Genomic DNA, 55,928 nt, shown 5'->3' with positions numbered 1-55,928 from the left:
ACCACTGAGATGCAGTTCGGACGCACCTACGAGGAGTTCGAGGTCGGGGCGGTCTACAAGCACTGGCCCGGCAAGACGGTCACCGAGTACGACGACCACCTCTTCTGTCTGCTCACGATGAACCACCACCCGCTCCACATGGACACGAACTATGCGGAGAAGACGACGGACTTCGGCAAGAACGTCGTGGTGGGCAACTACATCTACTCGCTGCTGCTCGGCATGTCCGTCCCGGACGTCTCCGGCAAGGCGATCGCCAACCTGGAGATCGAGTCGCTGCGGCACGTGGCGCCGACCTTCCACGGCGACACCATCTACGGCGAGACGACGGTGCTCGACAAGTGGCCGTCCAAGTCCAAGGACGACCGGGGCATCGTCTACGTCGAGACCAAGGGGTACAAGCAGGACGGCACGGTCGTCTGCATCTTCCGCCGGAAGGTGATGGTGCCGACCGAGACGTACATCAAGGAGCGCGGCGGCGAGCAGCCCGGCCGTCCCACTCCCCTCTCCTGAGCCCGGGAGACCCACCGACCACGGAGCTCCCTGCACCTCGGAGCTCCTGGACCCCGGACGGGTAGGCCGCCGTCATCGGCCGATCCCCACCCGGAACGGGGGCCCTGCTGCCGCAGCCACGCCGGCAGGGCCCCCGGCAATCCCCCCCCCCGCTCTTCGCCCCCACCCTCTTTTCTCTTCGCCACAGGAGCCGCACGATGGGACGCCTCGCACAGACCGACGGCCTCACCGAGATCCAGCGGGACATCCTCGCCACCGTGCGGGATTTCGTCGACAAGGAGATCATTCCGGTCGCGACCGAGCTGGAGCACAAGGACGAGTACCCGACCGCCATCGTCGAGGGCATGAAGCAGCTCGGCCTCTTCGGGCTCACCATCCCCGAGGAGTACGGCGGCCTCGGCGAGTCGCTGCTCACCTACGCCCTCGTGGTGGAGGAGATCGCCCGCGGCTGGATGTCCGTCTCCGGCATCGTCAACACGCACTTCATCGTGGCGCACATGATCAACGCGCACGGCACCCAGGAGCAGAAGGACTACTTCCTGCCGAAGATGGCGGCCGGCGAGATCCGCGGCGCCTTCTCGATGTCCGAGCCCGGCCTCGGCTCGGACGTCTCGGCCATCTCCACCAAGGGCGTCAAGGACGGCGACTTCTACGTCCTCAACGGCCAGAAGATGTGGCTCACCAACGGCGGCACGTCCACCCTGGTCGCGGTGCTCTGCAAGACCGACGAGGGCGGCAACAGCCCGTACAAGAACATGACCACCTTCCTGATCGAGAAGACGGCGGGCTTCGGCCCGAACCCGACCGTCCCCGGCCTCACCGTGCCCGGGAAGATCGAGAAGATGGGCTACAAGGGCGTCGACACCACCGAGCTGGTGCTCCAGGACGTCCGCATCCCGGCCGACCGCATCCTCGGCGGCGTCCCGGGCAAGGGCTTCTACCAGATGATGGACGGCGTCGAGGTCGGCCGGGTCAACGTGGCCGCCCGCGGCTGCGGCGTCGCGCGGCGCGCCTTCGAGCTGGGCATCTCCTACGCCCAGCAGCGCTCGACCTTCGGCAAGAAGATCGCCGAGCACCAGGCGATCCAGTTCAAGCTCGCCGAGATGGCCACCAAGGTCGAGGCCGCCCACCAGATGATGGTGATGGCCGCCCGCAAGAAGGACAGCGGCGAGCGCAACGACCTCGAGGCCGGCATGGCCAAGTACCTCGCCTCCGAGTACTGCAAGGAGGTCGTCGAGGACGCCTTCCGCATCCACGGCGGCTACGGCTTCTCCAAGGAGTACGAGATCGAGCGCCTCTACCGCGAGGCCCCGATGCTGCTCATCGGTGAAGGTACTGCGGAGATCCAGAAGATGATCGTCGGCCGCCGCCTGCTGGAGGAGTACCGCATCGCGGAGTGACCAACGGTGCCCGGCCCCGGCGCGGTGACGCGCCGCGGAGCCGGGCCGACGGCCCGATGACGGCCGGAAGACGGGCGTGCGGGCCCGTCCCGGCATCCCGCCGTGCCCACCACGGCCCCGGCCTGGTCCGCCTGGGGCCCCGGCACGGCTCCCGAAGCGGCCGCAGGGCGTACAGCTGCTGTCACGCGCCTTGCGGCCGCTTCGGCGCACCCTCGTGCGCGCCGCCGACGAACGGCGCCGCGCCGCACCCGGTTCCGCCGGCCCGTTCGTTGAGACATGAGTCACCAGCCCTGCCCGGACCCTTGGGAACCGGAGCGGGGCGAGCTACGGTCGTATACCAAGGAGGCGCAACGACGCCTCATGCAGGACACATGAACGAGCAGGCGGGTTGCCCACCCACCGTGTGCTCCCGATAGCATCCACCGGGACAGCAGCCGTCCCTCTATTACTCGATCCCCGCGGTGGCCCCCGTCCAGCGGCCATGTTCCCCCGCGACAAAGGTCTTCGATGCCCATCAGCCCGTCCCCTCACACCTCCGTCACGGACCGCGATGCCCTCGCACCCACGACGGCCGGTCGGCGACCCCGCGTGACCATCGCGCGCGGAGCCACCCCCTGGTTCGTCCCCACTCTCGCCACGGCCGCCGTGACCACCGCCCTCACCCGGCGCAGTGGCAAGTGGGCCCTGGCGGCGGTACCCGCCTGTGCGCTCGGCGCGGGCATGCTGTGGTTCTTCCGCGACCCCGAGCGTGAGATCGGCACGGGCAGAGTGATCTCCCCCGCCGACGGCGTGGTGCAGAGCATCGACGCCTGGCCGGACGGCCGCACCCGGGTGGCGATCTTCATGAGCCCGCTCAACGTCCACGTCAACCGGGCGCCCCTGCCCGGCACGGTGGCGTCGGTGGAGCACGTCGCGGGCGGTTTCGTGCCCGCGTTCAACAAGGACAGCGACCAGAACGAGCGGGTCGTCTGGCACTTCGACACCGAACTCGGCGACATCGAGATGGTGCAGATCGCGGGGGCCGTGGCCCGCCGGATCGTGCCGTACGTGGACGCCGGTACCAAGGTCGAGCAGGGCGATCGGATCGGTCTGATCCGCTTCGGGTCCCGGGTCGACACCTACCTGCCGGCCGGCGTCGAGGTCGGCGTCGAGGTCGGCCAGAAGACCACAGCCGGGGTGACTCGCCTTGACCGTGACTGAACCTGAGACCATCGTCGGCCTGGACGACGAGGAGACAGCCCTGCGCCGTCGCCGCTGGGCGCGCGACCGCGAGCTGCGTGCTCCGCGCTCCCCGCAGCACCTGTCCACCGCCGACTTCCTGACCCTGGGGAACGCCGTCTGCGGCTTCCTGGCGATCTACTCGATCACCACCGGGGTCCTCGTCCCGCACATCACCAACCCGGACGCCGCTCCGGACAAGCACAGCGCCGCCACCGCGGTGACGCTGCTGCTGATCGGTTCGATGTGCGACCTCTTCGACGGGCTGGTGGCGCGCAAGCTGCGCTCCTCCGCCCTCGGGGCCGAACTCGACAACCTGGCCGACCTGATCAGCTTCGGCATCGCGCCGGCCTACTTCGTCGCGGTCTGGGGCATGGTCTCGCCGGGCTCCGACAGCCGGCTCTCGGCCCTGATCGCACTGACGGTACTGCTGTCCGTGGTGCTGCGGCTGGCCCGCTTCTCGGCCGTGAAGATGCGGCCCGGGGTGTTCCAGGGCATGCCCTGCCCGATGGGCGCCATGACGGTGATCGCCATCGTGCTGCTGGACCCGCCGTTCCTGCCCGGCCTGCTGGCCATCGCGGGCACCGCGTACCTGATGATGAGCCGGATCGAGTACCCGAAGCCGCAGGGGCTGCTGGCCACCGCCACGCTCTGCTGGATCGTCCTCTCGATCGGCTGCCTGGCGGCCTGGGCGACCGGCCTCAAGGGCGGCGACTACCTGCTGCACATCGGTGCCTACGGCCAGATCACGCTGGCCGCGATGGCCCCGCTGCTGGTCATCCGGCGCAAGGTCGGCCAGAAGGTCGGGGACGTGCGGGCGCGCCGCGCCGAGTCACGGCTCGACTGATCACGACACGCACGACGAAGGGCCCGGATCCGGTGAACGGATCCGGGCCCTTCGTCGTACCCGGGGTCGTCCGGGCGGTGCGGTTGTTCCGGCGGTGCGGTTGCCCGGGCCGCTCAGGCTCACGGCTCAGGCCCAGGCGCAGGCGCGGCTCAGGCGCCGCCGCGGTGGACGCTGAAGGCCGAACGGCGGGCCGCGCGGGCCACTCCCGGGTCCGGGTGGACCCCGGAGACGGCGGTCAGCACCGAGGCGGCCCGGGGGTGCCCGGACTGCCGGGCGCGGGCGAACAGCCGGACCGGGTCACCGGCCGAGGCGCCCTCGACGTGGCCGACCAGCAGCTCGGTCTCCCCGTGGTCCAGCACGGCCGCGGCGGTGTCCACCCAGAGCCAGGCGGCGTCCTCCGCGCCGAGCACGTCCGCCGGGGCGACGCCCTCGTCCGACTGCTCGGCCAGCCAGAGCAGCGCGTACGGGCGCAGCACCGGCTCGTCGACGGCGGCCCGGACGGCCTGCTCGGCGGTGGAACCGGCCACGCGCAGCGCCTCGAAGGCGAGGCCGCGCACCAGGGCGTCGTCGCCCTGCGCGGCGTCCAGCAGCTCGGCCACCGCCCGGTCGGCCGGGCGGGCGGCCACCCAGGCGCGGAACTCGGCGCGGGCCGGGCCCGGCGAGTAGTCGGCGCAGGCGTTGAGCAGTTCGAAGGCGCTCTGCTCGATGTGCCCGGCGGCGGTCTGCGCGACGGTGCAGATCTCCTCCAGCTTGGCCCGCACCGCCCAGTGCCCCAGCGGGGACAGCTCGGCGGCCTCGTCCTTGCGGACCACGGCGCCGACGGCGGCGAGGCCGTCCAGCATCCAGTCCAGGACGGCGGCGACGTCGGCGGTCGCGGCCGGGGTGTCGATCTGCGGCTCGCGGCAGGTGCCGCGGACGGCCGAGACGGCGGACGCGGCGTGCGGCACGGGCGACAGGCCCAGCGCACCGGTACCGCCGCCCACCCGGCGCTCGTCCAGGCCCCGGCGCAGCAGCTCCAGCAGCTCGCTGTCGGCGACCGGGCCGGCCACCAGGTGCAGGAAGGAGAGCAGCTGCGGCGCCTGGTCGACGGCCTGCCCGGCGAGCACCGCGAAGACGCCGCGCAGGGCGGCCGGCGGTACCGGGGCGAGCAGCGTCCAGGCGTCGAACAGCGCCGACCAGCCGCGGACCACGGCCTCGTCGTCGTGCTCCCAGGCGTGCAGGCGCCAGCCGGGGGCGGCGCCGCCGTCCCTGGCCTCGACCAGGCCGACGAGCAGGGCCTGGCCCCACGCGTTGGCGGCGGCACCGACCGTCATGGCCAGCGCGCGGCCGGCGGCGCGGGCGTCCTCGGGGAGCAGCTCGCCGCGCTTGTCGACCTCGGAGAGTTCGCCGGCCCAGCGGGCGATGCGGACGGCGTCGACCAGCATCCGGCGGGCCAGCGGGGCGAGCTCGGCGGGAGCGGGGAAGCCCTCGGGCACCGGGACCCGGCCGCGGCCGGGGGCGGGTGCGGGGCCTCGTCGGCGGGGTACGCCGGTGCCCGGCCGGGCGCCGGCGGGGCGGTAGGCCGTTCCGGGGAGACGGGTCACCGTCGCACCGGAACCGATCGTCGGCGGGAGCGGGGCATCACGGTCGCGCGGGTTCCGAGACGTCACGTCGTGCAGTCTTCCCCTTGTACCGGCCATCTGTCACATCCGGTTCGCCGCGGGCTCCGGGAGGCGGGCGCGGGGGGTCCACAAGATCGGGCAACAGAGGCCAAACCGCCTGGCCGGATCTGTATGTCGTGATCATGCCAGGGCTGCCCGGGGGCGGCCGCCCGGTGGTCACGGGAGGGGGCGGAGGGCCGCCTGGGGCCGGAGGAACGGTGGGCTAGAGGAACGGTGTGAGCCAGCGGCGGAGCTGCTCCTCGTAGCGGGCGGGGTCGGCGTTCCAGAGGGCGGCGTGGTCGCCGCCGGGGACCGGCTGGAGGCTGACCACGTCGGAGCGGCGCCCGGCCAGCCGCGCGGCGGCCCGCCAGGGTGCCACGGGGTCGTCGGGGCCGTGCAGGACGAGGGTGGGCACCCGAAGGTCGGTGCCGTCCGCGATCCGGGCGAAGTCGGCCAGGTCGACGCCGGTCCGTCCCTCCACCGCCAGGGCGCCGAGCTCGGCGGCGGTGCCGCGGTAGCCGGAGCGGGCGGCGCCCCGGCGGGCGGTGGCGGGCAGGTCGAGGACGGGCGAGTCCAGGATCAGGCTGCTGACCGAGGCGGCCCAGGCGGACCGGGCGGCGGTCTGCAGGGCGATGGTGGCGCCGAGCGACCAGCCGTAGAGGACGACCCTCCCGGCGCCGCTGTCCAGGGCGAGCCGCACGGCCGCCTCGACGTCCCGCCACTCGGTCTCGCCGAAGTGGTCGAGCCCGTCGGGGGAGGCGGGGGCGCCCGCGTCGCCGCGGTAGGTGACGGCGAGAGTGGGCAGGCCGAGCCGGTCCAGCAGCGGGAGCACCGGGAGGACCTGCTGCCGGTCGGCGCCGGAGCCGTGGACCAGGACGACCCAGGTGCCGCGCTTGCCGTCCAGGTACCACGCGGGCAGGGCGCCCAGCTCGCCCGCGGCGGCGGTCTCGGAGAACGGCAGGCCGAGGGCGGTGGTCGGGTCGCCCGTGTGGACGCGGGGGGTGAAACGGACCACGGTGCCGGAGGTCAGGGTGCCGCGGTCGGCGCGGACCAGCCGCCGGGTGACGCCCTGCGCGTCCTCGTGCAGGACCTCCTCGACCACGGCGTGCCCGCCGTCCCCCCACTCGACGCCCCAGCGGCCGGGGCGGATGCTCTCCGGACTGCGGGTGAAGGTGACGCGCCCGGAGGCGAGGGCCTTGACCAGGACGGGGCCGGCGGGTCGGTCCGGGGCCTTCACCGGGTGGACCATCCGCTCGGACGCCCTCCGGCCGATGACCAGCACGGCGGCCCCGGCACCGGCACCGATGGCGGCGGCCGCCACGACGGCTGCGGTTCCCCAACGCATATCGCTCCCCGCTCTGTAGGTCGCGGACTGGGCAGTGTGCCCACCAGTCCACTCGCGGAGGCGGCGGCCGGCCACCGGACACGGCCGTCCGGGTCACACCGGGCCCCCGGGGCCGCACCGGGACCCACCGGGACGCCCGTCACGCCGAGGAGCACCGGCCGCACCGGGACGGGGTCACCTCGGCACGGCATCGTCTCGGCACCTCGGTCCGTCTTCACCTCGGCACGGCGTCGCCGCGGGGTGCGGACCTCCGGTCAGACCGGGATCTCGGTGTCCCGCCGGCCGAGCAGCTCCCAGAACCGCTCGTCGAGCGGCTGCTCCCGCCCCGCGGAGTGCCGCGCCGCCGGGGCCGGGGAGCCCCAGCTGCCCGCGCCCCAGTGGGAGGAGACCTGGTTCTCGTTCTGCAGCACCGCCAGCACGGCGGCGAGGTCCTCCTCGTACACCGGCACGATCCGGCCGATCGCCCGGACCTGCGCCTGCCAGCGGCCGTCCACGCACTGCCGCAGCCGCTGGTCCAGCTCTTCCCGACGGCCCGTCACCGCGACCAGCTCGCGCAGTGTCAGGCCGAGCACCCGGGCGAGCGCGTGGGTCTGCTCCTCGTCTCCGTCCCAGCGGTCGGTGGCCTCGGCCCGCTGGTAGTGCGGCAGCGGCATGCCGATCCGGCGGGCGGCGTTCTCCTGGCCGAGCTCGCGGGCGACCCGGAAGTCCCGCAGCCGGGCCGGGCGGACCCCCATCAGCTGCGCCGGCGGGCACCAGAGGGCGCGGGCCAGCGCGATGAACTCCTCCTCGGCGGGGCGCAGCTCGCCGCTCTCCCAGCCGAGCACGTGGGCGGGCAGCAGCCGGACCCCGTGCGCGGCCATGCCCTCGACCACCTGTTCCGGGGTCAGGCCGAGGCCGGCGCGGTGCGCGCGGGCGGCCGCGGGCGAGAAGGGCACCGGAGGGACGGCGGGGGGCTGTCTGCGTCGCATGGGACCCGACGGTAGGGGCTGGTGGTTCGGTGCCCCAGCCGCCGAACGCACGAAGCACCGCTGTAGGGGTCTACATGCCGCTGGACGATCACACAGGCTGTCATGCCCCTGCGGGGGGTGATGATCAGAGGTAGCGACGGGGCCGAAACCGGGGCGGGAACCGTGCAGACCGTGTGACCAACCCCTCCGTGACCTTGGTTGACTCGCGGTTCGGCCGCGTGATGGGATCCTTCAGCCAATACGGAGGCATGCAGAGGAAGCCGGTGCGAGTCCGGCGCGGTCCCGCCACTGTCACCGGGGAGCACGTTCGGAACAGCCACGGCGGGCCGTCAGAAGCCGCTGGAAGGCCCGGGGGTGCGTCCGACCCGGAAGCCAGGAGACTCTCGCCCCCGGTACGTCGATCCAGGGCGCGGACCCTGAGTGAGGACACGCACGCGATGCAGGCTGCCCCGACCTTCCGAGCCCTCTGCTGTCCGTCGTGCGCCCGCTGACCCGCGCCGCGGCCTTCGCCGTGGGCGCCGTCGCGGGGTACCTCGCCGACGCCCGGTTCGCCGACCCGCGCCGCGGCCACCCGGTGGCCGTCTTCGGCAGTACGGCCGGCCGGCTGGAGAAGCGGCTCTGGCGCGACGACCGGGCCGCCGGCACCGCCTACACCGCGCTCTGCGTGGGCGCCGTCGCGGCCGGTGCGGTGGCCGCCGAGCGCGTCCTCGGCCGCCGCCCGGCGGGGCGGGCCGCGCTGGCCGCCGCCGCGACCTGGACGGTGCTCGGCGGCACCTCGCTGACCCGCGAGGCCCGGACCATCGGCCGCTCGCTCGCCGCGGGGGACCTGACGGCGGCCCGCGAGCGGCTGCCACACCTGTGCGGGCGCGACCCGAGCGCGCTGGACGAGCAGCAGATCGCCCGCGCGGTGGTCGAGTCGGTCGCCGAGAACACCGCCGACGCCGTGGTCAACGCGCTGGTCTGGGGCGCGGTCGCGGGCACGCCCGGTCTGCTGGCGTTCCGGGCCGTCAACACCCTGGACGCGATGGTCGGCCACCGCTCGCCGCGGCACGCCCGGTTCGGCTGGGCCTCGGCCCGGCTGGACGACGTGGCGGGCTGGCCCGGCGCCCGGCTGACCGCCCTGCTGACGGTGGCCGCCGCGCCCGAGCCCCGGACCGCCTGGCGGGTCTGGCGGCGGGACGGCTCCGCGCACCCGAGCCCCAACGCGGGCCAGGCCGAGTCGGCCTTCGCCGGCGCGGTCGGCGTCCGCCTCGGCGGCACCCTGCGGTACGGGGACGGGGCCTCCCCCGGGCCGGGGGTCCCCCCGGCCGAGGGCTGGGGGAGGGTCGAGCACCGGCCGGTGCTGGGCGGGGAGCTGCGGCCGGTCGGGGTGGACGACATCGAGCGGGCCTGTGTGCTGTCCCGGAGGGTGGGCGCGCTGGCGCTGGGTACGACCGTCGCCGGGCACCTGCTGCTCCGGGCGGCCCTCAGGAGGGGAAAGGCATGAGCAACGCACTGCTGGTCGCCGGAACGACCTCGGACGCGGGCAAGAGCGTGGTCACCGCGGGCATCTGCCGCTGGCTGGCCCGCCAGGGTGTCGGCGTCGCGCCGTTCAAGGCGCAGAACATGTCGCTGAACTCCTTCGTCACCGCCGACGGCGCCGAGATCGGCCGTGCCCAGGCGATGCAGGCCCAGGCCGCCAAGGTGGAGCCCGAGGCGGCGATGAACCCGGTGCTGCTCAAGCCGGGCGCGGACGGCCGCAGCCAGGTGGTGCTGCTCGGCAGACCCGTCGCCGAGGTCGGCGCGCTGGACTACCGCGAGCGCAAGCCCGTCCTGCTGGAGCGCGCCCTGGAGTGCCTGGCCGACCTGCGCCGCCGCTACGACGTGGTGGTCTGCGAGGGCGCCGGCTCGCCCGCCGAGATCAACCTGCGCGACCGCGACATCGCCAACATGGGCCTGGCGACCGCCGCCGGACTGCCCGTCGTGGTGGTCGGCGACATCGACCGCGGCGGGGTGTTCGCCGCGATGTACGGGACGCTGGCACTGCTCTCGGCGGAGGACCAGCGGCACGTGGCCGGCTGGTTCGTCAACAAGTTCCGGGGCGACGCGCGGCTGCTCGCGCCCGGCCTGGAGATGCTGCGCGAGCTGACCGGCCGCCCGGTACTGGGCACTCTGCCGATGCTGCCGGACCTCTGGCTGGACGCCGAGGACTCGCTCGACCTGTCGACCGTGGTCGACCGGACCGCCGGGCGCGGGCCGCTCGGCGCGGACGTGCTGCGGGTGGCCGTGGTGCGCTTCCCCCGGCTGTCCAACTTCACCGACCTCGACGCGCTGGCCCAGGAGCCGGGCGTCCTGGTCCGCTGGGCCACCCGGCCCGAGGAGCTGGCCGACGCCGACCTGGTCGTGCTGCCCGGCACCAGGGCCACCGTCGCCGACCTCGCCTGGCTGCGCGAGCGGGGCCTGGAGCCGGCGATCAAGGCGCGGGCGGCGGCGGGGCTGCCGGTCCTCGGGGTCTGCGGCGGCTACCAGATGCTGGCGCGGGAGATCGTGGACGAGGTCGAGTCGAAGGCCGGCGCCGTCGACGGCCTCGGGCTGCTGCCCACGCACGTCCGGTTCGGCGCCGAGAAGGTGCTCGGCCGGCCGGTCGGCGAGGCGTACGGGCAGCGGGTCGAGGGGTACGAGATCCACCACGGGATCGTCGCGGTGGAGGGCGGCGAGGCCTTCCTGGACGGCTGCCGGGTGGGCTCGGTCTGGGGGACGACCTGGCACGGCGCGCTGGAGAACGACGGGTTCCGGCGCGAACTGCTGCGCGAGGTGGCCGGGTTGTCGGGCCGGGCGTTCACGCCCGCGCCGGACGTCTCGTTCGCCGAGGCGCGCGAGGCCCGGCTCGACCGGCTGGGCGACCTGATCGAGGAGCACGCGGACACCGACGCGCTGTGGAAGCTGATCGAGGGCGGGGTGCCGGCTGCGGGTTCGCTGCCGTTCCTTCCGCCCGGGGCCCCCTTGGAGAATCATGAGTGACGTCCGCTACCCCTTCACCGCGATCGTCGGCATGGCCGACCTGCGGCTCGGGCTGCTGCTCAACGCGGTCTCCCCGGCCGTCGGCGGCGTGCTGGTGCGCGGCGAGAAGGGCACCGCCAAGTCGACCATGGTGCGCGCGCTGGCCGGCCTGCTGCCGTCCATCGCCACCATCGACGGCTGCCGCTTCGCCTGCGACCCGGGCGCGCCGGACCCGCACTGCCCGGACGGCCCGCACGCCGGCGGCGCCTCCTCCGAACGCCCGGCCCGGCTGGTCGAGTTGCCGGTCGGCGTCTCCGAGGACCGGATCGTCGGCTCGCTAGACCTGGAGCGGGCGCTCGCCGAGGGCGTGAAGGCGTACGAGCCGGGGCTGCTGGCCCAGGCGCACCGCGGCGTGCTCTACATCGACGAGGTCAACCTGCTCCAGGACCACGTGGTGGACCTGCTGCTGGACGCCGCCGCGATGGGCCGCTCCTACGTCGAGCGCGAGGGCGTCTCGGTGCGGCACGCGGCGAGGTTCCTGCTGGTCGGCACGATGAACCCGGAGGAGGGCGAGCTGCGGCCGCAGCTGCTCGACCGGTTCGGCCTGACCGTCGAGATCGCCGCCACCCGCGACCCGGCGGAGCGCGCCGAGGTGGTCCGCCGCCGGCTGGCGTACGACGCCGACCCGGCCGGCTTCGCCGCGCGGTTCGCCGAGGACGAGCGGGAGCTCGCGCTGCGGATCACCGCCGCCCGCGAGCTGCTGCCGAAGGTCGGGCTCACCGATGTGGCGCTGCGTCAGATCACCGCCGTCTGTGCGGCGTTCGAGGTGGACGGGCTGCGTGCGGACATCGTGATGGCGCGCACCGCCGTCGCCCTGGCCGCCTGGGCGGGGCGCACCGAGGTGCTGGAGGAGGACGTCCGCCAGGCCGCCCGGCTGGCGCTGCCGCACCGCCGCCGTCGCAACCCCTTCGACGCACCGGGGCTGGACGAGGAGCAGCTGGAGCGGACGCTGGAGGAGCACGCCCAGCCGGAGGAGCCGCAGTCCGGGGAACCGGAGGGCGAGGACCCGCGGCCCGGGGAGCCGGAGGGCGACGGGCCCGAGGACGACGGCCCGGGCCCCGACGGCGGCGGCCCCGACAACGGCGGTGGCGGCGGCGCGCCCGAGCCCGCCGGGCCGGAGGCCCCCGCGGGCTCCGACGCCCCCGCCCCCGCGGACGCCCCCGAGGCCCCCGGGCAGCAGCCGGTGCCGACCCAGCACCCGGCCCCCGCACGGGAGTCCGCCCCGGTGGCGGCCGGCGAGCCGTACCGGACCAGGCTGTTCAAGGTGGACGGCACCGGGAAGGGCGCCCAGGGCCGCCGCTCCCCCGCCGAGACCGACGGCGGCCACGCCATCCGCGCCCGCCGCCCGCAGGGCCGGCTGGCGCACCTGCACCTGAGCGCCACCCTGCAGGCCGCCGCGCCGCACCAGGTGGCGCGCGGCCGGGCGTCCCGGGCGCTGCTGCTGCACAAGGACGACTTCCGCGAGCAGGTCCGCCAGGGCCGGGAGTCCAACCTGGTGCTCTTCGTGGTGGACGCCTCCGGCTCGATGGCGGCCCGGCAGCGGATGACCGCCGTCAAGGGCGCGGTGCTCTCGCTGCTGATGGACGCCTACCAGCGCCGCGACAAGATCGGCATGATCACCTTCCGCGGCGCCTCCGCCGAGCTGGCGCTGCCGCCCACCTCGTCCGTCGAGGTCGGCGCGGCCCGCCTGGAGTCGCTGCCCACCGGCGGCCGGACCCCGCTGGCGGCCGGACTGCTGCGGGCGCACGAGGTGCTGCGGGTCGAGCGGATGCGGGACCCGCACCGCCGCCCGCTGCTGGTCGTGGTGACCGACGGCCGGGCCACCGGCACCCGCGACGCCGTCGCGCAGTCGCAGCGGGCCGCCGGACTGCTGGCCGCCCAGGGCGTGGCGGGCGTGGTGCTGGACTGCGAGGCGGGTCCGGTCCGGCTCGGCCTGGCCCGTACGCTGGCGGCGCAACTCGGCGCCCCCGCCGTGACCCTGGACGAGCTGCGCGCCGAGGGCGTGGCCTCGCTCGTCCGCGACAACCGTCCCGACCGTGCGATCCGAAAGGCGGCCTGATCCCATGCCCAAGGGTGTTCCCGAGAGCGTTCCCGAGGACGGCCTGACGACCCGTCAGCGCCGTACGCTGCCGATCACGGCCGTGCACACCGGCCCCGGCAAGGGCAAGTCCACCGCCGCGTTCGGCATGGCGCTGCGCGCCTGGAACCAGGGCTGGCCGGTCGGGGTGTTCCAGTTCGTGAAGTCCGCCAAGTGGAAGGTCGGCGAGGAGAACGCGCTGCGCGTGCTCGGCGCCTCCGGCGAGGGCGGCACCGTCGCCTGGCACAAGATGGGCTCCGGCTGGTCCTGGATCCAGCGCTCCTCCGAGATGGAGATGGACAGCGAGGCGGCGGCCAAGGAGGGCTGGGAGCAGGTCAAGCGCGACCTCGCCGCCGAGACCTACCGCTTCTACGTGCTGGACGAGTTCACCTACCCGATGCACTGGGGCTGGGTCGACCCGGACGAGGTGGTGTCCGTGCTGAAGGACCGGCCGGGCAGCCAGCACGTCGTCATCACCGGCCGGTACGCGCCCGAGGCGCTGACCGGCTTCGCCGACCTGGTCACCGAGATGACCAAGGTCAAGCACCCGATGGACGCCGGCCGCAAGGGCCAGCGCGGTATCGAGTGGTAGCCCGGGAAGCCTGGAGAACGTGAACATCCCCCGCCTCGTCGTCGCCGCGCCGTCCTCCGGCTCCGGCAAGACCACCGTCGCCACCGGCCTGATCGCCGCGCTCGCCGCGCGCGGGCTGGCGGTCTCGCCGCACAAGGTCGGCCCGGACTACATCGACCCGGGCTACCACGCGCTGGCCGCCGGCCGTCCGGGCCGCAACCTGGACGCCTTCATGTGCGGGCCGGAGCGGATCGCGCCGCTCTTCCTGCACGGCGCGGCCGGGGCGGACGTGGCGGTGGTCGAGGGCGTGATGGGGCTGTTCGACGGCGCCTCGGGGCGCGGGGAGCTGGCGTCCACCGCGCACGTGGCCAAGCTGCTGCGGGCACCGGTGGTGCTGGTGGTGGACGCCTCCTCGCAGTCCCGCTCGGTGGCCGCGCTGGTGCACGGCTTCGCCTCCTGGGACCCGGAGGTCCGGCTGGCCGGGGTGATCCTCAACCGGGTCGCCTCCGACCGGCACGAGCTGCTGCTCCGCGAGGCGCTGGAGGAGGGCTCCGGCGTGCCCGTGCTGGGCGCGGTGCGACGCTCGGCGGCGGTCGCCACGCCGTCCCGCCACCTCGGCCTGATCCCGGCCGTGGAGCGCTCGGCGGAGGCCCTGAAGGCCGTGGCCGACATGGGTGCACTGGTCGCCGCCTCGGTGGACCTGGACGCGGTGCTGGCGCTGGCCCGGACCGCTCCCCCGCTGGACGCCGCGCCCTGGGACGCGGCCGCCGAGGTCGCCCCGGTCCCCGGCGCGCCCCGGATCGCGGTGGCCGGCGGCGCCGCGTTCTCGTTCTCGTACGCCGAGAACGCCGAGCTGCTCACCGCGGCCGGCGCCGAGGTGGTCCCGTTCGACCCGCTGCACGCCGACGCGCTGCCCGCGGGCACGGCCGGCCTGGTGATCGGCGGCGGCTTCCCCGAGCTGTACGTCCGGGAACTGAGCGCGAACGCGCAACTGCGCACGGCGATCGCCGCGTTCGCCGCCTCGGGCGCGCCGATCGCCGCCGAGTGCGCCGGACTGCTCTACCTCGGGCGGGAGTTGGACGGCCTGCCGATGTGCGGCGTGCTGGAGACGTCGGCCCGGATGACCGAGCGGCTGACCCTCGGGTACCGCGAGGCCGTGGCGCTGCACGACTCGCCGCTGGCGCCGGCCGGCACCCGGCTGCGCGGGCACGAGTTCCACCGCACGGCCTGCGAGCCGGCGGCGGGCGAACGGCCCGCCTGGGGCTGGCGACTTCCGGCCGGACCGCACACCGAGGGTTTCGCCGGCGGCACTCTCGGCAACGTTCACGCTTCGTATCTGCACCTGCACTGGGCGGGATCCCCGCAGCTCGCCGCTTCGTTCGCGGCGGCGGCCGCGGCACACCGGGCGGCCTGAGCGGAACCGACGGGCCTTCGGGTCTGGTGCTTTCCCCGTCCGGAGCGTCAGAATAGGGACTGATAACCGCATATCGCCCATTTCGCAACCGGCCCCGGCCAGACCCGACCGCCCCTTGGCGAGCCGACCGATTGCCGGCGACCACCCACCCGACGGGGCCGCCGACGGTGCCCCCGTGAGTGGGCTGGCTCGAAGGAGCCGTCACGATGCGTCACACCTTAACCCCGCTGCATCACCGTCCCCACGACGACCGCCATCCCTGCCCGGTGCCGATGTCACCCAAGGCCCTCGCCCAACTCCGCGCCCGCTACCAGGACCTCGTCGAGAACCGGCGGCTTCCGGCGGACGTCACGTTCGAGCAGTACTACTACGTCTGGCGCTCCCGGCGGCGCGGTGAGAACGTCATCGGCCTCGACGACGGCGCCGTCCGCCCCGGCCCCAGCACCGGGGCCCAGCTGATCACCCGTCCGGCCAAGCAGCTCGCGGGCGAGATCCGCACCCTCGTCCTGCTGGTCGACTTCCCCGACCTCCCGCACAGCCCCGACCACACCGTCGGCCACTACGAACAGATGCTGTTCAGCGCCGACACCTTCGCCACCGGCTCGATGCGCGACTTCTACCACCGGGTGAGCGGCTTCGACCCGGCCAATCCGGCCGCCGGCGGCATCGACGTCCAGGGCGAGGTCCACGGCTGGTTCCGGCTGCCGCACCCGATCTCCTTCTACGCCGACGACCAGTCCGGCATGGGCAACCCGCCCCGCAACTCGCAGGGCCTGGCCGCCGACGCCCTGGCACTCGCCCGCGCCGAGGGCATCGACTTCACCGCCGGCTTCGACGCGCTCGGCGAGCACCTCGTCACCGCGCTGTTCATCGTCCACGCGGGCGCCGGCGCCGAACAGACCGGGCAGCCGGGCGACATCTGGAGCCTCAAGTGGAACCCGCCCGACGTGCACGGCGTCGACGTCGCGCCCAACCTGCGGGTCCAGACCTTCCTGACCGTCCCCGAGGACTGCGCGGTCGGCGTCTGCGCCCACGAGTGGGGCCATCTGGCCGCCCGCTGGGCCGACTTCTACGACACCGGCTCCCTCCAGGCGACCACCTCCAACGGCCTCGGCAACTACTGCCTGATGGCGGCCGGTTCCTGGGGCAACGACGGGATCACCCCGGTCTTCCCGAACGGCATGCTCCGGATGTTCCACGGCTGGACCGTCCCCCAGGAGGTCGCCGGCACCACCCACGGCATCGCGCTGCGGCCCGTCGCCGAGGGCGGCGAGCTGCTGTTCGTCCGCAACCCCCAGCGGATGAAGGAGAGCCAGTACGTCATCGTCGAGTACCGCCGCAAGCGCGGCCAGGACAGCTTCCTGCCCGACGAGGGCATCGCCGCCTACGTGGTGGACGAGGCCATCGACAACGTGAACGACGAACACCACCTCGCCATCGAGCTGATGCAGGCCGACGGCCGACGCGACCTCGCGAAGATCTTCGGCACCGGCAACCGCGGCGACCCGACCGACCTCTACCCGGCGCTCGGCAACAGCAGCATCGGACAGCACACCGTCCCGGCGCTCAACGAGGCGGACGGCACCTGGACCGGCATCACCCTCGACATCGCCGGTACGGCGGGGGCGGACCAGATGCAGGTGGACGTCACCATCGAGTGAGACCCGCGAACCCGGCCCGCTCCGGGAGGGCGCCTCCGGGCGCCGGCCGCACCGCACTGCCCCGGCGGAGGCCCCGCCGGGGTGGCGGCAGCGCGGCCGACGGCGGTCCGGGCACGGGCGCCGGCGCGGCGACCCGCCCAACCTCCCCCGGCGGATGTGCGGTTGACTGGCCACCAGTACCACCGAGCGGAGAGGCACACTCCATGGCCAGGCAGCACACCTACACCGCCGAGATCACCTGGACCGGCAACCGGGGCACCGGCACCAGCGACTACCGCTCGTACGAGCGCTCCCACGAGGTGGCCGGCGAGGGGCTCCCGACCATCCCCGGTTCGTCCGACCCCGCCTTCCGCGGCGACCCGGCCCGCTGGAACCCCGAGCAGCTCCAGCTCGCCGCACTCTCCCAGTGCCACATGCTCTCGTACCTGCACCAGTGCGCGGTGAACGGCGTCGTGGTGACGTCCTACGTGGACCGCCCGCTCGGCACCATGGAGCAGACGGCGGGCGGCGGGCACTTCACCGGGGCGATGCTGCGGCCCCGGATCGAGGTCGCCTCGGAGGAGATGACGGAGAAGGCGCTCGCCCTGCACGACGACGCACACCGGGCGTGCTTCATCGCCGCCTCGGTGAACTTCCCGGTGCGGCACGAGGCCGTGGTGACGGTCGCCGCCGCGTAGTCCCTACGCCTCCCGGTCGAGCAGCGCGGCGAGGTAGACCGCCACCTCCTCGCGCAGCTCGGCCGGCCCCGGCGTACGGCCGTGACCACTGCCGGCCGTCCCGTTGATCAGTACGCCCTCGCACCAGCGGACCAGCCGACGAGCGTCCGCCTCCGGTGCCCGGGAGCCGCAGCGCTCCAGCGCGGAGACCGCGAAGTCGACGAAGCCCGCGCCCAACCGGTCGTAGACGGCGCGCAGTTCGGGGCGACGGGTGGCTTCCAGGGCAAGTTCGAAGCGCGCCACGGTGAGCGCGCGGCCGGCCGTCAGCGCCTGGTGCACGGCATCGGCGGCGACCTGGGCGAGCAGGTCGCGCGGCAGGGCCTCCGGGGCGGCCGGTGCCACCGGTACGGCCTGTGCGGCCGACGCGAGAACGCCCGGCGACTCCCGCTCCGCGATCCGGGTCAGCGCCAGCTCCAGGAGGGCGGCCCGGGTCCGGGCGAGGTTGGAGGTCGAGCCGGGGGGCAGTCCGGCCGCCTCGTCCACCGCGCGGTGGGTCAGTCCGCGCAGGCCGCGCTCGGCGATCAGGGCAATGGCGGTGTCGGCGATCAGCATCGGACGCGGGGGTGTCATGGGTCCGATCCTCGCGGGTTCCGGGAGATGCGCCCAATTTCACTACAGCTGTAGTACGGTGCTCCCGACAGCGAAACTACAGATGTAGTTCGAAAGGGGAGTCCCCATGGACCAGGCAGAGCCGCGAGCCGTCGTCATCGGCGGCGGGATCGGCGGACTGGCCGCCGCCCTCGCCCTCCATCGTCAGGGCGTCACCGTCACCGTCCACGAACGCGCCGCCTCGCTCGAACCCGTCGGTGCGGGCCTCGCCCTCGCCCCCAACGCGCTCCGCGCCCTCGACCGGCTCGGCGTCGGCGACCGGCTGCGCGCCCTCGCCACCCCGCACCCCGCCGTCGGCCTGCGCAACCCCTCCGGCCGCTGGCTCGCCCGCACCGGCACCGACGCCATGGAGGCGCACTTCGGCGAGAAGGTGATCGCCGTCCCGCGCGCCGCCGTGATCGATGCCCTCGCCGACGCCCTCCCGGCCGGCGCCGTCCGCACCGGCTCTCCCGCCGAACTGGTCGACCCGGGCTCCGCCTCCCGGCCCGCAGTGGTCCGCAGCGGAGACGGCGAGCAGGACGCCGACCTGGTCGTCGCCGCCGACGGCATCCGCTCCGCCTCCCGCGCCCTGCTCTTCCCCCGGCACCCGGGCCCGCGCTACTCCGGCTTCACCACCTGGCGCACGATCGTCGCCGAGCCGCCGCGCGCGCCGTCCGCCGTCGGCGAGGTCTGGGGCCGCGGCTGCCTCGTCGGCGTCGTCCCCCTCGCCGACGGCCGGGTCTACGTGTACGGGGCCGCGCTCGCCCCCGCCGGTGCGCGCGCCGCGGACGGCGACGAGCGGACCGAACTGCTGCGCCGCTACGGCGACTGGTGCGCCCCCGTGCCCGCGCTCCTCGCCTCCGCCGACCCGGCCGAGGTGCTCCGGCACGACGTCTGGGAGATCGCCGACCCCCTGCCCGCCCACCACCGGGGCCGGGTCGCCCTGCTCGGCGACGCCGCCCACGCGATGTGCCCGTTCCAGGGCCAGGGCGCCTGCCAGGCGATCGAGGACGCGGTGGTCCTGGCCGCCGGCATCGCCCCCGGCACGGACCCGGCCGCGAGCCTCCCCGCCTACACCGCCGCCCGCCTGTCCCGCACCACCGCCATCGCCGCCGGCTCCCGCCGCATCGGCGCCCTGGTCGCCCGCCGCTCCCCGGTCGCCGTCCTGCTCCGCGACACCGCCCTCACCGTCGCCGGCCTCCTCCCCGACCGCGTCCTCCTGGGCCGGGCCGGCGCGACCTACGACTGGCACCCCCCGGCCGTGCCCGGCCACGCCGACCGCACCTCCCACCTCGGGGCGCCGGGATCCCCCTGACCGGCACGGCCCGCCCGCAGCGGCCGGCGTCGCAGCCGGCCTCCCCGGCCGAAGATCCCGGAGGGATGAAGCATGCAGGTGAACGGCCTAGCGGGGGATTCGGCGGGCAGGGCGGGGCGGTATCCCTCTCGGGCTGAGCAGTCGTCAGGGCGGCCGCTGTCCGCCCGGAAGAGGTGGGTCCATGAGATCGAGAGCGCTTGCGCGAGGTTGGCGTGCCGTGGCCGCCGTCGTCACCGCGACGGCGGCCACCGTCGTGTCCGCCGGACCGGCGGAGGCCGCGCCGCGGCACGAGGACGGGCTGAGCCCGGACATCCTGGCGATCATGGGCAAGCCGGCCTACGAGCACGCGCAGTGGGGACTGCTGGAGATCGACGACACGACCGGGGAGGTGATCCACTCCCAGTACCCGAACCAGTTCTTCATCCCCGGTTCGACGGCCAAGCTGGTCAGCGTCTCGGGCACCTGGCACACGCTCGGCGGGGAACACCGGTTCACCACCCCCGTGCAGGCCGTCGGCAGCCGCAGCGGATCGGTACTGGACGGCACGCTGGCCATGGTCGCGCAGGGCGACCTCACCATGGGCGGCCGGACCAAGCCGGGCGGCTCCGTCGACTTCACCCCGATCGACCACACCTACGCCAACGACCTCCCGGGCGCCACGCTCACACCCGAGAACCCGCTCGCCGGGCTGAACGAGATCGCCGGCCAGGTCCGCGCATCGGGCATCACCGAGGTCCACGGGGACGTCGCGGTCGACCCACGGCTCTTCGCGCCCGACGCCGGACTGGACCCGACCCCGACCCCGCTGATCATCAACGACAACCTCATCGACCTGCTGACCACCGGCACCACCCCCGGTCAGCCGGCGCAGCTCAGCTGGCGGCCGCAGGTCGCGCCGTACCAGGTGGAGTCGACGGTGCAGACGGTCGCGGCGGGCGGTACGACCAGCATCGACGTCTCCGCCTCGCCGGACGGCACCCACATCACCCTGTCGGGCACCATCGCGGCCGACGCCCAGCCGACGCTGCGGGTCTCCCAGGTCCAGGACCCGAACGCCTTCGGGCGCACCGCGCTGATCGAGGCGCTCGCCCGGGCCGGCGTCACCGTCACCGCCCCGCCGACCGGGCCGAACCCGGTCGGCCTGCTGCCGGACTCCTACGACGGCACGCAGCGCGTCGCCGCGTACGTCTCCCCCGTCTACGCCGAGTACGCGCGGCTGATCCTGAAGGTCAGCCACAACCTCGGGGCCAACCTCGGGATCTGCCTGATGGCCGTCACGACCGGCAGCCACCAGTGCGAGGACGGCTTCGCCGTCCTCAGGGACTTCCTGATCCAGGCCGGGATCGACCCGACCAAGGTGCAGTTGCTCGACGGGCGCGGCGGCAACCCGGTGGACCGGGTCACGCCCGACGTGGAGAACGAGATCCTGCACTACTGGCAGGGGACGCCCGAGGCGACCCGCTTCCGGGAGGCGCTGCCGATCCTCGGGGTGGACGGCTCACTGGCCTTCGCCTGCGCGGGCTGCCCCACCTGCCCGGGCAAGGGCAAGGTGTGGGCCAAACCCGGCACCGTGGCCGGCTTCGACGCCGTCAACCAGCGGCTCGCCATCGGCGCCGAGACGCTCGGCGGCTACCTCGCCGCGGGCCACGGCCGGCTGCACACCTTCTACCTGGCCGTGAACGGCGCCTCGACGCAGGACATCAACACCTTCTTCGACGTCGTCAACGACCTGAACCGGATCGCCGGCCTCCTCCAGGAGCAGGCCGAGGCGCGATCCTGACGCACCGCCGCTGAACGACGAGGGCCCCTGGAAACCGGAGCGGTTTCCAGGGGCCCTCTCGGTGCGGCCGGCTTCAGCCCCGGTCGGCCAGCGGGGTGACCCCGTCCAGGATGCGCTCCAGGCCGAAGTCGAGCGGGTCGCCGCCCTGGGGCGCGAAGCCCCCGGCGGCGATGGTGGCGCTGAGCGCGGGGAACCGGTGCCCGTGGCGCTCCAGGACCTCGCCGGCGAGCCGGTTCCACTCCTCGCCGCCCTCCTCGTCCGCGTCGACGAGCTGCTGGGCGAGGTTGCGGATGTGGCCGATGATCAGCAGTACGGTGTCGTGCCGCTGCACCGCGGAGAGCCCGGTGGGGGCCAGGGCGGCCAACGCGGCGTCCATCCAGGCGAGCTGGTTGGGCCCCATGAGCTGCCGGCGCATGCCGGTGGCCGCCAGGATCCAGGGGTGGCGGCGGTACAGCGCCCAGCACTGGCGGGCCCATTCGGTCATCCGGGGGCGCCAGCCGTCCTGGTGGCCGATGACCTCAGGGGGCGCGCCGAGCGCGGAGTCGACCATCAGGTCGACCAGCTCGGCCTTGCCGGGGAAGTACCGGTACAACGCCATGGTGGTGACGCCGAGTTCGGCGGCGACCCGCTGCATCGAGACCGCGTCCAGCCCCTCCGCGTCGGCGATCCGGACGGCACCGTCGACGATGCGCCCGGCGGTCAGTGAGGGCTTCGGCCCGCGACGGGGCTGGTCCTGTTCGCCCCACAGCAGCGCCAGGCTCGCCTTCGGGTCGCGCTTCTTCTCCCGGCTCCCGGCCATGCGGGTCCTCCTCGGTGGTTCCGGTGGTGGTTCCGGTGGTTCCGGTGGTGCTTCTCAGCAGTTCCGGTGGTGCTTCCGGCGGGCGATTGACGCCCTTTCAGAACTGTGTATAACATACACTCAATTGCGTAATCGATACACAGTTCAGGGGAGTAACCGTGATCGCCGCCGTTCTCATCGCCTCCGCCGCCGCCATCGCCACGCCCGTCGCCGGCACCCTGGGGCACCGCCGCCTCCGGCAGGCCGCCGGCGCCCGCCTCCTGCGGATCGAGACGCCGAACGGCATTCACGAGCAGGGCTTCGTCCGTATCGGCGGCATCGAGCAGTGGGTCTCCGTCCGCGGCGAGGACCGCGACAACCCGGTGATGCTGGAGATCCACGGCGGGCCCGGCGCCTCCAACGCGATCTACGGACCGCGCACCCGGGCCTGGGAGAAGCACTTCACCGTCGTCCGCTGGGACATGCGCGGCACCGGCAAGACCCTCGGCCGCTCCGGCGCCGACGGCCAGGGCGAACTGAGCTTCGCCCGGATGTACGCGGACGCCGTCGAGGTCACCGACCACGTGCGCACCCGGCTCGGCGTCGACCGGGTCGTCCTGGTCGCCAGCTCCTTCGGCAGCACCTTCGGGCTGCGCCTGGCCCGCCAGTACCCCGACCGCTACAGCGCCTACGTCGGCACCGACCAGAACATCCACGACGCCGGCCGCGACACCTCCGCCCACCGGGCCCTGCTGACCCGGCTGCACGCCGCCGGCAAGCGCAAGGAGATCGCCGCGGTCGAGGAGATCGGCCCCGACCCGCGCACCTGGACCGCCGAGCAGCACGGCGCCTACTCCAAGATCGTCGCCACCACCGACCCGCTGACCTTCCGGACCATGAAGTCCGTGGTCATGAAGTCGCTCTGGTTCTCCCCGCTGCACTCGCTGGGCGAGCTGGGAACCCTCGGCAAGGGCATGAAGCTCTCCGAGCAGATCCTCCCCGCCACCGCAGGCTTCGACGACTGGGCCGACGGCACCCGCTTCGACCTGCCGTTCTTCATCTTCCAGGGCGACCAGGACGTCCTCACCCCGACCGACCGCGCCAGGCGCTTCCACGACGACGTCCAGGCCCCGGTCAAGGACTTCGCCCTCATCGAGGACGCCGCCCACTTCGCGTCGTTCCTGCACCCCGACCGATTCCTCGACCTGATGCTGACCAAGGTGCGGCCGGTCGTCACCGTCGGCCCCCGGGCCTCCTGCCGGTGAACGCCGACGCCCCGGCCACGACGGGCGGACGGGACATCGGGCCGGCGCGGAGAACGGCCCCTGCGTGAGAGCCCGACAGGCGGGTAGACGACTGTCAGCCCGAGTCACCTGTCATGAAGAGGAAGGGACGGCCCGATGGTCGATTCCGATGCAGTGCGCACCGCAATTGCCACACAAATCGCGGCGTTTGCGGAGGGCGGCAACGACCGTGGGGTCCGTAGCGTCCTGGTCAAAACCCTCCACGACCCGCAAGTCATCGTCGCGCACCGCGCGGACCAGGTACTTCCTGCGGCGAGCCTGGCGAAGATGATCCTGGGAGTCGCACTCTTCGAGGCGGGACGGCGTGGCGAGATCGATCTGGACGTACGGGTCCGGATCGCCGATCTGCCCGGCACGATGTATCCGAGTGTTCTCCAGGCACTTGATCCCGAGACGACCGTCACCGTCCGGGAGTTGTGCGGGTTCGCGCTGGTGACCAGTGACAATCCTGCGGCCGAGTACGTGCGAGCGGTGCTGGGGCAGGACCGGATCGACTCGACGATCAAGGGCTTGCAGTTGAACTCGACCCTCTTCCCGGCCGGCTTCTCCGAAGCCGAGCTCGGACCGCTGGGCCGGGCGAACACGACGACCGCCGAGGACATGTTGCGACTGGTCGAGCACATCGACCGGACTCCGCATCTGGAACCGCTCCGCCGCTATCTGGTCAACTACCTGCGCAACGACAGGATCCCGTCCCGCCTGGACGACGACGTCCCGGTCCGACACAAGACCGGCAGCCTGCGGGGCGTGGTCAACGATGCCGGCATCGTCCTCCTTCCAGGCACACCCGTCGTCATGGTCTTTCTCACTGACGGTCAGTCAGATAACGTTCGCACGGCGCAGGAGATCGGGGAGCTCTCCGAGCGGATTGTTCGAATCGTCGCGGAAGCGGCGGCGCACTGACGCCGTCCGCCGGGGGTGCGCGTGGCTGCGTCACGGGAACAAGAAGTGCGCAAGATTCTGGTGCTGGTCAACATCCTGGCGTTGGCCACCGGCTTGGCATGCGTGGTGGCCGCGTCGCTACTGACGCACCAGCAGGTAGTGGCAACCGTTCTGAGCCTCATCGGCGGCGCCTTCGTCTCAGCTGCGGTGGTGACCTTGGCGATCGGATCACTGACGGTTCGCGAAACCACCGAGCAGGTGGACAGCGCAGTGCTTCGCGGCATGCAGGACGTCCTCGGACCGGTGCGCGATCCGCTGTTCGCCGCCGCGCTGTCCGCGTACCGCTACGACTGCCTCCTGACGCCTCCGCCGCCGGGAGACGCCCACCCCGACTACCTCTACCAATGCTTCCGCATCTCCTACCGGATCGAGAAGCTCCCCAAGGCGGTGAGCATCGCGTGCCTCTCCTCCAACGATGACGCCAGCCTGGACCGCTTCACCGGGCCGGAGTTCCTGCTGCGTTGGATGGTCGACGACAACCTCGACCCGGACGATCCCGGGATCTTCGCGATCGGAGCGGTCCGGGTGGACAACCGGGACTTGGAGCGCAGGCCCCCGACCCATGAGGCCGTTGCGGGAGGAACGGCCAGGATCGATCACTTCGCGGTACCGCACGACGCCCAGGTCACACTGGGCCACCTGGTGGAGTTGAGCATCACGGCCCGGAAGTACGTCGGCAACGACCGTCGGGTGCGCATCCAGGCCCAGGTGTTCCGCCACGTCACCGACGCCGAGTACCGGATCACCATCGATCCGGCCATCAGGCCGACCCGCCTGGCTGTCAACGCGTCGGAGATCAGCGCGCTCGGCGCCGCCCACGGCGCCAGCGTCCGGGCCACCTTCCCCGCGCCGTTCAACAATCTGGCGGGCCTCGTCCAGCTGCCGTTTCCCCTCCAGCCGGGGAGCGTCATGGCATTCACCATCGATCGTGACGTGCCGTGAGAGCACCGCCTGTCGTCTTTCGTCGTGGCTCGGCAAGAGCCTCGCGGAGCAGCGAGGCGAGGCGGGTGCCGCCCGGGCGGACGGCACGCTGGCTCCCCGGGGGGATGGTCTCGTTCGTACGGACGAGGTCGCGGCGGCGCGCGGTCCGGCACGGTGGAGCCATGCTGACCAAGGCTGCTACGGGGGACGCAACGGTGCGCCCGGGGGATCGTCGGGGCCCGCGGGCGGGCCGGTGGGCGGGGTACGCCGTCGTGGTGTGGGGGGTGCTGTTCGCGGTGCCCAGCTTCGTCTGGGCGCTGGGTGGCACGGCCGGTGCGGAGTCGACGGTGGCGCCGGAGCTGGTGAGGCTCGCCCGCGACCGGGTGCCGTGGTTCCTGGCCGTGCTCTGGGTCACCGGCCTGCTCAAGCTGTTCGGGGCGGTGGTCGGCCTCGGGCTGGCCCGGCCGCGCGGTGTCCGGGCCGGGCGGTTCCTGGCGTTGTGCGGGGGCGGTGCGACGGTCCTGCTCGTCTGGCACGGCTCGCTGTTCGTCGTGCACGGGGTGCTGGTCGAGGCCGGGGCGGTCTCCGTCGAGCCCGGCCTGGCGGGGCTGACGCGCTGGTACCTGTACCTGTGGGGGCCGTGGTTCGTCGCCGGCGGGCTGGCCTTCGCCGCCGCCACCGTGCGGTACGCCCGCGGGCACGAGGACCGTCGTGGGCTGCGGCTGCTCGCTGCGGCGGGCGGGCTCGGCGCGCTGGTCCTGTCGCTGGCCTCCACCGCGGCCGGGATCGGGTGACGCCGGGATCGGCTGCCGCCGCCCTCACCGTTCCTGGACGTACTCGATGTGCAGCTGCCCCGGCACGCCGCCCTTCGGCGCCCGGCCGGGCCGGTTGCCGGAGCCGTGGGTCAGGGTGACGCAGTAGTGCGAGCGGTTCGGCCAGCGGGCCATCACGGCCGCCGCCTCGGTGTCCAGCGAGCGGACCAACGTCCCCGTCCGGCGGAACGCCTCCGCGCTGCCGGTGAGGAACAACGTCCGTGCGGCGCCCGCGAAGTGCAGTTCGTCGCGCCAGCCGGCGAAGTGCCGGCGCTCGTGGTCGATCTCGTCCTCGGCGGGGAAGTCGCTCTCCGGGATGTCCGCGGTGTGCGGCACGCCCCTACCCAGCCGCGCCCGCACCTCCTTCCAGCGGGACGGCGGGAAGCCCAGGCTGTGGTGGAGCAGCACGAGGTCCAGCGGAACGGCCTCCTGGCCCTCCAGCCCCGGGGAGCCGGCGTCGGCCCGCAGCGGCAGGTGGATCAGCGAGCGCGGGGAGCGTGCGGCGAGTGCCCAGGCGGCCGCGAGGTCGCGTGCACCCGCGCGGTCGGCGTACAGCTGCATCTCCCACGGGCCGTCGTACAGCACGGCCAGGCCCTCCCCCGCCGTGGCGCTGACCACCCGGTACTCGTCGCGGCCGGTCCGCACCCGGTGGACCGTGGTCCTCAGCTTCACCGATCAACCCGCCTTTCCCGCGCACCGGAGGTCGGCCCGTCCGATGCCCGGCGCCGACCCGCCCCGGTGGGCCGTTGGAGACCGTAGCAACGCGGATCCGGCGAACGCCGTCGGGGTGACACCGGGGCGGGGAGGCCGAGGTCCCGCCGTGCCGTCAGGACGACCGGCCGTCCGCGGAGGTCCAGCCCCGGTGGTGCAGCCGCTCGAAGCCGTTCAGGAGGAGGTCCAGGGCGAATTCGAACTCGAAGCGGTCGTCGCAGCCGGGGCCGACGACCGAACTCCCGTCGTGGGCCGCGGCGGTGGCGATCTCCGCGAGGTGCGGGAAGGCGCCGGCCAGGGCGCGCAGTGCGGCGGGGTCGGCGGCCGGTTCGGGGCTCGGCGCGGCCTCGAACAGCTCCTGGCTGAACCCGAGGAGCCGGCTGCCCATGGCGTGCATCACGTGGTGCGTCAGGTCGGCGGAGAGGCCACCGCCGCGGAACAGGCCGGCCATCGAGTCGAGGTAGCCGAGGACGGCGGGCGTCGGACCGGGGCGCGATTCGATGACACGCGGCGCCCAGGGGTGGCGGAGCAGCACCGCGCGGGCCGAGAGGACGCGCTGCCGGACGGCCTCGCGCCAGCCGGCCCCGGCGAGCGGGGGGTCGACCTCGCCCACGACGGCGTCCACCATGCCGTCCAGCAGCTCGTCCTTGTTGGCCACGTGCTTGTAGAGCGCCATCGGCACGACGCCCAGCTCCTGGGCGAGCCGGCGCATGCTGAGCGAGTCGATGCCGGCGCCGTCGGCGAGCGCCACGGCGGTGTGCAGCACGCGGTCCCTGCTCAGCGGGACCCGGCGCGCGGCCGCCCCCTGCTCGGGCATCCCGATCCCCTCTCCGTCCTCCGTCGCGGGGCCGATCCCCTTGACGAGTGTACGGCGTACGCCTACGGTGAGCACCAGGTGTACGCCGTACACCTGAAACGTTGGAGAGGGGGTCCTGGTGACATCGACCAGGAAGGCGGCCGTGGTCGCAGGGGTGTTCTTCCTCGTGACCGAGGTCGCCGCGATCGCAGGGCTGCTGCTCTACGGCCCGGCGCTGCACGGCGCGGAGTACGTGGCCGGCGACGGCGCCGACCGGCGGGTGGCGCTGGGCGCGGTGTGCGAAGTGGTGCTCCTGGTGGGCGTGATCGGCACCGCCGTCGCCCTGTTCCCGGTGCTCCGCCGGAGGCACGAGGCGCTGGCGCTCGGCTACGTCTGCGGCCGGCTGCTGGAGGCCGCCGTCATCGCCGTCGGCATCATCGGCGTCCTGTCCGTCCTCACCCTGCGCCAGGACGCGGCGGGGACGCCGGGCGCCGGAGCGGCCGCGGCGGCCATGGTGGCCGTCCACGACCGGGCCTTCCTGCTCGGGCCCGACATCGTGCTGGGCGTGAACTCGCTGCTCCTGGCCCTCCTGCTGCACCGGTCGAGGCTCGTGCCGCGCGCCGTCACCGTCCTGGGGCTGGTCGGCGGCCCGCTGATCTGCGCCTCCGCGGTCGCCGTGCTGTTCGGCGTCTACCCGCAGGTCTCCACCCCCGGCTCGCTCGCCGCGCTGCCGGTGTTCGCCTGGGAGCTGGCGCTCGCGTTCCGGCTCATCACCAAGGGGCTCGCGGAGCACCCCGACCCCGCGGACGAGGCGGCGGAACTCCCCGCGGCGGTGGTCCGGGCGGCCGGGCCCGTGCGTCAGCCGGTGGTGCCGGTGGCGCGGACGTAGATGTCGGCGGCGCCGGGGAGGCCGCTGGGGATGGTGGAGACGTAGATCCGCCGGCCGGCGGTGGCCTGGGCGGGCGTGGAGGTCGGGGCCGGGGTCGGGGTCGGGGTGTCGCTGGGCACCGGGGTGGGCGTGGGGGTGGGCGTCACGGCGGGCGCGGGGGTGGGGGAGTCGGTGGGCGCCGGGGAGTCGTCCGCCGAGCGGAGGCCGGTCGAGGGCCGGGCGTCGACAGGGGTTTCGGAGACGCCCGGATCGGCCTGCTCGGTGGGCTCGTCGTCGTCGGTGCACGGCGACGAGGACGAGCTCGGCGCCTCCGACACAGTGGGTTCGGCCGACGGCGTCGGGGTCGGTGTAGGCGTCGGCGTCGGCGTCGGCGTCGGCGTGATCAGCGTCGGCGTCGGGGTCGGCGTGGCCGAGGGAGAAGGGGAGACGGACGGGGAGACGGACGGGTCGGCCAGCTCCAGGGCCTCCGCCGGCTCGTCGCCGCCCAGCGCGGCCGCCAGGTCGGCGGGCAGCGGGGCGCTCGGCCCCGGGGCGGGGAGGTCGTACGTCCGCAGGAAGTCGCCGAGCCCGACGTCCTGGCCCCCGCTCAGCCGGTAGTGCAGGTAGGCGACCGGCGCTCCGTCGGCGAGGCGGGTGTACACCGCGCCCACCGGTACGTAGTAGCGGCCCGCGCCCGGGTGCTGGGAGGGGTGGAGGCCGGCCAGCAGCTCGGCACGGTCGCGGTCGGTCTCGATGGCGCCCCGCCCCAGGGTGAGCGCGTTGACGCCCCGGACGGCCAGGGCGGCCAGCACCGCGATGGTGAGCACCAGGCCCACCGCGACCGTCCGCCGCAGCACCGGCCGCCCGTGCAGCGCGGGCCAGGAGTCGCTGACCACCCGTTCCGGCGCAGGCCGCCCCGCTTCGTTCACCGTTGCCGCTCCCCCGCCTCGCGTCACTCGCATTGCTCGACGAGGACCCTACGCTTGAAGTTCCGGGTCGTACCAACCGCCCCCTTCAGCCCGGATAGGCCGGGGCCACCGCCGCTTCGAGCAGGCGTACGGCCGAGCCGCCGCCGTCCGCCGGCACCGTCCACAGGTCGGCGCCGAAGTCGCCGGGGAGCGCGTAGAGCAGGGTGGACGCGTCGGACCAGACCGCCTGGTCGTCGATGTTGCGCTGCTCCGCGGTGGCGGTCTCGGTCATGGTGGCGAGGTCGAGCACGTAGAGCCGCCAGGGCGCGTCGGCGGACGCCCCGGGAACGCGCTTCTTGTAGGCGATCCGGGTGCCGTCCGGGGAGAGCGAGGGGCACTCGACGTTCTGGTGCAGGGTGGTGAGGGTGCGGGCGGCGAGGTCGCCGCGGACGAGGTAGGTCTGGCCGCCGGTGGCCGCGGTCGCGTAGAAGGCGTTGTCGTCGGCGAAGGTCACGCCCCAGATGTTGACGTCGGGCGCCCGGTACGACTTGCCGTCCTTGATCAGGTCGAAGGCCTCCAGGTTCTCCCGGAGGTTCCAGTCGCGGACGTCGACGATCGAGGTGCGGGTGGAGAAGTCGGTGCCGGCGTAGGAGTCGCCGCTGACGAAGACCGTCCAGGCGGCGAGGTGACCGGAGGGCGAGACCCGGGAGCGGGTGGGGATGCCGGCGGCCGGGAAGGAGTGCAGTTCCTTCAGGTGGTCGTCGAGGACGACGGCGCGGTAGGTGTCCTGCAAGGCGCCGTGCTCGGCCTGGAGGCAGATGCCGGTGCCGCCCGCCGTGTGGAAGCGCAGGCACTGGACGCCGGAGGAGGTGCGCGGGCCGTCCGGGTGGCCGGCGGGGACGGTGGCGAGCTCGTCGCGGTGCGGGCCCCAGGCCATGTTGCGGAAGACCAGCGTGCGGGCCGCACCCGGCTGGAGGGAGACCGGGCCCGGGGTGACCACCGGGCCGCCCGGCTGCACCTGGTCCTTGCGGGCGGACTGGTCGGACGCGTACAGCACGGCGCCGGTGCCGACCGTGCCGAGCAGCAGGACGGCGACGAGCAGGATCAGCACCCTGGTGCGGTTCTGGAGCGGTCGGGTCACGAAGGCACCTCGGCGTCGGTGGGGGAATCGGGTTCGCGGAGGACGAAGGAGGCCCCGGCCACGCAGCAGGCCAGTGCGGCGGCCGACCAGCCCAGTGCGGCGGTGCCGCCGACCGCACTCCACAGCGCGCCGAACGCCAGCGAGCAGGCGAACCGTGCCAGCGCCTGGCCCGTCCCGACCAGCGCCAGCCCGGCGCCGCGCTGCTCCTCCGGGACGGCGTCGGCGGCCGCGGCGGCCAGTACGCCGTCGGTGGCGGCGTAGAAGCCGCCGTGCAGCACCAACACGCAGACCACCACCGGCAGCCCGCTCAGCGGCGAGAGCAGCAGCCCGTACGCCAGCAGCAGGACGCCGTGGCCCGCGAGGAAGAGCCGGCGGCGGCCGATCCGGTCGGCGAGCGCGCCGAGCGGGACGGCGAGCAGCAGGAAGGCGGCGGCGGTGCCGAGCGGCAGGAGCGGGAAGAGGTCGGTCGCGAGGCCGAGCCGGCGCTGCACGAGCAGGTAGAGGAAGGAGTCGCTGACGGTGGTCAGGCCGAGCAGCACCGCGCACAGGGCCAGCCGGCGCAGGCCGGGAAGGCGCAGCAGTGCGAGGCCGTCACGCAGCCCGGGGGCGGTCGTTGACGTCTCGTCAGCCTGGATGCGACTCGGGACGAAGAGCAGCAGCACCAGCACTCCGAGCAGCGCGACACAGGCACTGACCGTGAACACCGCGTTGTAGCCGTGCTGTTCGCCGCCGTCGGCGAGCAACGGCCCGCCGGCCAGGCGGAGCACCAGGAACGCGGTGAGCGGTCCGAGCAGCGCGCCCGCCGTGTCCATCGCCCGGTGGACGCCGAACGCCCGTCCCCGGTGGGCGGGTTCGGTGGCGAGCGAGATCATCGCGTCCCGGGGTGCGGTGCGCAGTCCCTTGCCGGTGCGGTCGACGGCGAGCACCGCACCGATCAGCGGCACGGTGTGGACGAGCAGCAGCAGCGGCTTGCAGAGCGCCGACAGCCCGTACCCGGCCGCCGCGACCGCCTTGTGCCGGGGCGCCCCGTCCGCGCCGCGCCGGTCGGCGAGGTGGCCGCCGGCGAGCCGGACCAGCGCGCTGAACCCGTTCTGGATGCCGTCCAGCAGCCCGAAGCCGAGCGGGGAGAGGCCGAGCCCGGTGAGCAGGTAGAGCGGCAGTACCGCACTGACCATCTCGGAGGAGACGTCGGTCACCAGGCTGACGGTGCCCAGGACCAGCACGGTGCCGGGCACGGCGGCGGCCGCCCGCCGCCCCGGCCGGGTGGCCGGGGCGACGGGGGCCTTGGAGCTGCGGGATTCCGCGACGTACACCGGCGTCAGTTCCAGATGCCGGAGATGGTGGCGGCGGTGGCGGCGTTGCCCGCGTGGGTGGTCAGCCCGGCGAGGTCCTCCAGGGTGCGCAGCACGTTGTAGTGGTTGTAGGTGGTGGCGGTGGTGGCGCCCGGCGTGACGTGCGCACCGTAGAACACGGTGGGGATGCGGTTGCCGGAGAGCTTGTTGTCCTCGTCGAAGGTGAGCACGAGGATGCTGTTGTTGTTCTTGGCCCAGGCCGCGTACGCGCCGAGCTTGTTCTGGACCCAGGTGTCGCCGGTGGAGACCGAGCAGTCGTGCATGTCGTTGCAGAGGTCCGGCACGACGAAGGAGACCTTCGGCAGGGTGGCGTAGTTCGTCGGGAACTGCGTCATGGTGTACGCGGTGTTGGTCGGCACGTTGCTGAAGCCGAACCACGGGTTGTGCTTCTGCGCGTACTTGCCGCTGGAGCAGACCGTCGAACCCTGGCTCGGCAGGCCCTCGTTGTAGCTGCCCCAGGTCTTGCCGGCGGCGATCAGCTCGGAGCCCAGGTTGGGCGCGGAGATCGAGCCGACCGACACGCAGCTGTCGTCCGTGCGGCCCTGGTTGGAGCCGGAGAACAGCTGGTAGTAGTTGGGCTCACTGGGGTGGGTGATCCCGAACGACTGGGTGAGGGTGGCGCCGCCGGCCTTGAGGGTGTTGTTGATGTACGGCGCGCTGGAGCTGCCGATGACCTGCGTGTACGCGTGGTTCTCCAGCACGACGACGACCACGTGGTCGGGCGCGGGGAGGGTCGCGGCCTGCGCGGCCGAGCCGGTGGCCGCCCAGAGGCCGAGCGAGCCGGCGACCAGGCCGAGGCCGGCGCCGAGGGCGGTGAGGGTGCGGCGGGGGCGGGTGGCGGTGGAGCGGAGTCGTGCGAAGGGCATGGTGTCCTCCGTGCGTCGGGAAGTGCCGGGGCCCGGGCAGGGAACCCCGGTGGGGTGCCGGGTTTGGAGCGCCGCAAACAGTAGGAGCGCGGCGGTGGCGGGGACCGCAGAAGGAACATGAAGAACAGGCGAACAGCCGTCGCCGGGGGCGGTGGAGGTCACAGGGGCCTCGATTGACCCGCCCGTCGCGACCGTGGTGGGATTTCGTCGGCCGGCGAAAGGCTGCCGAGCGGCGCATGGGCGGCCACCGGGTGAAGGGAACGCGACGTGATCGGGCTGCTGGCCCTCGATGAGGCGGGTCACCCGCTCGCCGGGGCTCTGCACGGGCTGTGGCCGGGCAGCCGGGTGTACCGCGCGGGGCACGGGGGCCCGGGGCACGACGGCGTGGCGCATGACGGCACGGAGCACGACGGCACGCAGCATGACCTCCACGGCCCGGAGGAACTCCTGGAACTCGCCCTGGGCGACTGTCGGCAGCTGGTCTGTTTCGCACCCGTCGCTTCGATCGTACGACTGTTGCTGCGCCGCCGGCCCGTCGGTCCGAACCGGGGCGACGGCCTCGGCGGCCTCGACGGGGTCGGCGTGGTGTGCGTGGACGTCGAGCGCCGGTTCGCGGTGTCCCTGACCGGGCCCGACGGTGGCGCGGACGACCTGGCCGGCGAGGTGTCGGCCCTCCTCGGCACCGTCCCGGTGATCACCGGTGGCCGGGGCCGACCCGCCCCCGCCCGGCCGGCCGCCGTCGGACACCACGACCTCCCGGGGTGGGACGAGGACGTCCTCGCCCGCCCCCCGCTGACGACCCGGCCCCCCGGGGTGCGCGCCGGCGGCCTGGTCGTCGGGGTCGGCCTGCGCGAGGCGACCGCGGCGCCCGAGGTGGCACGGTTGATCCACCGCACCCTGCTGGAGGCCGGGCTGCCGGCCTCCGACCTCGCCCGGCTCGCGACCCTGACCGGCAAGGGCGACCACCCCGCCGTCCGCCGGGCCGCCGAGCTGCTGGGCCTCCCGGTCGACGAGCACCCGGCCGACGAGCTCGCGGCCGTCGCGGTGCCGAACCCGTCGGCGTCCGTCGGCGAGGCGGTCGGCACGATGAGCGTGGCGGAGGCGGCGGCACTGGCGAGCGCCCCGGGCGGCGGGCTCGTGGTGGGCAAGCAGAAGTCGGCCACGGTGACGGTGGCGGTCGCCCGGGCGGCGGTGCGCGGGCGGCTCGCGGTGATCGGCCTCGGCCCCGGGGAGCATGACCTGGTCGTCCCGCGCGCCGGGGCGGAGCTGCGGCGCGCGTCGGTGGCGGTGGGCGAGCCGGGCGCGTTGGCGCTGGCCGCCGGGTTCCTGCGGCCGACGGCCCGGCGGTTCACCACCGGGGACCCGGTCGGCGCGGCGGTCGAACTGGCGTCACGGCGGGAGTCCGTCGCCCTGGTCGCCGTCGGCGACGGGCTCGGCCACGCCCCGCCGCCCGCCGACGGCTACGACCTCCTCCGCGTCCCCGGCCTGCCGCTCCCGCCCGCCGACGGCCCTCCTGCCGCCGGCGCACCCACAGCGGCCGCTGCAGCCGTCGCTCCCCTGGCGGCCATTGCCCTCGATGCACCCGTTGCGCTCGATGCACCCGTTGACGCCCGTACCCCTGCCGATGCCCGCGCCGCTGGAGAACCCTCGTGACCACCCCCGACCATGACCTCCGCCACCACGGTGACGCGGAGGTGCGCGCGGACGGGCTCGGTCTGGTCGACCTCGCCGTCAACGTCCGCACCGGCACGCCCCCGCTGTGGCTGCGCGAGCACCTCGCCGCCACGCTCGGCGAGCTCGCCGCCTACCCCGACCAGACGGCGGCCCGCGCCGCCGTCGCCGCCCGGCACGGGCGTCCGGTGGACGAGGTGCTCCTCACCTCGGGGGCGGCGGAGGCGTTCGTCCTGCTGGCACGCGTCCTGACGGCGCGTCATGTCGTCGTGGTGCACCCGCAGTTCACCGAGCCGGAGGCCGCCCTGCGGGACGCCGGGCACACGGTGGAGCGGGTGCTCCTCTCGCCCGCCGACGGTTTCCGGCTGGGCGACGTGCCGCCCGGGGCCGACCTCGTCGTCCTGGGCAACCCCACCAACCCCACCTCCGTCCTGCACCCGGCCGACGTCGTCGCCGCCCTCGCCCGGCCCGGCCGCACGCTGGTGATCGACGAGGCCTTCATGGACACCGTGCCCGGCGAGACCGAATCCCTCGCCGCGGTGCGGGACCTGCCCGGCCGGGTGGTCGTCCTGCGCAGCCTCACCAAGACCTGGGGCCTGGCCGGCCTGCGCATCGGCTACGCGCTCGGCCCGGCCCCGCTGATCGCCGCGCTCGGTGCCGCCCAGCCGCTCTGGCCGGTCTCCACCCCCGCCCTCGCCGCCGCAGAGGCGTGCAGCACCCCGGCCGCCCTGGCCGAGGCCGAGCAGGCCGCCCGGCTGCTCGGCGAGCACCGCGACCACCTGCTGAAGGGCCTCGCCGCCTTCCCCGCCGTCCGCGTGCACGGCGAGCCGGCCGCCTCCTTCGTCCTGATCGAGCTGCCGGACGCCGCCGCCGTCCGCGAACGCCTGCGCGAGCACGGGTTCGCCGTCCGCCGTGGCGACACCTTCCCGGGCCTCGGGCCGGACTGGCTGCGGATCGCCGTCCGGGACCAGGCCACCACCGACCGCTTCCTCTCCGCACTCGACACCGTCCTGCGCGAAACCGTCCTACGCGAGACCGTCCTGCACCGCACCTCCCCGCACGCGCACTGACGGCGGCACCCGGCGGCGGCGCGGGACCGGCGGTACGGGACCGGCAGCGCGGGACCGGCGGTACGGCCCGGAGGCGCGGCCGGCCTCCCGGTTCAGCGCAGGACGACGGCGTCCCCCACCCTCGCCGACCCGGGTTCCAGCACCTGCGCGTACACGCCCGCGCACGGCAGGGCCGCCATGCCCTCCAGCGGGACCAGGCGGTTCCGTTCGGCGAGCACCTTCAGAGCGGCCGTGCTGCGCGGCAGGGCGCCGTGGACGAGGGTGGGGACGGCGCAGCGGGGCGTCGGGATGAGGATGCGCAGACGGAGCTCCGGACCGATCGCCAACACCCTTCCCACCCAGGCGTTCTCGGCGAAGCCGTCGGCGTCGGTGCGGATCACGACGTTGGGGCGGTAGCGCTCGGGCTGGGGCACGGCCCGGTCCAGGGTGGACGTGGTGAGCAGGTGCACGGGGGCGAAGTCGAAGAAGGTGCCGGCGGGGGCGGCCCGGCCGATCTCGTTCACCGTGACGGCGACCTCCTCCTCGATGCCGTGCGCCAACACCTCCTCGGGAACGGCCCGTTCGATCGTCGCTCCGGGCGGGCGCCCCGCGATCAGGCGCACCTTCCGCCCCAACAGGCCGGAGAGCTCGGCCACGCCGACCGGCCGGCCGTCCGGGCCGGTGATCACGGGCTCGCCGGCGACGAGGACGGCCGTGAAGCCGAGCATCCCCGCCCAGCGCCGCGGGTTCTTGACGCTCACCACCCGCCCGCTCTGCTCGTCGAGCAGCGCCCACACCCGGTCGCCGTGCAGGCCCCGCTCGTCCACGGCCACCGCACCCAACTCCTCGCCCAGCATGGACTTCACCGGATAGCGCCACAGCCGCTCCACCGTCCCGACCCTCACGAGAGCGCCTCCGCCCACCGCCGCAGCGTCGCGAAGTCGCCCTCGCGCAGGCCGGTCCGCGGGTCGATGCGCAGGACGAGCGCCGGGGCCGGGTGGTGGGCGGCTATCCACTCGCCGTCCTGCGGCCCCGACTCGTCGTCCACCCAGGCGAACGGTCGCCCGCCGGCCCAGGCGACCAGGTGGCGGGTCTTCCAGTGCAGGCCGTCCGGGTCGTCCTGGTGGAGCTCGGGCCAGTCGACGTACGGGAGCCCGGGGAGGCCGACCAGCGGCGAGATCCAGTGGTTGGCCTCCTCCATCCAGGTGGTGGCCCACACCAACTCGTACGGCAGCGCGAGCAGTTCGGGTCCGTGCGCGGGGTTGATCCAGAGCCGCAGCGGGCGCACGTGCTCGGCGGGCCTGCGCGGAAATCGGGCCACCCACGAGCCGGGCTTCACCCGGTGCGTGCCGTAACCCTCCGGCCGCCGGTGCGGTTTGGCGGCGTACGGGTTGAGCGGGCCGTCGACGTCGAGCAGGAGGAGGGGCTGCGTCATACCGCGCATCCTCGCCCGGACAGCGGCCGGACGGCCACCGCTTTGCCCCTCCGCCACCTGGACGCCCGGCTACCGACGGCCGGTCGGGGACGATCCATGGCATGCCCGGGGAGGCGCGGACCTCTCCGGCAGCCGGCGGCCTCCCCCGCCCGCCGGCGACCGGACCGGAGACCAGAACGGCAACCGGACCGGAGACCCGACCGACTACCCGCCGACGGCCCCCGTGGCCGGCCCGGCCGCACCCTCGGCAAGCAGGATGGCCAGCAGGCCGGGGAAGCGGGCCTCGATCTCGTCGCGGCGGAGACTGGCCATCCGGCTGTTCCCGCCGTCCACCTGCCGGACCAGCCCGGACTCGCGCAGCGTACGGAAGTGGTGGGTGACCGTCGCCTTCGAGACGGGCAGCGCGAAGGAGCTGCACGTCCGCGCCGTGCCGTCCGGCGCGGCGGCCAGCTCGCGCACCACCCGGCGGCGCAGCGGGTCGGCGAGCGCGGAGAGCACCCTGCCGAGCTCGATCTCCTCGACGGCCGGATGGCCTTCTTCGTCCGGCATGGCGGCGGCCTTCCTCGGGCGCTCCTCAGGTACGACTTGAATCGTACCTCTGGCGGCTGCTAGCGTCCGCTAGGTACGACTGCAGTCGTACCTGAAGCAGGGGAGAACTCGGATGGACCAGCTCGTCACGCTCGTCGGCACCGCCCACCCCAAGCCCGAACGCGCCGAGGAGCTCAAGCAGTTGCTGCTCTCGTTCGTCGAGCCCACCCGGCAGGAGCCGGGCTGCCTGGAGTACCACTTCCACGAGGACCGCGACGAGCCCGGCGTCTTCGTGTTCTACGAGGCGTGGCGCAGCCAGGCCGACCTCGACGCCCACCTGGCCCTGCCGCACCTGCGCGACTTCCGGGAGCGCCGGATGGACTACCTGACCGAGGACCTGGAGATCCGCTTCCTGACGATGCGGAGCCCGTACACCCGGGCCTAGCCTCCCGGGGCCGCCGAACGCCCGCCCGGGAGACACCGGGCCACGGAACACCGGACCACGGAACACCCGCACCCGGCCACCCCGCGCCCGACCCCGGCGCACCCGCCCCCGGCACCTCCGGAGCTCACGGCCGGCTCCAGAGGTTGCGGGCGGCGAGCAGCGGCAGGACACCCTCGCCGAACCAGTAGGCCTCCTCCAGGTGCGGCATCCCGGAGAGCACGAACTCGTCGATGCCCAGCTCGTGGTACTCGGTGACGAGGTCCGCGACCTCCCGGTGGCTGCCGACCAGCGCCGTGCCCGCGCCGCCGCGCAGCAGTCCGATGCCGGCCCAGAGCCCCGGGTGGATCTCCAGTCGCTCCGCCGAACCCCCGTGCAGCGCGAGCATCCGGCGCTGGCCCTCCGACTCGCTCTCCCCCAGGGCCCGCTGGGTCTCCCGGATCCGCGCCGGGTCCATGGCCGCCAGCAACCGTTCGGTCTCCGCCCAGGCCTGCGCCGAGGTGTCCCGGGTGATCACGTGCAGCCGGATGCCGAAGCGGACCACGCGGCCCTGGGCGGCGGCCAGTTCACGGATCCGGCCGATCTTCTCCCGTACCTGCGCGGGCGGTTCGCCCCAGGTGAGGTAGACGTCCGCGTGACGTGCGGCGACCTCGCCGGCCGCCGGGGAGGAACCGCCGAAGTAGACGGGCGGCACCGGGTCGGGCAACCGGTTCAACTTCGCCTGCTCGACCCGCAGATGGACGCCGTCGTGGTCGACGCTCTCCCCCGCCCAGAGCCGCCGGGCGATCGAGAGGAACTCCCCGGTCCGGGCGTAGCGCGCGTCCTTGTCCAGGAAGTCCCCGTACGCGCGCTGCTCGGCGGACTCCCCGCCGGTCACCACGTTGAGCAGCAGCCGCCCGCCGGACTGCCGCTGGTACGTCGCCGCCATCTGGGCGGCCAGCGTCGGGGCGATCTGCCCGGGCCGGAACGCCACCAGGTACTTCAGCCGCTCGGTGACCTGGGTCAGCATCGCGGTGGTCAGCCAGGCGTCCTCGCACCACGCACCGGTCGGCGTCAGCGCCCCCTCGAAGCCCAGCTGTTCGGCGCTGCGCGCGATCTGCCCCAGGTAGGCGATGCTCGGCGGCCGGTCGGACCCGGCCGTACCGGGCGTCGAGCCGTGCCCGCCGCCGACGACGTGCCGGCTGTCGCCGTTGGTGGGGAGGAACCAGTGGAAGGTGAGGGACATGCGTGAACGCTCCGGTGCCGTGGCTGCCTGCTGGTGGAAGTGCCGGTGGACGTCACCGGCAACAGGCGGCCGCGCAGACCCGCACCAGGTCGACGTGGAGACGCCGGACGAGGAGGTGACGGGCGGGAGCGGTCATGGGCGCGATTATCCGCGCCCCTCCGGTGCCGATCAAGAGGGGCGCCGGCCCCGCCAGGCCGGGACACACCCGGGCGCGCCGGGTTACGTTCAAGGACAGCCGGTCCGAGGACAGCCGGATTGAGGACAGCCGGATTGAGGGCCCCGGGTTTGAGGGCAGCCGGTTCGAGGGCAGCCGGTCCGAGGACAAGTCACCGCACACCCGTTGGAGGAACCGTGTTGAAGGGCAAGGCCGCCGTCGTCACCGGGGGATCGCGCGGCATCGGCCGGGCGGTCGTCGAGCGTCTCTGCCGCGAGGGGGCGGAGGTGGTCTTCAACTTCGCCACCTCCGTGGACGCCGCCGCCGACGTCGTGAGGGCCGTGCGGGCGGAGGGCGGTACGGTCCACGCCCTCCGGCTGGACCTGGCCGATCCGGACGGACCCGAGCGGCTGATGCGGGAGGCGGAGGAGCTCCTCGGCGGGCTGGACATCCTGGTGAACAACGCCGCGGCGTCCTTCACCCGGGCCACGATCGCCGAGACCGAGCCGGAGGAGTTCGACCGGGTGCTGGCGGTCAACGCGCGGGCGGTGTTCCTGACGATCCGCCACGCGGCCCGGACGATGCGCGACGGCGGCCGGATCGTGAACCTCTCCACGGCCAACACGGTCCGTCCCGTCCCCGGCAGCGCCGCCTACGTCGCCGGCAAGGGCGCGGTCGAGCAGCTGACCGCCGTCGCGGCCCAGGAGCTCGGGCCGCGCGGCATCACGGTGAACACCGTCTCGCCCGGAGCGACCGACACCGACCTGTTGCGCGGCACCAACCCGCCGGAGGCGCTGGAGGCGGTCGCCGGCATGACCCCGCTGCGCCGGCTGGGCCGGCCGGAGGACGTGGCCGACGTCGTGGCGGTGCTGGCCGGGCCGGACGGCCGGTGGATCACCGGGCAGAACATCCGGGCGACGGGCGGGCTGGCCTGAGAAACGGCCGTCGGCCCTCCCCCTGATGGGGAAGGGCCGACGGGCGTACGGCGGTGGGGCCGGATCAGACCTGGCCGGCCTTCTCCAGCGCCTCGCAGCAGGTGTTGACCAGCAGGCGGGTGACCACGTACGGGTCGACGTTGGCGTTCGGGCGACGGTCCTCGATGTAGCCCTTCTGCTCCACCTCGACCTGCCACGGGATGCGGACCGAGGCACCGCGGTTGGAGACGCCGTAGCTGTAGACGTTCCACGGGGCGGTCTCGTGCTTGCCGGTCAGGCGGGACTGGATGTCGTCACCGTACTGGTTGACGTGCTCCAGCACCTTCTCCTGGGAGGCGCCGAGCGACTCGCAGGCGGTGATGATGGCGTCGTAGCCCTCGCGCATCGCCCGGGTGGAGAAGTTGGTGTGGGCGCCCGCACCGTTCCAGTCGCCCCTGGCCGGCTTGGCGTCCAGGGTGGCGTCGATGCCGAACTCCTCGGCGGTGCGGTACAGCAGGTAGCGGGCGATCCACAGGTCGTCCGAGACGGTCAGGGCGTCGACCGGGCCGATCTGGAACTCCCACTGGCCGGGCATGACCTCGGCGTTGATGCCGCAGATGGCCAGGCCGGCGTCGATGCAGCGGTCGAGGTGCAGCTCGACGATCTCGCGGCCGAAGACCTCCTCGGCGCCGATGCCGCAGTAGTAGCCGCCCTGCGGGGCCGGGAAGCCACCCTCCGGGAAGCCGAGCGGACGGGAGCCCTTGAAGAAGGTGTACTCCTGCTCGATGCCGAAGATCGCCTCCTGGTCGGCGTAACGCTCGGCGACCTCGCGCAGCAGGGCGCGGGTGTTCGACTCGTGCGCGGTGCCGTTGGTCTCCAGGACCTCGCACAGGACGAGGATGTTGTCGCCACCGCGGATCGGGTCCTTGACGACCTTCACCGGCTCCAGCACGCGGTCCGACGCGTGGCCCTCGGCCTGGTTGGTCGACGAGCCGTCGAAGCCCCAGGTGGGGATCTTGTCCGCGTTGGCCAGGACCCGAGTCTTCGAGCGGAGCTTGGCGGTCGGCTTGGTGCCGTCGATCCAGATGTACTCGGCCTTGATTGCCACGGCGGTGAACCTCACAAACTGGGTGGTGGGTGCCCGCGTAGCGTCGCAAGCCGCCGTTTCCCGGTTGTTCCTCTTATGTAACACCCAGGTGAACCAACCGTCCGCGTTGGCACGGTCACGCTGCGGGAGTGCCGCGGGTGGCACTCCCGCTCGCCGAGGGGGCGCAGCTCAGTGCCGGCGGGCGTGCGCGGCCCGGCGACGAGTGGCCCAGAGGGCACCGCCGCCGGCCGCGACCAGGGCGGCGGCGCCCGCGGCCAGCGGGCCGGTGCTGTCGCTTCCGCCGGTGGCGGCGAGGTTGCCGCCCGCCGCGGGGGCGCTCGCGGAGACGGTGGCGGTGGCCGCGCGCGGGGCGGCGGCGGCCGTGGTCGCGTCGGCGACGGGCTGGACGGCCGGGGTGCCCGTCGGCAGGGGGGTGGCAGGGGCAGAGGAGGGGGTCACGGTCGGTGCCCCCGGCTTCTCGCAGCTCACCGAGGCGACGGTGATCCTCCCGGTGACCTTGGCGACGTTGAGGTTGAGCGGGTTCACCTCGATCTGCACCTCCAGGGCCGAGGCGGCGGCCGTGGTCGAGGTGGTGGTCCGCTTCGAGAACTCCACCGAGACGCTGCCGACCAGCGGGACGTCCACCTTGGTCGGCCCGTACAGGCTCAGGGTGACCGGCTTGCCGAGGACGGTCAGCCTGGCGGGCGCGACCACGTCGGCGGTCGGCTGCCCGTCGACCGGACAGGTGGCCTCGGAGCTGAGCGCCTCCAGGCCCAGCAGGGTGGTGGCCGGGAGGCCGGGGGCGTGCACGTCCGCGTTGACCAGCCGGACGGAGGCGGAGGTGCCCTTGGCGTCGGACTTCGTCACCGACGTGCCGACGTCCGCCTTGACCAGGGTGACCGGGCCCTGCTGCTCCACCCCGTCGACCTTGGCCGTGAGGACGGAACTGTCGCGCTGGGCGGGGGTCTCGACCTTGTTGAGCGCGATGTTCACCGGGACGTCGACCGTCTTGTTCAACAGGCTGACGTCCAGGTCGAGTTCGGCGGTGACGGCGCGCGCCCTGCCGGACGGCGCGGCGGGTTGCGGCGTCGGCCCGGTGGCGTGTGCGGCGGGCACGGCTATCAGGGCCGACACTGCGGCGGTGGCGGCCGCGACGGCGGCGACGGGACGGAACGAGGACATGGCGGTACCCCCACGGGTGGTGGTCTCGGTTGAGCGGGCCTCCGGCCTCACCCGCGGCGCGGGGCGAGGGGCCGCTGCTCTGAACGACGAGCCGCCAGTCTTCTCGAACAATCCGTCACATGAGTCACACAGAACGTCATTTCACCCGTTCGAGTGAGGTTGACGCCCGGCACTGACGCCCGGCACTTGACGGACGGAACGGCTACGGCAGCCGCCAGTCCACCGGCTGCGCCCCCTGCTGCACCAGCAGCTCGTTGGCCCGGCTGAACGGCCGCGAGCCGAAGAAGCCGCCGTTCGCCGAGTACGGGCTCGGGTGCGCCGACTCGATGGCCGGCACCTCCCCCAGCAGCGGGCGCAGGTTGCGGGCGTCGCGCCCCCAGAGGATCGCCACCAGCGGGCCGCCGCGCGCCACCAGCGCCCGGATCGCCTGCTCGGTGACCTCCTCCCAGCCCTTGCCCCGGTGGGCCGCGGGCTTGCGCGGCGCGGTGGTCAGCGCACGGTTGAGCAGCAGCACGCCCTGCCGCGTCCACGGGGTGAGGTCCCCGTTGGACGGCTGCGGCAGGCCGAGGTCGCTCCCGTACTCCTGGAAGATGTTGATCAGGCTGGCCGGGACCGGCCGCACCTCCGGCCCGACCGAGAAGCTGAGCCCCACGGCGTGGCCGGGGGTCGGATAGGGGTCCTGCCCGACGATCAGCACCCGCACGTCGGCGAGGGGCTGCTGGAAGGCGCGCAGCACGTTCGGCCCGGAGGGCAGGTAGGTGCGGCCGGCGGCCAGCTCGGCGCGGAGGAAGTCGCCCATGGCGGCGACCCGCCCGGCGACCGGCTCCAGCGCGGCGGCCCAGCCGGGCTCGACGATCTCGTTCAGTGGACGCGGTGCCATGGCCGCCACCCTATCGGCCTACGCCGACAGCGCGTTCACCCGGATGATCTTCGAACGCCCGACGGGAACGGTCCCCCGGCCGCGCCGGGCGATCACCCCCGCCCGCGGCCCGGCGATCACCCCGGCAGGGCCGGGCCGCCGCCCCGCCCCGGAGCGGACGGTCACCCCACCGGGCGGCCGCGCAGCACCACCAGCCGGGGATCGGCCAGCACCCGGACGTCGGCCCGCGGGTCCTCGTCGTAGACCACGAAATCGGCCGGCGCGCCCTCCTCCAGGCCCGGTCGGCCCAGCCAGCGGCGCGCGCCCCAGCTGGCCGCGGACAGCGCCTCGGCCGGGGTCAGCCCGGCCTTCACCAGCTCGGCCACCTCGTCCGCGACCAGGCCGTGCGCCAGCGAGCCGCCCGCGTCCGTGCCGACGAAGACCGGGATGCCCGCGTCGTGCGCGGCGCCCACGGTGGCGTAGCGGCGCTCGTGCAGCCGGCGCATGTGCGCGGCCCAGGCCGGGAACCTGGCCTCGCCGCCGCTCGCAAGGCCCGGGAAGGTGGCGATGTTGACCAGGGTCGGGACGATCGCGACCCCGCGCTCGGCGACGGCCGGGATCAGCTCCTCGGTCAGCCCGGTGGCGTGCTCGACGCAGTCGATGCCGGCCGCCAGCAGGTCGGGCAGCGACTCGGCGGCGAAGCAGTGCGCCGTCACCCGCGCGCCCTCCTCGTGCGCCGCCGCGATCGCCTCGGCCAGTGCGTCCCCGGGCCAGCAGGCGGCGAGGTCGCCGCGCTCGCGGTCGATCCAGTCGCCGACCAGCTTCACCCAGCCGTCGCCGCGCCGGGCCTCGGCCCGGACGTAGGCGGCGAGGTCGCCGGGCTCGATCTCGTGGGCGTAGTTGCGGATGTAGCGGCGGGTACGGGCGATGTGGCGGCCGGCCCGGATGATCCGGGGCAGGTCCTCGCGGTCGTCGATCCACCGGGTGTCGGCGGCCGAGCCCGCGTCGCGGATCAGCAGGGTGCCGGCGTCGCGGTCGGTGACCGCCTGCTTCTCGCTGGTGGCGGCGTCGACCGCGCCGTGCGCGTCCAGGCCGACGTGGCAGTGCGCGTCCACCAGACCGGGCAGCACCCAGCCGGTCACCGTCCGGACGTCGGCGGCGCCCGGCGGGCGCTCGAACGCCACCCGGCCGCCCACCACCCAGAGTTCGTCACGGACGTCCTCCGGGCCCACCAGCACCCGACCCCTGACGTGCAGCACCGCGCCATCGCTCATGTCCCGCACTCTACCGACGCCGACGCCACGTGTAAGCAGTGAGAATGCGGCACACTCGTTCCCGCACCGACCACCCGCCCGGCGAAAGGCCCGTCACCCGTGAGTCCCTTCCTCGACCTGCCCCCGCTCACCGCCGCCGACTTCGCGGCGATCGAGGACCAGGTGGCCGCGCTGCTGCACACCACCGCGGACGTGATCGTCACCCAGGGAGAGGCGCTGCTGCCGCTGGAGGCCGCGATCCGGGGCGCCGCGCACCCGGGCTCCACCGCGCTGAACATCGTCACCGGCCCGTACGGACAGACCTTCGGCAACTGGCTGCGCGACTGCGGGGCGACCGTCGTCGACCTCGCCGTCCCGTTCGACAGCGCGGTCACCGCCGAGCAGGTCGCGCAGGCCCTGCGGGAGAACCCGGCGGTCGACTTCGTCTCCCTCGTCCACGCCGAGGCCGCCACCGGCAACACCAACCCGGTCGCCGGGATCGCCGCCGTGGTCCGGGAGCACGGCGCGCTGCTGATGCTGGACGCGGTCGCCTCGGTGGCCGCCGAACCGCTGCTCACCGACGCGTGGGGCGTCGACCTCTGCGTGATCGGCGGCCAGAAGGCGATGGGCGGCCCGGCCGGGGTCTCCGCCGTCTCGGTCTCCGACCGCGCCTGGGAGCGGATCGCCGCCAACCCGGCCGCGCCGCGCCGCTCCTACCTCTCCCTGCTGGACTGGAAGGAGCGCTGGACGGACGCGGGGCGCACCGTGCTCCCGCACGCCCCGGCCCAGTTGGAGATGCTCGCCCTCGGCGCGTGCCTGGACCGGATCGACGCCGACGGCCTGCCCGTCGTCATCGCCCGTCACCGCGCCGCCTCCGCCGCCACCCGCGCCGGCGTCCGGGCCCTCGCCGCGCTGACCCCGTTCGTGCCCGAGGACGCCCACGCCGCCCCGGTCGCCACCACCCTGCGAACCCCGGACGGCCTGCCCGCCGCGGCCCTCGCCGCCGAGCTGCTCCGTCTCGACCCCACCCTGCCGGTCCAGCCGGGCGGCGGCGCCCTCGCCACCACGATGCTCCGGCTCAACCACTACGGCCCGGCGGCCTCCCCCGCCACCGTCCGGGGCTTCCTCACCGCCCTGGCCACGGTCACCGGGACGGACGCCGGGCCGGCCCTGGCCGCCGCCGAGGCCGCCTGGGCGGACGTCCGGGCCTGAGAACGCCGGAGCGGCCCCCGCTTCCGCACGGGGGCCGCTCCGCCGGGGCCGCTCAGTGGCCGCCCGCGTCCACCACCTCGACGCCGCGGATGTTCCGCTCGATCTCCTCCACCGGCAGCGCGACCGCCAGGGCCCAGTAGTAGATCACCAGGGAGAACAGCACCACGACGAGGATGTCCCACCAGAGCGGCAGATTGCCCTGGGAGCCCTCGCCGAAGGTGCCCTGCCAGGAGGTCAGTCCCATGCCGACCAGGTAGACCGGCAGCCACTGCCCGGCCTTGAAGTCCATCCGGGGCGCGTTCGGCACGCCCTTCGACACCGAGTAGGCGGAGTACCCGCCGAGCAGCACGTAACCGATCAGGATCGCCAGGCCCAGCCGCCAGAGGGTGTCCCAGCCGGCCCAGTAGATGACCAGGCTCGCCACCACGAAGGCGATCGGCGAGATGATCGTGCCGCCGGGCAGGTGGTACGACCGCTCCAGTCCCGGCAGCCGCTTGCGCAGCACGCCGAAGGCCAGCGGCGCGCCCGCGTACATCAGCACGACGGCCGAGGTGATGAAGCCGACCAGCCGCTGCCAGCTCGGGAACGGCAGGAAGCAGAGCACGCCCGCGACCCAGGCGATGATCAGGCCGAGCCACGGCACCGAGCGCTTGTCGGTGAACTGCAGGGTCTGCGGCGCGTAGCCGTTGCGGCTCAGGCCGTAGGTGACCCGCGAGCTGGAGGTGATGTAGACCAGCCCGGTTCCGGCGGGCGAGATGATCGCGTCGATGCGCAGGACGGTGGCCAGCCAGCCCAGGCCGATCAGCGTGGAGAGGCCCGCGAACGGCCCGCTGATCCCGGGGAAGTCGAGGTTGGTCCAGCCGCCGGCGAAGGTCTCCGGCGGCAGGGCGCCGATGAACACCACCTGGAGCAGGACGTAGATGAGCGTGCCGATCACGACCGACCCGAGGACGGCCCGGGGGATGTCCCGGCGGGGGTTGCGGCTCTCGCCCGCCCACTGGATGGCCTGCTCGAAGCCGAGCAGCGCGAAGATCACCCCGCTGGTGCTGATCGCCACCAGCACGCCCTTGGCCCCGTCCGGCGCGAAGCCGTGGGCGGTGAAGTTGGAGCCGTGGAACTCCGTGAACCCGAGCACGAAGATGGTCAGGACCGGGACGAGGACCTTCCACACGGTGGCCACGCTGTTGGTGTGCGCGAGCAGCCGCACGCCGAGGAAGTTGATCGCGACGAAGACGCCCAGCAGGGCGGCCGCGACGAAGAACCCCTCGGTGGTCAGCGTCTGGTTGGGGTTCAGCAGGCCGTCCGCCCAGGACCAGTGCTGGGCGTAGTTGATCATCGCCTGCACCTCGATCGGCGCGATGGTCGCCGCCTGCAGCCAGGTGAACCAGCCGAACGACATCCCCGCGAAACCGCCGAACGCGTAGTGCGGGTACCGCGCGGTGCCGCCCGCCACCGGGAACAGCCCGCCCAGCTCGGCGTGCACCAGCGCCAGCAGGATGATCGCCACCGCACCGATGCCCCACGAGATCAGCGCCGCCGGCCCCGCCGCCACCGCCGCCTTCTCCGCCCCGAACAACCACCCGGACCCGATGATCGCCCCGACCGAGGCCCAGAGCAGCCCGATCATCCCGACTTCCCGTTTCAGCCCGGTATGCCCCGAGGCTGCAGGTGTATCGGTGGTGGGGTGAGCCATGACCGGCCGCCTCTCGCGTCGGGGAAATCCGCTCCGACAGTGCCGCAGCACCCGCCCCTCCCCCTCGCCGAAACGCGCGGCGATCCGCCCCGTCACCCGAACGGCCCGCCACCCGCCCCGGGAGCCGGGCGGAGGAATGGGCCGTCGGTGGCGGCCGGCACCGGGCCCGCGGGACGGCGCGGCCGGGCGGGACGTCCTGCCGCCGGAGCCCGGGCGACCTCCCGGCACAGTTCCCCCGGCGTTCACCTGCGCGGCACGCGGACATCACCGGGGGGCGGCAGGCTCCCGGCGAAGGGGGTGAAGTTGGCTATACAACTCCCCTGCCGCTTCGTCGAGGAGGAGAACCGTCATGACCGAGCTGCCGCCGTACTGGCTGCGCGACAACTGCCCGTGTGCCGAGTGCCGGGATCCGCGCAACGGGCAGAAACTGTTCCAGATCACCGACCTGCCGGACGATCTCGCCGTCGCCGCACAGGCCGAGCTGAACGGGCACCTGGAGGTGCTCTGGTCGGACGGGCACCGGTCACGCTACCCGCTGGAGTGGCTGGAGCGGCCCGCCGACGGGGACGGGCGGACGGAGGCGGAGAAGCGGCTCTGGGCGGCGGCGGACTTCGCCCGCGGCATCCCCGAGGCGGAGTGGGCGGCGTACCTGGCCGACCCGGCCGAGCAGGCGGCCGTCCTCGGCGCCGTCCGGCGCAGCGGCTTCGCCGTCCTGCGCGGGGTGCCGGCGGTCGAGCGGCAGGTGCTGGAGGTGGCCGGGACCTTCGGGTACGTGCGGGTCACCAACTACGGCGAGCTGTTCGACGTCCGGGTCGAGCCGGACCCGAACAACCTGGCCTTCACCAGCGTCGCGATCACCCCGCACACGGACAACCCCTACCGGGACCCGGTGCCGACGCTCCAGCTGCTGCACTGCCTGGAGAACTCGGCGACCGGCGGCGACTCCGGCCTGGTGGACGGCTTCAAGGCCGCGGCGCTCCTCCGGGAGGAGGCGCCGGAGGACTTCGCCGTCCTCACCCGCACGCCCGTCCCCTTCGCCTTCCGCGACCGCTCCGCCGAACTGCGCGCCGACCGTCCGCTGATCGGGGTGGACGCACTGGGCCGGATCCGGGAGGTGCGGTTCAACAACCGGTCGATCGGCACGCTGCGGACGGGCGACCCGGAGGCCTTCTACGCCGCCTACCGGCGCTTCGCCGCGATCACGCTCCGTCCCGAGCTGCAGCTGACCTTCCGCCTCGGCCGCGGCGACTGCCTGATCTTCGACAACACCCGCCTCCTGCACGCCCGGACGGCCTTCGAGCAGGACGGCTCGCGCCACCTCCAGGGCTGCTACGCGGACCTCGACTCCCTCCTCTCCACCCTCGCCGTGCTGCACCGCCGTTCCGCCGCGCTGGACGCGATCGCCGATCTGTTCGAGGGGGTGGGCGCCGGCGAGTACCTGGGCGAGGCGGTCACGATGGCCGAGCACATGCTCCAGGCCGGCGCGCTCGCGGAGGCGGCGGGGGCGGCGCCGCACCTGGTCGCGGCCGCACTGCTGCACGACGTCGGGCACTTCCTCGACGAGCACGGCCACGACTCGTCGCACGGACGGGATCTGATGGAGGGTCAGGACAACCGGCACAGCGACACCGGCGCACGGTGGCTGGCCCAGTGGTTCGGCCCGGACGTCACCGAGCCGGTCCGCCTGCACGTGGCCGCCAAGCGCTACCTGTGCGCGGTCGAGCCCGGGTACCGCGAACGGCTCTCCGAGGCCTCCGAGTTCACGCTCCGGGTGCAGGGCGGCCCGATGGGTGCGGAGCAGGCCGCCGCCTTCGCCGCCGCCCCGGGCGCCGGGGACGCGGTCGCCGTCCGCCGCTGGGACGAGCAGGCCAAGGAGGCGGGCGCGAGCACGCCGGACTTCGAGCACTTCCGGCCGCTGCTGGCGTCGCTCATGCGCTGAGCGGGAGCGGGCGGCCCGGCCGGGCCGGGCCGCCCGCGGGCCGTGCCCCCGGGTCGGTCCTGATCCCGGGTCAGTCCTGCTCCCGGGCGTGCCGCGAAAGCGCCGACGTGGCCAGCGAGTTGTGGACGCTGAAGGCCACCGTTCCCGGCAGGTAGCGGTCCTGGGACCACTCCACCGGCGTGCCGGTCGGGTCGGTGGTCCGCCGCCGTTCGCGCAGCAGCGGGCCGCCGCGGCGGCAGCCGAGCAGCCGGGCGTCCTCCGCGTTGGCCGCGACGACGTCGATGGTGTGGTCGGCGTCGGTGAACAGGATGCCGTGCTCGCGCAGGACCTCGGTGTGCGACACCACGTCGGCCGGCAGCTGGGCGACGATCTCGCCCACCCGCGGCGGGTAGATCGTCCGCTCGACCATCACCGGCGTGCCGGAGAGGGTGCGCAGCCGGACCGTCACGTACACCTCGGAGCCCGGCTCCAGCCGCAGCTGCTCGCGCTCGGCGGCGTCGGCCGGGCGGCGGACCAGCGAGTCCAGGATGCCTCCGGGCTCCTCCCCCATGGAGTACGCCCAGTGCGTGAAGCTGAGCAGTTCGGAGAAGCTCTGCACCCGGGCGGTGCCGAGCACCACGCGCCGGGTGCCGCGCCGGGAGGTGACCAGCCCGTCCGAGCGGAGCACGGCCAGCGCCTGGCGGACGGTGCCGCGCGAGACGCCGTACTGCTCGGCCAGCGCGCCCTCGGCGGGCAGCCGGCCGGCCTCGCCGTAGGCGCCGGTGGTGATCGCCTCGCGCAGGTCGGCGGCCACCTTGCGGTAGAGCGCACCGGCCGCGCGGTCCTCGGTGGCCGGGCGGGCCCGGGGGGCCTGGGGGCGTTCGGGCTCCAGTGCCACGTCAGTCAAAGTCCCTCCTGGGGCGGTGTCCTGCGCAGCCGTACCGGCGCGGACAGCCCGACCTTATCCCGCTGCGCCTTCGAAGCATCGCATCCGGTTGATCACTCCCCGGTGGCCTGATTCGACCGTTCCCACAGCCGACTCCGGTTCTGGGCCATCCGTTCACCTTCCCGTCACCGGGCTCCGGCGTACTTACCCCCGTCAGCGAAGTTGGCTAGTCAACTCGGACGGTTTCGAACAGCCGCCGCAGGGACCCGAAGAGCCGCTCGCGCGACCCGATCCCCCGATCTCGACATCTCTCGCAGTACGCCCCCGATCAGGAGACTGACCCGTGACCGTGCACCGTGCCCGCGCCGCCGCCTTCGCGGCCGTACTGACCGCCGCCGCGCTCTCCCTCACCGCCTGCGGCTCCGCCGGTTCGTCCACCGCGAAGTCCGGCGACGCCGCCAAGGCCGGCGCCAAGGACGTCAAGGACGCCACCTCGGCCGCCGACCTCGGCGGCATGGACGCCCTCGTCGCCGCGGCCAAGAAGGAGGGCAAGCTGCACGTCATCACGCTGCCCAAGGACTGGGCCAACTACGGCAAGATCATGGACTCGTTCAAGGCCAAGTACGGCATCGAGATCGAGGACGAGAACCCGGACGGTTCCAGCCAGGACGAGATCAACGCGATCACCTCCCGCAAGGGCCAGGACCGCGCCCCCGACGTGGTCGACCTGGGCAGCGCCTTCGCGCTCCAGGCGGTCAAGGACGGCCTGCTCGCCCCCTACAAGGTCGCCACCTTCGACAAGGTGCCGGACACCATGAAGGACCCGAGCGGCGCCCGCGTCAACGACTACGGCGGCTACATCTCCATCGGCTGCGACGCCAAGAAGATCGCCAACTGCCCCAAGACCTTCGCCGACCTGCTCAAGCCCGAGTACAAGGGCCAGGTCGCGCTGAACGGCAACCCGACCAAGTCCGGTTCCGCGTTCGGCGGCGTCTACGCGGCCGCGCTCGCCAACGGCGGCTCGCTGGACAACATCCAGCCCGGCATCGACTTCTTCGGCAAGCTGAAGCAGTCCGGCAACTTCAACCCGGTCGAGTCCACCCCGGCCACCATCGAGAAGGGCGAGACCCCGATCTCGATCGACTGGTCCTACCTGAACGCCGGCTACACCGACGAGTTCAAGGACAAGGGCGTCGACTGGAAGGTCTCCGTCCCCGCCGACGGCAGCTACGCCCAGTTCTACAACCAGGGCATCAACAAGTACGCCCCGCACCCGGCGGCCGCCCGCCTGTGGCAGGAGTACCTCTTCAGCGCCGAGGGCCAGAACCTCTTCCTCGGCGGCTACGCCACCCCGGCCACCTTCGACGCCCTGAAGAAGGACGGCTCCCTGGACGCCGCGGCCGCCGCCAAGCTGCCCACCGTCGAGAAGCCGTTCACCACCTTCCCGACCCAGGACCAGATCACGGCCGCCAAGAAGGTCGTGACCGAGAACTGGACCAAGGCCATCGCGGGCTGACACCCGGCCGCAGCACACCCGAACGGGCTGATCGACTCATGACCACGGCTCCCACCCCGGTGCCGACCACCCCCGCCGCCACCGACCTCGGTGGCGGCGCGGGGGCGTCCGCCACCGCCACGACCACCACCCCCACCCCCCGCCGGCGCACCCGCCGGCGCCCCGGCGGCGCCTGGCTCGCCACCGTCCCGCTCTTCCTCTTCTTCGTCATCGGCTTCGGCCTGCCCGCCGTCGCCATCGTGATCGGCGCCTTCACCACCTCCAGCGACGCGGAGGGCGGTGCCGGCCGGTTCACCCTCGACAACATCACCGCCTCCGTCCAGGGCGCGTACTGGACGGCGATGGTCAGCAGCCTCAAGCTGTCCGGCCTCACCGCACTGCTCGCCACCCTGATCGGCCTGCCGATCGCCCAGGCCGTGGTGACCTCCCGGAACACCTGGCTGCGCCAGGCCGTGCTGACCGCCTCCGGGGTGCTCGCCAACTTCGGCGGACTGCCGCTCGCCTTCGCGTTCGTCGCCACCCTCGGCAACGCGGGCGAGGTCACCAAGCTGCTCCACCTGACGGACCACGGCTGGTCGCTCTACTCCTTCACCGGCCTGACCATCGTCTACCTGTACTTCCTCATCCCGCTGATGGTGCTCACCATCACCCCGGCTCTGGACGGCCTGCGGGTGCAGTGGCGCGAGGCGGCGCACAACAACCGGGCCACCACCGTCCAGTACTGGCGCCACGTCGCACTGCCGATCCTGCTGCCCTCGCTCCTCGGCGGCTTCGTGCTGCTCTTCGGCAGCGCCTTCGCCGCGTACGCCACCGCCGCCGCCATGGTCGGCGCGACCGTCCCGCTGGTCAGCCGCTCGATCGCGGACGCGCTCTCCGGCAACGTCCTGGTCGGCCAGGGCAACCTCGCCCTCGCCCTCAGCCTCAACATGATCGTCGTGGCCGTCCTGGTGATGGCCGTGTACCTCCCCCTCCAGCGCCGGAGTGCCCGATGGCTCAGCTGACGACCCCCCGAACCTCCCGGCGTCCCGGGGTGCGCTGGTGGCGCGGCGCCGTCCTGCTGCTCGCCGGCGTCTACTTCGTCGTGCCGCTGGCCGCCGCCGGCTACTTCTCGGTCGACGACCCGAAGGGCTTCTCCTTCGAGGCGTACACCGGCCTGCTGAGCGCCGAGGGCTTCCTGGACAGCCTCTGGCTCACCCTCGGGCTCGCCGTCGCCACCGTCCTGGTGCTGCTGCTCCTGCTGGTGCCCGCGCTGATCGCGGTCCGGCTCGGCGCGCCGAGGCTGCGCCCGGTGATCGACGTGCTCTGCACCCTGCCGCTGGTCGTCCCGCCGGTCGCGCTGACCGCCGGCCTGATCGGCGTGCTCCGCTGGGGACCGGACTACCTGATGGACACGCCGTTCTTCCAGACCTTCGTGTTCGTCCAGGACCCCGACTTCCCGCTGGTCCTGGTCATCGCCTACGTGCTGATGTCGCTCCCGCTCGCCTACCGGGCGCTGGACGCGGGACTGCGCGCCGTCGACGTGCGCACCCTGGTCGAGGCCGCGCGCAACTGCGGCGCGAGCTGGCCGCGCGCGGTGTTCACCGTCGTGCTGCCCAACCTGCGCGGCGCGCTGCTGAACGCGTCCTTCCTGACCCTGGCGCTGGTCCTCGGCGAGTTCACCGCCGCCTCGATCCTCGGCTACCAGCCCTTCCCGGTGTGGATCTACTCGGTCGGCAACAGCCAGGCCCACATGTCGGTCGCGGTCTCCATCCTGAGCCTGCTGATCACCTGGCTGCTGCTGCTCCTGCTGGCCACCGTCGGCCGCGAGCGCGGCAAGAAGACCACGTCCTGACCTCCTTCGGAGAAACGAACCCCCATGAGCTCCCTCGCCGTTGAGAAGACCGCCACCCGCTCCGGCGGCGCCACCGTCGAATTCCGCACGCTGCGCCGCTCGTTCGGCGCCACCACCGCGCTGGACGGCCTCGACCTGACCGTCCGCCCCGGCGAACTCCTCGCCCTGCTCGGCCCGTCCGGCTGCGGCAAGACCACCGCGCTGCGCATCCTGGCCGGTTTCGAGCAGCACGACTCCGGCCAGGTGCTGGTGGACGGCCGGGACATCACCGCGATCCCGGCCCACAAGCGCGACGCCGGCATGGTGTTCCAGTCGTACAGCCTCTTCCCGCACCTGACCGCCGCCGACAACGTCGCCTTCGGGATGCGGATGCGCGGCACCGGCAAGGCCGAACGGCGCAGGCGCGCCCAGGAGTTGCTGGAGCTGGTCGGACTTCCGCAGCACGCCGACCGCTACCCGCACCAGATGTCCGGCGGGCAGCAGCAGCGCATCGCGCTCGCCCGCGCGCTCGCCCTGAAGCCGCGCGTCCTGCTGCTCGACGAGCCGCTCTCCGCACTGGACGCCAAGGTGCGCCTCTCGCTGCGCGAGGAGATCCGCCGCCTCCAGCAGGAGCTGGGGATCACCACCCTGTTCGTCACGCACGACCAGGAGGAGGCGCTCTCGATGGCCGACCGCGTCGCGGTGCTGCGCGCCGGCCGGCTGGAGCAGTGCGCCACCCCGTCCGAGCTGTACGCCCGCCCGGCCACCGCCTTCGTCGCCGAGTTCGTCGGCACCATGAGCCGCATCCCGTGCCTGCGCACGGCCGAGGGCGTCGAGGTGCTCGGCCGCCGGCACGCGGTGGACGGGGTCGTCCCGGCGGACGGCTCGCTGGACGTGCTGGTCCGCCCCGAGAACGTCACGCTGACCCCCGCCGCCGACGGCCCCGCGCTGGTGGTCTCGGCCTCGTTCCTGGGCGCCGTCACCCGGCTGACCGTCCGCCTCGACGACGCCACCGTGGTCAAGGCCGACCTGCCGACCGAGGCCGCCGCCGCACTGCCGGCCGGCGCCCGCGCCGCGCTGACCCTCCCGGACCGTCCGGTCCTGGTGGACCGTCGTACGGTCTGATCCGTCCGCATTCTTCTGATGAACCGCCGAAGGTACCGCCATGCCTGATTCCCGCAAGCCCGCCGCCGTCCTGTTCGACATGGACGGCACCCTGGTCGACACCGAGCACCTCTGGTGGCAGGCCGCCGCCGAACTCGCCGACGAGCTGCACCACTCACTGACGGACTCCGACGTCCCCGAGGTGCTCGGCCAGGCCGTCGAGCACACCGCCGCCCACCTGCACAGGGTCAGCGGCACCACGCTGAGCGAGGCCGAACTCGCCGACCGGCTCGGCGACTCCTTCGCCGGCAAGGTCGCCGCCGAGACCGTCCCGCGCCCCGGCGCGCTCGCCCTGCTCGCCGAGCTGCGGGACGCCCGGGTGCCCACCGCGCTGGTCTCCGCGTCGCCGCGCCGGGTGGTCGACCTGGTGCTCTCCACCATCGGCCGCGACTGGTTCGCCGTCACCCTCGCCGCCGAGGACACCCCGCGCACCAAGCCCGCGCCCGACCCCTACCTCGCCGCCGCCGAGCGGCTCGGCCTGGACCCGGCGGCCTGCGTCGCCGTCGAGGACACCCCGACCGGCGTCGCCTCCGCCACCGCGGCGGGCTGCGCGGTGCTCGCCGTGCCGTCGTCCGACGTCACGATCCCCGGCGGCGCCCGGGTGACGCTGCTCGACAGCCTGGTCCACGCCGACCTCGCGCTGCTCGGGAAGCTCGGCGCCGCGCCGGCGGTTTGACCGGCCATGTCCTATCTTCTGCTCGCCCTCGCCATCGTCAGCGAGGTCTGCGCCACCAGCGCCCTCAAGCTCACCGAGGGCTTCACCCGCCTCTGGCCGAGCATCGGCGTCGCCGTGGGCTACGTGCTCTCCTTCGCGCTGCTCGGCAGGGCGCTGAAGCACATCCCGGTGTCGGTCGCCTACGCCGTCTGGTCCGGTGCCGGAACGGCCGCGGTGGCGGGGATAGGCGTGGTCGCCTTCGGCGAGTCGCTGGGTCGGCTCCAGTGGCTGGGCCTGGCCCTGATCATCGTCGGCGTGGTCGTCCTCAACCTGAAGGGCGGCCACTGAGGAGGAGCAGGGAGCCGGCCGGCCCGGCTCCCTGCTCCCGGCGGCCTCAGCCCGCCGCCGGCTCCCCGATCGGCCAGGCGATCTCCAGGCGGTTCTCCGGGTGGCCGGGCGTGCCCGTCCAGTGCCGGAAGATCTCCTGGACCGGTCCGGCGAAGACGAAGCCGTGCTCGGTGACCCAGTTCGCGACGGCGTCGTACGCGGTGTGGATCCGCGGGAACGTCGCCGCCTCGCCCGTCACCTCCGTGAAGGCGTAGGCGGTCTCCGGGATGTCCAGCACGTACATCCCGTCCGGCAGCTCCGCCGGCTGCGCGCCGCCCGTCGTGAACGGCAGGCAGGCCTCGACGAGGCACTCGTTCTCCTCGTCGCAGAGCCCGTGGTAGCGGGCGAAGGCCGGCCCCGCGAAGGTCAGCGGGCCCTGGCCGGCAACGGCGTACAT

General features: G+C 73.8%; 52 protein-coding genes and 1 riboswitch (1 of these 53 cut by a window edge). Of the genes, 30 read left to right on the top strand and 22 right to left on the bottom strand.

Going from position 1 to position 55,928, the window contains the following annotated elements:
• Positions 1-9: 9 nt before the first annotated feature.
• From J5Y04_RS11145 to J5Y04_RS11130, 4 genes are all read left to right on the top strand, one after another.
• Entirely contained in the window at positions 10-513 is a 504-nt protein-coding gene (locus J5Y04_RS11145; RefSeq protein ID WP_045704019.1) for a MaoC family dehydratase, read from the top strand.
• 197 nt (positions 514-710) lie between these two features.
• Positions 711-1,913 (top strand): acyl-CoA dehydrogenase family protein, encoded by a 1,203-nt coding sequence (locus tag J5Y04_RS11140; RefSeq protein WP_209411787.1) that lies wholly within the window; start codon positions 711-713, stop codon positions 1,911-1,913.
• A 507-nt stretch (positions 1,914-2,420) separates the two neighbouring features.
• On the top strand, positions 2,421-3,113 hold the full coding sequence (locus J5Y04_RS11135; protein ID WP_245204592.1) for a phosphatidylserine decarboxylase: 693 nt from the start codon (positions 2,421-2,423) through the stop codon (positions 3,111-3,113).
• A complete protein-coding gene (locus J5Y04_RS11130) occupies positions 3,100-3,978 on the top strand; it encodes a phosphatidylcholine/phosphatidylserine synthase (RefSeq protein WP_374105984.1) in 879 nt (292 codons plus the stop codon). The genes J5Y04_RS11135 and J5Y04_RS11130 overlap by 14 nt, the downstream gene beginning before the upstream one ends.
• Positions 3,979-4,127: 149 nt before the next feature.
• On the opposite strand, the gene J5Y04_RS11125 is transcribed toward J5Y04_RS11130, so the two are convergent.
• The 3 genes from J5Y04_RS11125 to J5Y04_RS11115 form a co-directional block, all read right to left on the bottom strand.
• Positions 4,128-5,561 carry a hypothetical protein gene (locus tag J5Y04_RS11125; RefSeq protein WP_307853054.1) on the bottom strand — a complete coding sequence of 478 codons (1,434 nt, stop codon included), beginning with the start codon at positions 5,559-5,561 and terminating at the stop codon, positions 4,128-4,130.
• 280 nt (positions 5,562-5,841) lie between these two features.
• Positions 5,842-6,963, bottom strand: coding sequence for an alpha/beta hydrolase (locus J5Y04_RS11120; protein WP_209411785.1), 1,122 nt, complete (start codon positions 6,961-6,963; stop codon positions 5,842-5,844).
• A gap of 254 nt (positions 6,964-7,217) precedes the next feature.
• Positions 7,218-7,931 (bottom strand): helix-turn-helix transcriptional regulator, encoded by a 714-nt coding sequence (locus J5Y04_RS11115; protein WP_209411784.1) that lies wholly within the window; start codon positions 7,929-7,931, stop codon positions 7,218-7,220.
• Positions 7,932-8,183: 252 nt separating this feature from the next.
• Positions 8,184-8,314, top strand: a riboswitch (cobalamin riboswitch).
• Positions 8,315-8,409: 95 nt separating this feature from the next.
• On the opposite strand from J5Y04_RS11115, the gene J5Y04_RS11110 reads away from it, so the two are divergent.
• The 7 genes from J5Y04_RS11110 to J5Y04_RS11080 all read left to right on the top strand — a co-directional run bounded on the left by J5Y04_RS11110 (position 8,410) and on the right by J5Y04_RS11080 (position 17,370).
• Entirely contained in the window at positions 8,410-9,417 is a 1,008-nt protein-coding gene (locus tag J5Y04_RS11110) for a cobalamin biosynthesis protein (RefSeq protein WP_307853053.1), read from the top strand.
• The gene (locus J5Y04_RS11105) at positions 9,414-10,931 is read left to right on the top strand and encodes a cobyric acid synthase (protein ID WP_209411783.1); all 1,518 of its coding nucleotides are present in this window, start codon (positions 9,414-9,416) and stop codon (positions 10,929-10,931) included. The genes J5Y04_RS11110 and J5Y04_RS11105 overlap by 4 nt, the downstream gene beginning before the upstream one ends.
• Complete coding sequence (locus J5Y04_RS11100) at positions 10,924-13,029, top strand: putative cobaltochelatase (protein ID WP_209411782.1); 2,106 nt, start codon at positions 10,924-10,926, stop codon at positions 13,027-13,029. The genes J5Y04_RS11105 and J5Y04_RS11100 overlap by 8 nt, the downstream gene beginning before the upstream one ends.
• A gap of 4 nt (positions 13,030-13,033) precedes the next feature.
• Positions 13,034-13,639, top strand: a complete 606-nt coding sequence (gene cobO, locus J5Y04_RS11095) for a cob(I)yrinic acid a,c-diamide adenosyltransferase (RefSeq protein WP_148642447.1) — start codon at positions 13,034-13,036, stop codon at positions 13,637-13,639.
• A gap of 19 nt (positions 13,640-13,658) precedes the next feature.
• Complete coding sequence (locus J5Y04_RS11090; protein ID WP_209411781.1) at positions 13,659-15,032, top strand: cobyrinate a,c-diamide synthase; 1,374 nt, start codon at positions 13,659-13,661, stop codon at positions 15,030-15,032.
• 206 nt (positions 15,033-15,238) lie between these two features.
• A complete protein-coding gene (locus J5Y04_RS11085; protein ID WP_209411780.1) occupies positions 15,239-16,693 on the top strand; it encodes a M6 family metalloprotease domain-containing protein in 1,455 nt (484 codons plus the stop codon).
• Positions 16,694-16,896: 203 nt separating this feature from the next.
• Positions 16,897-17,370: an OsmC family protein gene (locus tag J5Y04_RS11080; RefSeq protein WP_209411779.1), complete on the top strand. Its 474-nt coding sequence runs from the start codon at positions 16,897-16,899 to the stop codon at positions 17,368-17,370.
• Between the two features lie 3 nt (positions 17,371-17,373).
• Here the strand turns inward: J5Y04_RS11080 and J5Y04_RS11075 are convergent, their stop codons facing one another.
• Entirely contained in the window at positions 17,374-17,979 is a 606-nt protein-coding gene (locus tag J5Y04_RS11075) for a TetR/AcrR family transcriptional regulator (protein WP_209411778.1), read from the bottom strand.
• A 106-nt stretch (positions 17,980-18,085) separates the two neighbouring features.
• On the opposite strand from J5Y04_RS11075, the gene J5Y04_RS11070 reads away from it, so the two are divergent.
• The gene (locus J5Y04_RS11070; RefSeq protein WP_209411777.1) at positions 18,086-19,312 is read left to right on the top strand and encodes an FAD-dependent monooxygenase; all 1,227 of its coding nucleotides are present in this window, start codon (positions 18,086-18,088) and stop codon (positions 19,310-19,312) included.
• Between the two features lie 217 nt (positions 19,313-19,529).
• Entirely contained in the window at positions 19,530-21,092 is a 1,563-nt protein-coding gene (locus J5Y04_RS11065) for a D-alanyl-D-alanine carboxypeptidase (RefSeq protein ID WP_307853052.1), read from the top strand.
• A gap of 73 nt (positions 21,093-21,165) precedes the next feature.
• Here J5Y04_RS11065 and J5Y04_RS11060 read toward each other — a convergent pair whose 3' ends face one another.
• Positions 21,166-21,891, bottom strand: coding sequence for a TetR/AcrR family transcriptional regulator (locus tag J5Y04_RS11060; protein ID WP_209411775.1), 726 nt, complete (start codon positions 21,889-21,891; stop codon positions 21,166-21,168).
• A gap of 158 nt (positions 21,892-22,049) precedes the next feature.
• Here J5Y04_RS11060 and J5Y04_RS11055 point away from each other — a divergent pair, with 158 nt between their 5' ends.
• The 4 genes from J5Y04_RS11055 (at position 22,050) to J5Y04_RS11040 (ending at position 25,831) form a co-directional block, all read left to right on the top strand.
• A complete protein-coding gene (locus tag J5Y04_RS11055) occupies positions 22,050-23,135 on the top strand; it encodes an alpha/beta fold hydrolase (RefSeq protein ID WP_209411774.1) in 1,086 nt (361 codons plus the stop codon).
• Positions 23,136-23,270: 135 nt separating this feature from the next.
• Entirely contained in the window at positions 23,271-24,077 is an 807-nt protein-coding gene (locus tag J5Y04_RS11050; RefSeq protein WP_209411773.1) for a serine hydrolase, read from the top strand.
• Positions 24,078-24,122: 45 nt separating this feature from the next.
• The gene (locus J5Y04_RS11045) at positions 24,123-25,058 is read left to right on the top strand and encodes a hypothetical protein (protein ID WP_209411772.1); all 936 of its coding nucleotides are present in this window, start codon (positions 24,123-24,125) and stop codon (positions 25,056-25,058) included.
• A gap of 263 nt (positions 25,059-25,321) precedes the next feature.
• Entirely contained in the window at positions 25,322-25,831 is a 510-nt protein-coding gene (locus tag J5Y04_RS11040; RefSeq protein ID WP_307853051.1) for a DUF3995 domain-containing protein, read from the top strand.
• A 24-nt stretch (positions 25,832-25,855) separates the two neighbouring features.
• On the opposite strand, the gene J5Y04_RS11035 is transcribed toward J5Y04_RS11040, so the two are convergent.
• The gene (locus tag J5Y04_RS11035) at positions 25,856-26,521 is read right to left on the bottom strand and encodes a hypothetical protein (RefSeq protein ID WP_209411770.1); all 666 of its coding nucleotides are present in this window, start codon (positions 26,519-26,521) and stop codon (positions 25,856-25,858) included.
• Between the two features lie 154 nt (positions 26,522-26,675).
• On the bottom strand, positions 26,676-27,377 hold the full coding sequence (locus J5Y04_RS11030; RefSeq protein ID WP_209411769.1) for a TetR/AcrR family transcriptional regulator C-terminal domain-containing protein: 702 nt from the start codon (positions 27,375-27,377) through the stop codon (positions 26,676-26,678).
• A 118-nt stretch (positions 27,378-27,495) separates the two neighbouring features.
• Here J5Y04_RS11030 and J5Y04_RS11025 point away from each other — a divergent pair, with 118 nt between their 5' ends.
• Positions 27,496-28,245: a DUF4386 domain-containing protein gene (locus J5Y04_RS11025; RefSeq protein WP_209411768.1), complete on the top strand. Its 750-nt coding sequence runs from the start codon at positions 27,496-27,498 to the stop codon at positions 28,243-28,245.
• On the opposite strand, the gene J5Y04_RS11020 is transcribed toward J5Y04_RS11025, so the two are convergent.
• From J5Y04_RS11020 to J5Y04_RS11005, 4 genes are all read right to left on the bottom strand, one after another.
• Positions 28,215-29,153, bottom strand: a complete 939-nt coding sequence (locus tag J5Y04_RS11020) for a hypothetical protein (RefSeq protein ID WP_209411767.1) — start codon at positions 29,151-29,153, stop codon at positions 28,215-28,217. The genes J5Y04_RS11025 and J5Y04_RS11020 overlap by 31 nt on opposite strands.
• A gap of 85 nt (positions 29,154-29,238) precedes the next feature.
• Positions 29,239-30,273 carry a TolB-like translocation protein gene (locus J5Y04_RS11015; protein ID WP_209411766.1) on the bottom strand — a complete coding sequence of 345 codons (1,035 nt, stop codon included), beginning with the start codon at positions 30,271-30,273 and terminating at the stop codon, positions 29,239-29,241.
• Complete coding sequence (locus tag J5Y04_RS11010; protein WP_209411765.1) at positions 30,270-31,586, bottom strand: MFS transporter; 1,317 nt, start codon at positions 31,584-31,586, stop codon at positions 30,270-30,272. Before J5Y04_RS11010 ends, J5Y04_RS11015 begins: the two co-directional genes overlap by 4 nt.
• 5 nt (positions 31,587-31,591) lie before the next feature.
• Complete coding sequence (locus J5Y04_RS11005) at positions 31,592-32,491, bottom strand: alkaline phosphatase family protein (RefSeq protein WP_209411764.1); 900 nt, start codon at positions 32,489-32,491, stop codon at positions 31,592-31,594.
• A 267-nt stretch (positions 32,492-32,758) separates the two neighbouring features.
• Between J5Y04_RS11005 and J5Y04_RS11000 the strand changes: the two genes are divergently transcribed.
• Both J5Y04_RS11000 and cobC read left to right on the top strand, forming a co-directional pair.
• Positions 32,759-34,144 carry a cobalamin biosynthesis protein gene (locus J5Y04_RS11000; protein ID WP_209411763.1) on the top strand — a complete coding sequence of 462 codons (1,386 nt, stop codon included), beginning with the start codon at positions 32,759-32,761 and terminating at the stop codon, positions 34,142-34,144.
• Positions 34,141-35,232 carry an Rv2231c family pyridoxal phosphate-dependent protein CobC gene (gene cobC, locus J5Y04_RS10995; protein ID WP_209411762.1) on the top strand — a complete coding sequence of 364 codons (1,092 nt, stop codon included), beginning with the start codon at positions 34,141-34,143 and terminating at the stop codon, positions 35,230-35,232. Before J5Y04_RS11000 ends, cobC begins: the two co-directional genes overlap by 4 nt.
• A 92-nt stretch (positions 35,233-35,324) precedes the next feature.
• On the opposite strand, the gene J5Y04_RS41545 is transcribed toward cobC, so the two are convergent.
• The 3 genes from J5Y04_RS41545 to J5Y04_RS10985 all read right to left on the bottom strand — a co-directional run bounded on the left by J5Y04_RS41545 (position 35,325) and on the right by J5Y04_RS10985 (position 37,195).
• On the bottom strand, positions 35,325-36,116 hold the full coding sequence (locus J5Y04_RS41545; RefSeq protein WP_307853050.1) for an MOSC domain-containing protein: 792 nt from the start codon (positions 36,114-36,116) through the stop codon (positions 35,325-35,327).
• The gene (locus J5Y04_RS41540) at positions 36,113-36,646 is read right to left on the bottom strand and encodes a hypothetical protein (protein ID WP_245204591.1); all 534 of its coding nucleotides are present in this window, start codon (positions 36,644-36,646) and stop codon (positions 36,113-36,115) included. The genes J5Y04_RS41545 and J5Y04_RS41540 overlap by 4 nt, the downstream gene beginning before the upstream one ends.
• A gap of 204 nt (positions 36,647-36,850) precedes the next feature.
• Positions 36,851-37,195, bottom strand: coding sequence for a helix-turn-helix transcriptional regulator (locus J5Y04_RS10985; RefSeq protein WP_209411760.1), 345 nt, complete (start codon positions 37,193-37,195; stop codon positions 36,851-36,853).
• A gap of 112 nt (positions 37,196-37,307) precedes the next feature.
• Between J5Y04_RS10985 and J5Y04_RS10980 the strand changes: the two genes are divergently transcribed.
• A complete protein-coding gene (locus tag J5Y04_RS10980; RefSeq protein WP_209411759.1) occupies positions 37,308-37,619 on the top strand; it encodes a putative quinol monooxygenase in 312 nt (103 codons plus the stop codon).
• A 124-nt stretch (positions 37,620-37,743) separates the two neighbouring features.
• Here the strand turns inward: J5Y04_RS10980 and J5Y04_RS10975 are convergent, their stop codons facing one another.
• The gene (locus J5Y04_RS10975; RefSeq protein WP_209411758.1) at positions 37,744-38,841 is read right to left on the bottom strand and encodes an LLM class flavin-dependent oxidoreductase; all 1,098 of its coding nucleotides are present in this window, start codon (positions 38,839-38,841) and stop codon (positions 37,744-37,746) included.
• A gap of 351 nt (positions 38,842-39,192) precedes the next feature.
• Here J5Y04_RS10975 and J5Y04_RS10970 point away from each other — a divergent pair, with 351 nt between their 5' ends.
• Entirely contained in the window at positions 39,193-39,930 is a 738-nt protein-coding gene (locus J5Y04_RS10970) for an SDR family oxidoreductase (RefSeq protein WP_209411757.1), read from the top strand.
• A gap of 64 nt (positions 39,931-39,994) precedes the next feature.
• Here J5Y04_RS10970 and glnII read toward each other — a convergent pair whose 3' ends face one another.
• From glnII to J5Y04_RS10950, 4 genes are all read right to left on the bottom strand, one after another.
• Positions 39,995-41,017 (bottom strand): glutamine synthetase, encoded by a 1,023-nt coding sequence (gene glnII / locus J5Y04_RS10965; protein ID WP_209411756.1) that lies wholly within the window; start codon positions 41,015-41,017, stop codon positions 39,995-39,997.
• Positions 41,018-41,185: 168 nt separating this feature from the next.
• The gene (locus tag J5Y04_RS10960; protein WP_209411755.1) at positions 41,186-42,178 is read right to left on the bottom strand and encodes an SCO1860 family LAETG-anchored protein; all 993 of its coding nucleotides are present in this window, start codon (positions 42,176-42,178) and stop codon (positions 41,186-41,188) included.
• A 202-nt stretch (positions 42,179-42,380) separates the two neighbouring features.
• The gene (locus J5Y04_RS10955) at positions 42,381-43,058 is read right to left on the bottom strand and encodes a uracil-DNA glycosylase (protein WP_209411754.1); all 678 of its coding nucleotides are present in this window, start codon (positions 43,056-43,058) and stop codon (positions 42,381-42,383) included.
• A 161-nt stretch (positions 43,059-43,219) separates the two neighbouring features.
• Complete coding sequence (locus J5Y04_RS10950) at positions 43,220-44,311, bottom strand: amidohydrolase family protein (RefSeq protein WP_209411753.1); 1,092 nt, start codon at positions 44,309-44,311, stop codon at positions 43,220-43,222.
• Positions 44,312-44,410: 99 nt separating this feature from the next.
• Between J5Y04_RS10950 and J5Y04_RS10945 the strand changes: the two genes are divergently transcribed.
• A complete protein-coding gene (locus J5Y04_RS10945) occupies positions 44,411-45,502 on the top strand; it encodes an aminotransferase class V-fold PLP-dependent enzyme (protein ID WP_209411752.1) in 1,092 nt (363 codons plus the stop codon).
• Between the two features lie 52 nt (positions 45,503-45,554).
• On the opposite strand, the gene J5Y04_RS10940 is transcribed toward J5Y04_RS10945, so the two are convergent.
• Complete coding sequence (locus J5Y04_RS10940) at positions 45,555-47,129, bottom strand: APC family permease (RefSeq protein ID WP_245204590.1); 1,575 nt, start codon at positions 47,127-47,129, stop codon at positions 45,555-45,557.
• A 415-nt stretch (positions 47,130-47,544) separates the two neighbouring features.
• Here J5Y04_RS10940 and J5Y04_RS10935 point away from each other — a divergent pair, with 415 nt between their 5' ends.
• Positions 47,545-49,134 carry a phosphonate degradation HD-domain oxygenase gene (locus J5Y04_RS10935; RefSeq protein WP_209411750.1) on the top strand — a complete coding sequence of 530 codons (1,590 nt, stop codon included), beginning with the start codon at positions 47,545-47,547 and terminating at the stop codon, positions 49,132-49,134.
• Between the two features lie 70 nt (positions 49,135-49,204).
• On the opposite strand, the gene J5Y04_RS10930 is transcribed toward J5Y04_RS10935, so the two are convergent.
• Positions 49,205-50,011 (bottom strand): GntR family transcriptional regulator, encoded by an 807-nt coding sequence (locus tag J5Y04_RS10930; protein WP_307853064.1) that lies wholly within the window; start codon positions 50,009-50,011, stop codon positions 49,205-49,207.
• Between the two features lie 331 nt (positions 50,012-50,342).
• Here J5Y04_RS10930 and J5Y04_RS10925 point away from each other — a divergent pair, with 331 nt between their 5' ends.
• Genes J5Y04_RS10925 through J5Y04_RS10900 form a run of 6 tightly spaced genes read left to right on the top strand, consistent with a single transcriptional unit; the run spans position 50,343 to position 55,492 of the window.
• Positions 50,343-51,515, top strand: coding sequence for an ABC transporter substrate-binding protein (locus J5Y04_RS10925; RefSeq protein ID WP_209411749.1), 1,173 nt, complete (start codon positions 50,343-50,345; stop codon positions 51,513-51,515).
• A gap of 38 nt (positions 51,516-51,553) precedes the next feature.
• Positions 51,554-52,516, top strand: coding sequence for an ABC transporter permease subunit (locus J5Y04_RS10920; RefSeq protein WP_209411748.1), 963 nt, complete (start codon positions 51,554-51,556; stop codon positions 52,514-52,516).
• Positions 52,504-53,346: an ABC transporter permease gene (locus J5Y04_RS10915; protein ID WP_209411747.1), complete on the top strand. Its 843-nt coding sequence runs from the start codon at positions 52,504-52,506 to the stop codon at positions 53,344-53,346. The genes J5Y04_RS10920 and J5Y04_RS10915 overlap by 13 nt, the downstream gene beginning before the upstream one ends.
• Before the next feature lie 24 nt (positions 53,347-53,370).
• Positions 53,371-54,450, top strand: a complete 1,080-nt coding sequence (locus J5Y04_RS10910; RefSeq protein WP_209411746.1) for an ABC transporter ATP-binding protein — start codon at positions 53,371-53,373, stop codon at positions 54,448-54,450.
• A gap of 40 nt (positions 54,451-54,490) precedes the next feature.
• Positions 54,491-55,165, top strand: a complete 675-nt coding sequence (locus tag J5Y04_RS10905) for an HAD family phosphatase (RefSeq protein ID WP_209411745.1) — start codon at positions 54,491-54,493, stop codon at positions 55,163-55,165.
• Positions 55,166-55,171: 6 nt separating this feature from the next.
• Positions 55,172-55,492, top strand: a complete 321-nt coding sequence (locus J5Y04_RS10900; RefSeq protein ID WP_209411744.1) for a multidrug efflux SMR transporter — start codon at positions 55,172-55,174, stop codon at positions 55,490-55,492.
• A 46-nt stretch (positions 55,493-55,538) separates the two neighbouring features.
• Here J5Y04_RS10900 and J5Y04_RS10895 read toward each other — a convergent pair whose 3' ends face one another.
• Positions 55,539-55,928 carry the 3' end of a MerR family transcriptional regulator gene (locus tag J5Y04_RS10895; protein ID WP_307853049.1) on the bottom strand. It continues 462 nt past the right edge of the window, so only the last 390 of its 852 coding nucleotides appear in the window; its start codon lies off the right edge, out of view — the gene reads right to left on this strand; the stop codon is at positions 55,539-55,541.

The sequence above is a fragment of the Kitasatospora sp. RG8 genome (genome assembly GCF_017813315.1).
Taxonomy (GTDB): domain Bacteria; phylum Actinomycetota; class Actinomycetes; order Streptomycetales; family Streptomycetaceae; genus Kitasatospora.
Note: the sequence above shows the minus strand (reverse complement) of the source record. Positions and strands in the feature narration are given on the sequence as shown.

What these genes read in the sequence shown, in the direction of transcription:
- J5Y04_RS11030 (WP_209411769.1), bottom strand. Translation starts at nt 27,377, where the DNA reads ATGCCCGAGCAGGGGGCGGCCGCGCGCCGGGTCCCGCTGAGCAGGGAC.
- J5Y04_RS10960 (WP_209411755.1), bottom strand. Translation starts at nt 42,178, where the DNA reads ATGTCCTCGTTCCGTCCCGTCGCCGCCGTCGCGGCCGCCACCGCCGCA.
- J5Y04_RS41540 (WP_245204591.1), bottom strand. Translation starts at nt 36,646, where the DNA reads ATGACGCAGCCCCTCCTCCTGCTCGACGTCGACGGCCCGCTCAACCCG.
- J5Y04_RS10920 (WP_209411748.1), top strand. Translation starts at nt 51,554, where the DNA reads ATGACCACGGCTCCCACCCCGGTGCCGACCACCCCCGCCGCCACCGAC.
- J5Y04_RS10985 (WP_209411760.1), bottom strand. Translation starts at nt 37,195, where the DNA reads ATGCCGGACGAAGAAGGCCATCCGGCCGTCGAGGAGATCGAGCTCGGC.
- J5Y04_RS11050 (WP_209411773.1), top strand. Translation starts at nt 23,271, where the DNA reads ATGGTCGATTCCGATGCAGTGCGCACCGCAATTGCCACACAAATCGCG.
- J5Y04_RS10950 (WP_209411753.1), bottom strand. Translation starts at nt 44,311, where the DNA reads ATGAGCGATGGCGCGGTGCTGCACGTCAGGGGTCGGGTGCTGGTGGGC.
- J5Y04_RS10940 (WP_245204590.1), bottom strand. Translation starts at nt 47,129, where the DNA reads ATGATCGGGCTGCTCTGGGCCTCGGTCGGGGCGATCATCGGGTCCGGG.
- J5Y04_RS10935 (WP_209411750.1), top strand. Translation starts at nt 47,545, where the DNA reads ATGACCGAGCTGCCGCCGTACTGGCTGCGCGACAACTGCCCGTGTGCC.
- J5Y04_RS11145 (WP_045704019.1), top strand. Translation starts at nt 10, where the DNA reads ATGCAGTTCGGACGCACCTACGAGGAGTTCGAGGTCGGGGCGGTCTAC.
- J5Y04_RS11120 (WP_209411785.1), bottom strand. Translation starts at nt 6,963, where the DNA reads ATGCGTTGGGGAACCGCAGCCGTCGTGGCGGCCGCCGCCATCGGTGCC.
- J5Y04_RS10915 (WP_209411747.1), top strand. Translation starts at nt 52,504, where the DNA reads ATGGCTCAGCTGACGACCCCCCGAACCTCCCGGCGTCCCGGGGTGCGC.
- J5Y04_RS10905 (WP_209411745.1), top strand. Translation starts at nt 54,491, where the DNA reads ATGCCTGATTCCCGCAAGCCCGCCGCCGTCCTGTTCGACATGGACGGC.
- J5Y04_RS11115 (WP_209411784.1), bottom strand. Translation starts at nt 7,931, where the DNA reads ATGCGACGCAGACAGCCCCCCGCCGTCCCTCCGGTGCCCTTCTCGCCC.
- J5Y04_RS11075 (WP_209411778.1), bottom strand. Translation starts at nt 17,979, where the DNA reads ATGACACCCCCGCGTCCGATGCTGATCGCCGACACCGCCATTGCCCTG.
- J5Y04_RS11080 (WP_209411779.1), top strand. Translation starts at nt 16,897, where the DNA reads ATGGCCAGGCAGCACACCTACACCGCCGAGATCACCTGGACCGGCAAC.
- J5Y04_RS11135 (WP_245204592.1), top strand. Translation starts at nt 2,421, where the DNA reads ATGCCCATCAGCCCGTCCCCTCACACCTCCGTCACGGACCGCGATGCC.
- J5Y04_RS11070 (WP_209411777.1), top strand. Translation starts at nt 18,086, where the DNA reads ATGGACCAGGCAGAGCCGCGAGCCGTCGTCATCGGCGGCGGGATCGGC.
- J5Y04_RS11140 (WP_209411787.1), top strand. Translation starts at nt 711, where the DNA reads ATGGGACGCCTCGCACAGACCGACGGCCTCACCGAGATCCAGCGGGAC.
- J5Y04_RS10910 (WP_209411746.1), top strand. Translation starts at nt 53,371, where the DNA reads ATGAGCTCCCTCGCCGTTGAGAAGACCGCCACCCGCTCCGGCGGCGCC.
- J5Y04_RS10975 (WP_209411758.1), bottom strand. Translation starts at nt 38,841, where the DNA reads ATGTCCCTCACCTTCCACTGGTTCCTCCCCACCAACGGCGACAGCCGG.
- J5Y04_RS10980 (WP_209411759.1), top strand. Translation starts at nt 37,308, where the DNA reads ATGGACCAGCTCGTCACGCTCGTCGGCACCGCCCACCCCAAGCCCGAA.
- J5Y04_RS11085 (WP_209411780.1), top strand. Translation starts at nt 15,239, where the DNA reads ATGCGTCACACCTTAACCCCGCTGCATCACCGTCCCCACGACGACCGC.
- J5Y04_RS11100 (WP_209411782.1), top strand. Translation starts at nt 10,924, where the DNA reads ATGAGTGACGTCCGCTACCCCTTCACCGCGATCGTCGGCATGGCCGAC.
- J5Y04_RS10900 (WP_209411744.1), top strand. Translation starts at nt 55,172, where the DNA reads ATGTCCTATCTTCTGCTCGCCCTCGCCATCGTCAGCGAGGTCTGCGCC.
- J5Y04_RS10955 (WP_209411754.1), bottom strand. Translation starts at nt 43,058, where the DNA reads ATGGCACCGCGTCCACTGAACGAGATCGTCGAGCCCGGCTGGGCCGCC.
- cobO (WP_148642447.1), top strand. Translation starts at nt 13,034, where the DNA reads ATGCCCAAGGGTGTTCCCGAGAGCGTTCCCGAGGACGGCCTGACGACC.
- J5Y04_RS11105 (WP_209411783.1), top strand. Translation starts at nt 9,414, where the DNA reads ATGAGCAACGCACTGCTGGTCGCCGGAACGACCTCGGACGCGGGCAAG.
- J5Y04_RS11005 (WP_209411764.1), bottom strand. Translation starts at nt 32,491, where the DNA reads ATGCCCTTCGCACGACTCCGCTCCACCGCCACCCGCCCCCGCCGCACC.
- J5Y04_RS11060 (WP_209411775.1), bottom strand. Translation starts at nt 21,891, where the DNA reads ATGGCCGGGAGCCGGGAGAAGAAGCGCGACCCGAAGGCGAGCCTGGCG.